General features: G+C 45.6%; 48 protein-coding genes (1 of these 48 only partly in view). 21 read left to right on the top strand and 27 right to left on the bottom strand.

What is annotated here, in order from left to right:
* From CIK96_RS00760 to dapA, 7 genes are all read right to left on the bottom strand, one after another.
* On the bottom strand, positions 1-367 hold the 5' portion of the coding sequence (locus CIK96_RS00760; RefSeq protein ID WP_094389601.1) for an indolepyruvate oxidoreductase subunit beta. Its footprint begins 206 nt before the window's first position; 367 of the gene's 573 nt are visible here — the first part of the coding sequence; it begins with the start codon at positions 365-367; its stop codon lies beyond the left edge, outside the window.
* Positions 368-400: 33 nt separating this feature from the next.
* Positions 401-2,008, bottom strand: coding sequence for a thiamine pyrophosphate-dependent enzyme (locus tag CIK96_RS00755; RefSeq protein WP_094439042.1), 1,608 nt, complete (start codon positions 2,006-2,008; stop codon positions 401-403).
* Between the two features lie 40 nt (positions 2,009-2,048).
* On the bottom strand, positions 2,049-3,575 hold the full coding sequence (dnaB, locus tag CIK96_RS00750; RefSeq protein WP_094439041.1) for a replicative DNA helicase: 1,527 nt from the start codon (positions 3,573-3,575) through the stop codon (positions 2,049-2,051).
* Positions 3,576-3,590: 15 nt separating this feature from the next.
* On the bottom strand, positions 3,591-5,513 hold the full coding sequence (locus tag CIK96_RS00745) for an NAD(+) synthase (protein WP_094439040.1): 1,923 nt from the start codon (positions 5,511-5,513) through the stop codon (positions 3,591-3,593).
* 41 nt (positions 5,514-5,554) lie between these two features.
* Positions 5,555-6,787: an S-adenosylmethionine:tRNA ribosyltransferase-isomerase gene (locus CIK96_RS00740; protein WP_094439039.1), complete on the bottom strand. Its 1,233-nt coding sequence runs from the start codon at positions 6,785-6,787 to the stop codon at positions 5,555-5,557.
* A gap of 71 nt (positions 6,788-6,858) precedes the next feature.
* Positions 6,859-7,743, bottom strand: coding sequence for an AraC family transcriptional regulator (locus CIK96_RS00735; protein ID WP_094439038.1), 885 nt, complete (start codon positions 7,741-7,743; stop codon positions 6,859-6,861).
* A gap of 15 nt (positions 7,744-7,758) precedes the next feature.
* The gene (gene dapA / locus CIK96_RS00730) at positions 7,759-8,646 is read right to left on the bottom strand and encodes a 4-hydroxy-tetrahydrodipicolinate synthase (RefSeq protein WP_094436776.1); all 888 of its coding nucleotides are present in this window, start codon (positions 8,644-8,646) and stop codon (positions 7,759-7,761) included.
* Positions 8,647-8,745: 99 nt separating this feature from the next.
* On the opposite strand from dapA, the gene CIK96_RS00725 reads away from it, so the two are divergent.
* The 4 genes from CIK96_RS00725 to CIK96_RS00710 are packed head-to-tail and all read left to right on the top strand — an operon-like array spanning position 8,746 to position 13,112.
* Positions 8,746-10,761 carry a tetratricopeptide repeat protein gene (locus CIK96_RS00725; RefSeq protein WP_094439036.1) on the top strand — a complete coding sequence of 672 codons (2,016 nt, stop codon included), beginning with the start codon at positions 8,746-8,748 and terminating at the stop codon, positions 10,759-10,761.
* Positions 10,762-10,809: 48 nt separating this feature from the next.
* A complete protein-coding gene (locus tag CIK96_RS00720) occupies positions 10,810-11,577 on the top strand; it encodes a LytTR family DNA-binding domain-containing protein (protein WP_094439034.1) in 768 nt (255 codons plus the stop codon).
* A gap of 43 nt (positions 11,578-11,620) precedes the next feature.
* Positions 11,621-12,466 (top strand): metallophosphoesterase, encoded by an 846-nt coding sequence (locus tag CIK96_RS00715; RefSeq protein WP_094436770.1) that lies wholly within the window; start codon positions 11,621-11,623, stop codon positions 12,464-12,466.
* Positions 12,441-13,112: a hypothetical protein gene (locus CIK96_RS00710; RefSeq protein ID WP_094439031.1), complete on the top strand. Its 672-nt coding sequence runs from the start codon at positions 12,441-12,443 to the stop codon at positions 13,110-13,112. The genes CIK96_RS00715 and CIK96_RS00710 overlap by 26 nt, the downstream gene beginning before the upstream one ends.
* Positions 13,113-13,365: 253 nt before the next feature.
* Here the strand turns inward: CIK96_RS00710 and CIK96_RS00705 are convergent, their stop codons facing one another.
* Positions 13,366-14,529: a hypothetical protein gene (locus CIK96_RS00705; RefSeq protein ID WP_094439029.1), complete on the bottom strand. Its 1,164-nt coding sequence runs from the start codon at positions 14,527-14,529 to the stop codon at positions 13,366-13,368.
* Positions 14,530-14,700: 171 nt separating this feature from the next.
* Positions 14,701-15,741, bottom strand: coding sequence for an AraC family transcriptional regulator (locus tag CIK96_RS00700; protein WP_094389965.1), 1,041 nt, complete (start codon positions 15,739-15,741; stop codon positions 14,701-14,703).
* Between the two features lie 204 nt (positions 15,742-15,945).
* Between CIK96_RS00700 and CIK96_RS00695 the strand changes: the two genes are divergently transcribed.
* Positions 15,946-16,974, top strand: a complete 1,029-nt coding sequence (locus tag CIK96_RS00695; protein ID WP_094389964.1) for an asparaginase — start codon at positions 15,946-15,948, stop codon at positions 16,972-16,974.
* 126 nt (positions 16,975-17,100) lie between these two features.
* On the opposite strand, the gene CIK96_RS00690 is transcribed toward CIK96_RS00695, so the two are convergent.
* The 4 genes from CIK96_RS00690 to CIK96_RS00675 all read right to left on the bottom strand — a co-directional run bounded on the left by CIK96_RS00690 (position 17,101) and on the right by CIK96_RS00675 (position 22,758).
* Positions 17,101-19,242, bottom strand: a complete 2,142-nt coding sequence (locus CIK96_RS00690) for a peptidylprolyl isomerase (RefSeq protein WP_094439026.1) — start codon at positions 19,240-19,242, stop codon at positions 17,101-17,103.
* 197 nt (positions 19,243-19,439) lie between these two features.
* Complete coding sequence (locus CIK96_RS00685) at positions 19,440-20,717, bottom strand: hemolysin family protein (protein ID WP_094439024.1); 1,278 nt, start codon at positions 20,715-20,717, stop codon at positions 19,440-19,442.
* A complete protein-coding gene (gene lptC, locus CIK96_RS00680; RefSeq protein ID WP_094389961.1) occupies positions 20,714-21,373 on the bottom strand; it encodes an LPS export ABC transporter periplasmic protein LptC in 660 nt (219 codons plus the stop codon). Before lptC ends, CIK96_RS00685 begins: the two co-directional genes overlap by 4 nt.
* An 89-nt stretch (positions 21,374-21,462) precedes the next feature.
* A complete protein-coding gene (locus CIK96_RS00675; RefSeq protein ID WP_094439022.1) occupies positions 21,463-22,758 on the bottom strand; it encodes a hypothetical protein in 1,296 nt (431 codons plus the stop codon).
* Between the two features lie 100 nt (positions 22,759-22,858).
* Between CIK96_RS00675 and CIK96_RS00670 the strand changes: the two genes are divergently transcribed.
* The 6 genes from CIK96_RS00670 to CIK96_RS00645 all read left to right on the top strand — a co-directional run bounded on the left by CIK96_RS00670 (position 22,859) and on the right by CIK96_RS00645 (position 34,123).
* Positions 22,859-24,178, top strand: a complete 1,320-nt coding sequence (locus CIK96_RS00670; protein ID WP_094439020.1) for a DUF4105 domain-containing protein — start codon at positions 22,859-22,861, stop codon at positions 24,176-24,178.
* Positions 24,168-25,547, top strand: coding sequence for an alkaline phosphatase family protein (locus CIK96_RS00665; protein ID WP_094439018.1), 1,380 nt, complete (start codon positions 24,168-24,170; stop codon positions 25,545-25,547). Before CIK96_RS00670 ends, CIK96_RS00665 begins: the two co-directional genes overlap by 11 nt.
* A 117-nt stretch (positions 25,548-25,664) precedes the next feature.
* Positions 25,665-29,057, top strand: coding sequence for a preprotein translocase subunit SecA (gene secA, locus CIK96_RS00660; RefSeq protein WP_094436754.1), 3,393 nt, complete (start codon positions 25,665-25,667; stop codon positions 29,055-29,057).
* A 120-nt stretch (positions 29,058-29,177) separates the two neighbouring features.
* Positions 29,178-29,876: an ABC transporter ATP-binding protein gene (locus tag CIK96_RS00655; protein ID WP_094389956.1), complete on the top strand. Its 699-nt coding sequence runs from the start codon at positions 29,178-29,180 to the stop codon at positions 29,874-29,876.
* A 124-nt stretch (positions 29,877-30,000) separates the two neighbouring features.
* A complete protein-coding gene (locus CIK96_RS00650) occupies positions 30,001-32,520 on the top strand; it encodes an ATP-dependent Clp protease ATP-binding subunit (protein WP_094439016.1) in 2,520 nt (839 codons plus the stop codon).
* 265 nt (positions 32,521-32,785) lie between these two features.
* Positions 32,786-34,123: an NADP-specific glutamate dehydrogenase gene (locus tag CIK96_RS00645; RefSeq protein ID WP_094389954.1), complete on the top strand. Its 1,338-nt coding sequence runs from the start codon at positions 32,786-32,788 to the stop codon at positions 34,121-34,123.
* A 296-nt stretch (positions 34,124-34,419) separates the two neighbouring features.
* On the opposite strand, the gene CIK96_RS00640 is transcribed toward CIK96_RS00645, so the two are convergent.
* The 4 genes from CIK96_RS00640 to CIK96_RS00625 are packed head-to-tail and all read right to left on the bottom strand — an operon-like array spanning position 34,420 to position 38,778.
* Positions 34,420-35,034, bottom strand: coding sequence for a DUF6057 family protein (locus tag CIK96_RS00640; RefSeq protein WP_094439014.1), 615 nt, complete (start codon positions 35,032-35,034; stop codon positions 34,420-34,422).
* 38 nt (positions 35,035-35,072) lie between these two features.
* Positions 35,073-37,166, bottom strand: coding sequence for an alpha amylase C-terminal domain-containing protein (locus CIK96_RS00635; protein ID WP_094389952.1), 2,094 nt, complete (start codon positions 37,164-37,166; stop codon positions 35,073-35,075).
* A gap of 7 nt (positions 37,167-37,173) precedes the next feature.
* Entirely contained in the window at positions 37,174-37,620 is a 447-nt protein-coding gene (locus CIK96_RS00630) for a YhcH/YjgK/YiaL family protein (RefSeq protein ID WP_094389951.1), read from the bottom strand.
* Between the two features lie 27 nt (positions 37,621-37,647).
* Complete coding sequence (locus CIK96_RS00625) at positions 37,648-38,778, bottom strand: phosphatidylinositol-4-phosphate 5-kinase (protein WP_094436746.1); 1,131 nt, start codon at positions 38,776-38,778, stop codon at positions 37,648-37,650.
* 142 nt (positions 38,779-38,920) lie between these two features.
* Here CIK96_RS00625 and kdsB point away from each other — a divergent pair, with 142 nt between their 5' ends.
* The 4 genes from kdsB (at position 38,921) to CIK96_RS13410 (ending at position 42,338) form a co-directional block, all read left to right on the top strand.
* On the top strand, positions 38,921-39,667 hold the full coding sequence (gene kdsB / locus CIK96_RS00620) for a 3-deoxy-manno-octulosonate cytidylyltransferase (protein ID WP_094439011.1): 747 nt from the start codon (positions 38,921-38,923) through the stop codon (positions 39,665-39,667).
* A gap of 100 nt (positions 39,668-39,767) precedes the next feature.
* Entirely contained in the window at positions 39,768-40,112 is a 345-nt protein-coding gene (locus tag CIK96_RS13650; protein WP_144007461.1) for a hypothetical protein, read from the top strand.
* A gap of 3 nt (positions 40,113-40,115) precedes the next feature.
* Positions 40,116-40,883 carry an NAD(+) diphosphatase gene (gene nudC, locus CIK96_RS00610; protein ID WP_094439007.1) on the top strand — a complete coding sequence of 256 codons (768 nt, stop codon included), beginning with the start codon at positions 40,116-40,118 and terminating at the stop codon, positions 40,881-40,883.
* A gap of 30 nt (positions 40,884-40,913) precedes the next feature.
* Complete coding sequence (locus CIK96_RS13410) at positions 40,914-42,338, top strand: GH25 family lysozyme (protein WP_254047043.1); 1,425 nt, start codon at positions 40,914-40,916, stop codon at positions 42,336-42,338.
* 9 nt (positions 42,339-42,347) lie between these two features.
* Here the strand turns inward: CIK96_RS13410 and dinB are convergent, their stop codons facing one another.
* From dinB to CIK96_RS00575, 6 genes are all read right to left on the bottom strand, one after another.
* Positions 42,348-43,439, bottom strand: a complete 1,092-nt coding sequence (dinB, locus tag CIK96_RS00600; RefSeq protein ID WP_094439005.1) for a DNA polymerase IV — start codon at positions 43,437-43,439, stop codon at positions 42,348-42,350.
* Positions 43,440-43,503: 64 nt separating this feature from the next.
* Positions 43,504-43,758, bottom strand: a complete 255-nt coding sequence (locus CIK96_RS00595; protein ID WP_254047042.1) for a hypothetical protein — start codon at positions 43,756-43,758, stop codon at positions 43,504-43,506.
* A gap of 17 nt (positions 43,759-43,775) precedes the next feature.
* Positions 43,776-43,988, bottom strand: coding sequence for a DUF4250 domain-containing protein (locus CIK96_RS00590; protein WP_094439001.1), 213 nt, complete (start codon positions 43,986-43,988; stop codon positions 43,776-43,778).
* Positions 43,989-44,059: 71 nt separating this feature from the next.
* On the bottom strand, positions 44,060-45,373 hold the full coding sequence (gene tilS / locus CIK96_RS00585) for a tRNA lysidine(34) synthetase TilS (protein WP_094438999.1): 1,314 nt from the start codon (positions 45,371-45,373) through the stop codon (positions 44,060-44,062).
* 29 nt (positions 45,374-45,402) lie between these two features.
* Positions 45,403-46,581: a class I SAM-dependent rRNA methyltransferase gene (locus CIK96_RS00580; protein WP_094389943.1), complete on the bottom strand. Its 1,179-nt coding sequence runs from the start codon at positions 46,579-46,581 to the stop codon at positions 45,403-45,405.
* Positions 46,550-47,203 (bottom strand): 3'-5' exonuclease, encoded by a 654-nt coding sequence (locus tag CIK96_RS00575; RefSeq protein ID WP_094438997.1) that lies wholly within the window; start codon positions 47,201-47,203, stop codon positions 46,550-46,552. Before CIK96_RS00575 ends, CIK96_RS00580 begins: the two co-directional genes overlap by 32 nt.
* Before the next feature lie 117 nt (positions 47,204-47,320).
* Between CIK96_RS00575 and CIK96_RS00570 the strand changes: the two genes are divergently transcribed.
* From CIK96_RS00570 to CIK96_RS00550, 5 genes are all read left to right on the top strand, one after another.
* Entirely contained in the window at positions 47,321-49,774 is a 2,454-nt protein-coding gene (locus tag CIK96_RS00570) for a DNA translocase FtsK (RefSeq protein WP_094438995.1), read from the top strand.
* Positions 49,775-49,834: 60 nt separating this feature from the next.
* On the top strand, positions 49,835-50,434 hold the full coding sequence (locus CIK96_RS00565) for a LolA-like putative outer membrane lipoprotein chaperone (protein ID WP_094438993.1): 600 nt from the start codon (positions 49,835-49,837) through the stop codon (positions 50,432-50,434).
* Positions 50,431-51,927 carry a DUF5687 family protein gene (locus tag CIK96_RS00560; protein WP_094438991.1) on the top strand — a complete coding sequence of 499 codons (1,497 nt, stop codon included), beginning with the start codon at positions 50,431-50,433 and terminating at the stop codon, positions 51,925-51,927. The genes CIK96_RS00565 and CIK96_RS00560 overlap by 4 nt, the downstream gene beginning before the upstream one ends.
* A 26-nt stretch (positions 51,928-51,953) precedes the next feature.
* Positions 51,954-52,424 (top strand): 23S rRNA (pseudouridine(1915)-N(3))-methyltransferase RlmH, encoded by a 471-nt coding sequence (rlmH, locus tag CIK96_RS00555; RefSeq protein WP_094438989.1) that lies wholly within the window; start codon positions 51,954-51,956, stop codon positions 52,422-52,424.
* A 304-nt stretch (positions 52,425-52,728) separates the two neighbouring features.
* Positions 52,729-53,766 carry a low specificity L-threonine aldolase gene (locus CIK96_RS00550; RefSeq protein WP_094436725.1) on the top strand — a complete coding sequence of 346 codons (1,038 nt, stop codon included), beginning with the start codon at positions 52,729-52,731 and terminating at the stop codon, positions 53,764-53,766.
* A 154-nt stretch (positions 53,767-53,920) separates the two neighbouring features.
* On the opposite strand, the gene CIK96_RS00545 is transcribed toward CIK96_RS00550, so the two are convergent.
* The 4 genes from CIK96_RS00545 to CIK96_RS13140 all read right to left on the bottom strand — a co-directional run bounded on the left by CIK96_RS00545 (position 53,921) and on the right by CIK96_RS13140 (position 55,793).
* The gene (locus CIK96_RS00545; protein WP_094438987.1) at positions 53,921-54,418 is read right to left on the bottom strand and encodes a hypothetical protein; all 498 of its coding nucleotides are present in this window, start codon (positions 54,416-54,418) and stop codon (positions 53,921-53,923) included.
* Between the two features lie 207 nt (positions 54,419-54,625).
* Positions 54,626-54,736 (bottom strand): smalltalk protein, encoded by a 111-nt coding sequence (locus CIK96_RS13145; RefSeq protein WP_158214686.1) that lies wholly within the window; start codon positions 54,734-54,736, stop codon positions 54,626-54,628.
* A gap of 254 nt (positions 54,737-54,990) precedes the next feature.
* The gene (locus CIK96_RS00540) at positions 54,991-55,413 is read right to left on the bottom strand and encodes a hypothetical protein (RefSeq protein WP_094438985.1); all 423 of its coding nucleotides are present in this window, start codon (positions 55,411-55,413) and stop codon (positions 54,991-54,993) included.
* A gap of 221 nt (positions 55,414-55,634) precedes the next feature.
* Positions 55,635-55,793 carry a hypothetical protein gene (locus CIK96_RS13140; protein ID WP_158214811.1) on the bottom strand — a complete coding sequence of 53 codons (159 nt, stop codon included), beginning with the start codon at positions 55,791-55,793 and terminating at the stop codon, positions 55,635-55,637.
* A 339-nt stretch (positions 55,794-56,132) separates the two neighbouring features.
* Between CIK96_RS13140 and CIK96_RS00535 the strand changes: the two genes are divergently transcribed.
* Positions 56,133-57,284 carry an IS110 family transposase gene (locus CIK96_RS00535; protein ID WP_094435292.1) on the top strand — a complete coding sequence of 384 codons (1,152 nt, stop codon included), beginning with the start codon at positions 56,133-56,135 and terminating at the stop codon, positions 57,282-57,284.
* The last annotated feature ends 387 nt before the right edge of the window (positions 57,285-57,671 follow it).

Raw genomic sequence — 57,671 nt, 5'->3', positions numbered from 1 at the left:
TAACGTGTGGTAATTTTTTGAGGTCATGCTCAATAACTGCCATTTCTGGATAGTTTGGTATATTGACAAAGGGAGATGCAGAAGTGATAATCCATCCCTCTTCGTTGAGGAACGGCAAATAGCGTAGAGCCTCCATAGGTTCCATGGAGATGATAACATCAGCCTTACCTTTTGCAATAAGGTCGCTGGCGATAGGTTTATCAGAGATGCGCAGATTGGACTGCACATCACCTCCACGTTGTGACATTCCGTGTACTTCAGCCTGTTTGATATAAAGGTTTTCGTTCATTGCGGCTTCACCGATAATCGTGGCAATAGAGAGAATTCCTTGTCCGCCGACACCGCATAGTATGATATCTGTTTTCATCTTGTTCTTGGTTTTAGTATTATACGGAATATGTTATTTTCGCTCGGCATTCTTTTTCTGCTTCAGATGTCTTTGCAACGTCTGCATGCACTCACGTCTTGGAATGATCACACTAGGACCATGATAGTTGATTTCGTCACGAATGGTCTGTGTGATTGCTGCCATGTTTTTAGGCAGGGGGACAACCACTTTGAGATGCTCCTCGCTTAGTCCCAGTCCTCGGCAGATGGCTTCAAACTTATTAGTTCCAGCCGAGTCTTGTCCACCTGTCATTGCTGTGGTGAGGTTGTCGCTGATGATAACTGTGATGTCAGCATTTTCGTTGATGGCATCTAAGAGTCCTGTCATTCCCGAATGAGTAAATGTAGAATCTCCGATGATGGCAACAGCAGGCCATTGTCCGGCATCTGACGCTCCTTTAGCCATTGTAATAGACGCCCCCATATCTACACAAGAGTGAATAGCTTTGTATGGTGGAAGGAAACCGAGAGTGTAGCAACCAATATCGCCAAATACGCGTGCGTTGGGATAGTCAAGCAATACTTGGTTGAGAGCAGCATATACATCGCGGTGTCCACAACCTTGACAGAGTGCAGGTGGGCGTGGCACGACATCCTCACACGTAGCATACCTCTCGTCGCTTTCTATACCCAAAGCCTTTTTGATGAGGTCTGGATTAAGTTCTCCTGTACGTGGAAGTTCTCCTGTGAGTCTTCCTTTGATGACAGTATTTCCAGGCATTACGCCACGCACCATTTCTTCTACGAATGGTTGTCCTTCTTCTGCAATCAGCACACTCTCACATGCCTCTGTCATTCGTCTTACTAACGCTTTTGGTAACGGGTAATGACTGATTTTGAGTACGGGGAACGGACAACCGTTAGGGAAACATTCCATCAGGTAGTTATAGGCAATTCCCGTAGCGATAATACCCATGGAATGATCAGCAGCATCCTCATATTTATTGTGTGAACTCTTTTCTGCAATAGTTTCGAGTTCTGCTTGTTGCGCAGTAACGATAGCATTACGTTTTCTAGCAAAAGCAGGCAGCAATACCCAGTTAGAAGCCTGAGCATTGTAGTTGAGTTCGTTTTGTTGTCTTGGTGTCTCTTTCACTTTCACCACGGCACGAGAGTGAGCCATGCGAGTTGTAACACGCACGAGTACTGGCAGATGTTGTTCTTCAGAGAGTTGGAAAGCTTCTTCCATCATATCGTAAGCCTCTTGTTGGCTTGCGGGTTCGAGTGTGGGAATCATGGCAAACTTACCATAGAATCTGCTATCTTGTTCATTCTGTGAAGAGTGCATTGATGGGTCGTCAGCCACTAGAACGATGAGTCCACCGTTTGTTCCCGTCATTGCCGAGTTGACAAACGGGTCGGCGCATACATTCAGACCTACATGTTTCATGCAGACCATGGCTCTTTTACCCATGAAGGACATTCCCAATGCTGCCTCCATTGCAGTTTTCTCGTTGGTTGACCAACGACTGTGCACTCCCCATTCGCGTGCGAGTGCAGAGCCTTGGATATACTCGGTAATTTCCGTTGACGGAGTTCCAGGATAGGCATAGACGCCGCTCAATCCAGCATCGAGAGCTCCTTGCGCAATGGCTTCGTCACCTAATAATAGTTTCTTCATGATTTTAAGTATTTTAGTTTATATCTGCATATTATTATTGTTAGAAAGGCATAGGTCCGTCAGGTCCATCATAGCCAAACGGAGATTCCATCGTGCCACCTTGGTCTCCCCCATTCACTTTGCTGCCAAGAATTTCACCTCCGCCGTCATTTCCGTTCTTAGTGTTGAGTTTGCCGTCTTCCGGATTCTCAAATCGTGTAAACTCACCTCTGAAGTTGAGCAACACATCACCAGTCGCACCTTTACGGTGTTTGGCAATGATAATCTGTGCCATACCTCTGAGGTCGTGTCCGTGTTCATCTTGATAAATATGGTAGTATTCTGGTCTGTGAACAAAGAGCACCATGTCCGCATCCTGCTCAATGGCACCCGATTCACGCAAGTCAGACAATTGAGGTCGTTTTCCATCATTACCTTCTCGGCTTTCAACACCACGGTTCAGCTGCGAGAGTGCGATGATAGGGATATTGAGTTCCTTTGCGAGTCCTTTGAGTGAGCGGCTGATGGTCGATACCTCCTCTTGTCGTGAAGAGAACCTCATACCTTGAGCGTTCATCAACTGTAGATAGTCGATCATGATAATCTTCACCCCATGTTCTCTGACGAGGCGTCGTGCCTTTGTGCGCAGTTCGAAAACCGACAGTCCCGGCGTATCATCCACATAAAGCGGTGCTCCCAATAGATTGTTGAGTCGTTTGTCAAGCCTATCCCATTCGTCAGGGTGCAGTTGTCCGTTGAGTATTTTCGAACCCTGGATTTCGCATACGTTAGAAATCAACCTGTTGACCAATTGCGTATTGCTCATTTCAAGAGAGAAGAAAGCCATCGGAACTTTATTGTCTGAAGCAATATTCTTAGCCATGGAGAGTGCGAATGACGTTTTACCCATGGCAGGTCGTCCTGCGATGATGATTAAGTCAGAGGCTTGCCATCCACTGGTCATATCATCAAGTTTATAATAACCAGTGGAAACACCCGTCAGTCCGTCTTTGTTTGCTGCAGCCTTTTGAATGCCATCTACAGCATTTTTGATGACCGGGTCGATTTGGGTATAGTCCTTCTTCATATTCTTTTGCGAGAGTTCGAAGAGCGAACCTTCTGCCTCCTGCATCAGATCTTCCACATCTATCGTTTCGTCAAAAGCTTTCGTTTCGATGACGCTGGCATAGGAAATCAGCTGTCGTGCGAGGAATTTCTGCGCAATGATTCTTGCGTGATATTCGATACTTGCCGATGAGGAAACCCTTGAGGAGAGTTCAGTAACATACCCTGGTCCTCCAACATCTTCGAGGTCCCCTTGATGAGCCAACTGTTCGGTCACAGTCCATACATCAACAGGTTTTTCGCGCAATTCGAGTTCTCTTATTGCCTCATAGATTTTTTGGTTTCGAGGTTCATAGAAACTTTCAGGATACAGCAGCTCACAGACCACCGAATAGGCATCTTTGTCGATCATGAGTGCTCCGAGCACAGTTTTTTCTATTTCTGTAGCTTGCGGCTGAACGTGTACGAAAGTATTATCAGTCGCCGGTTTTCTTGTGCGGCGTGGTTGTTTGTTATCTGGCATTTTGTTTTTAAAGTGTTATAAGCTTTCACATTCTTTTACCCACAATGCATTTGAGGCATCACTTGCCATTCTCCAGTCACCTCTTGGCGAGAGGCTGACGCTTCCCACTTTCGGTCCGTCAGGCAGACAAGATCGCTTGAATTGCTGGTTAAAGAATCTGCGGCAGAATGTGGTCAGCCATTTTTTGATGGTTTTCCTGTCATATTTCTCGTCGAAAGCTTGTTCTGCAAGCATCATGATCTTTCTGGGTCTGAATCCAAATCTCAGGAAATAGTAGAGAAAGAAGTCGTGCAGTTCGTAGGGACCTACAAGGTCTTCTGTCTTCTGTTTGATTTGTCCTTCGTCGTCAGCCGGTGTCAGTTCTGGCGAGATAGGTGTATCAATAACGTCGATGAGCGTTGCTTTTTGTTCGTTGAACAGTTCAAGTTCTGCCATGTATCTTATCAGATACTGTATCAGCGTTTTGGGTACTCCTGCATTGACTCCGTACATTGACATGTGGTCGCCGTTATAGGTTGCCCATCCCAGCGCGAGTTCAGAAAGGTCACCAGTTCCGATGACGAGTGCGTTTTCCTTGTTGGCGAGATCCATAAGAATTTGCGTGCGCTCTCTTGCTTGCGAGTTTTCGTAGGTCACATCATGCGTGTCAATATCCTGTCCGATGTCTTCAAAATGTTGTTTGACTGCTTTGGCAATACTTATTTCCTTTTGGCTGATGCCCAGTGTCTGCATGAGACGGATTGCATTGTCGTGCGTGCGGTCTGTAGTACCAAATCCAGGCATGGTGACTCCCAATATCCCTTTTCTATCGTAGTCAAGCATATCGAATGTTCTGACACATACGAGCAAAGCCAACGTCGAGTCGAGACCGCCGCTTATTCCTATCACAACCTTCTGGCAATTGGTATGTACCAATCGTTTGGCAAGACCAGCCGACTGGATGTTGAGTATTTCTTCGCAACTTTCCTGCATATCGTCATCGTCGGGAGTGAACGGATGCGGATCTACGTATCTTGACAGTTTAAACTCAGCTGATTCCACCATTTTACATGAAATAATCTGCGCAAAAGCTTCTCGTTGGGCATTTACAAACGTGGTATTGTCCATTCTGTCCGTTCTGAGTCGGTCCACATCGATTTGTGCCACTTGTATCTGTGGCTGCAGCGAGAAGCGTTCGCCTTCAGCGAGCAAGTGTCCGTTTTCAAAAATTATGGCATTACCTCCATAGACCACATCTTGCGTAGATTCACCGAATCCCGATGAAGCATAAACGTATCCGCTAATGGTTCTTGCACTCTGTTGCATGAGCAGGTTGCGAAGGTATTTATGTTTGCCGGTGAGTTCGTTGCTTGCTGAGCAGTTGAAGATAATATCTGCTCCAGCCAGTGTGAGATTGTTACTTGGTGGCACAGGTGCCCATACGTCCTCACATATTTCCACTCCAAACTTCACTCCGTCCGTTGTTTGGAAGATGGTGGGTTGTGCAGTCAGCGCGACGGGTGATCCTGCTAAGTAAACTTCCGTTGTTTTGAGATCTTGCGCAGAAGCGAACCATCGTTTCTCATAGAACTCGTTGTAGTTGGGCAGATATGTTTTTGCCACGAGTCCGAGCAGTGTACCTGCTTGGATGACAGCTGCGCAGTTGAGCAACATTCCTCCTGTCTGTACGGGTAGTCCCACGATGCAGATGACGTTGAGCTGTCTTGTAAAATCAAGAAGCGTCATGAGTCCCTCTTCCGCCTGTGTTAGTAACAGCTGTTGTCTGAACAGATCCTGACAGGTATAGCCCGTGATACATAGTTCTGGAAAGCAGAGAATCTCCACTCCCCTGCCCTCTGCGTCGGCAATGATTTTCTCGATTTCAAAGACGTTGTATGCTGTGTCTGCCACTTTTACTGCAGGAACAGCTGCTGCGACATTTACAAATCCGTATTTCATATCTCAACTATTTGTTACTATTTGCTTGTTTACTTCTCCGTTTATGGTATGAGGAGCGAAGAGTCGCCATAGCTCAGGAAACGGAAATCGTGGCTTAATGCGTAGTCGTAGATGCGTTTCCAGTCGCCTTTCACAAATGCGCTGACCAGCAAGAGCAACGTGCTTTGCGGCTGATGGAAATTGGTGATGAGCATCTTCACTATTTTATATTCATAGCCTGGTGCGATGATGATTTGAGTGGAAGAGTGAAGTGTGGTCAGATGGTGACTATCGAGCCATGCGATGATATTCTCCAAAGCCTTTTTTGCAGGCAGTTTACTGTCTGTTCCGGCTCCGTTTTCCTCTTCGTATGGTTCCCACTGGCAAACATGAAGTTGTTCTTCGGTGAGTTCCGGGTTGCATTCGAGTTTCAGACCTATATAATATAGGCTCTCCAGCGTTCTGACGCTGGTGGTTCCTACGGCAATGGCATTGGCATTGTGCTCCACGAGGCGCTCCAATGTATGTTTTCTGACAGCAATATATTCTGTGTGCATGTCGTGTTCGCCAATGTGTTGGCTTTTCACCGGTCTAAAGGTTCCTGCTCCAACATGCAGTGTGAGTTCCTCGCATTCCACTCCGTGACGGTCGAGGTCTGCGAGCACCTCCGGTGTGAAGTGGAGTCCCGCTGTTGGTGCAGCCACACTTCCTTTTATTTTAGAATATACGGTCTGATAGGTAGTTTTGTCGCTTTCCTGTGTTTCTCTGTTGAGATACGGAGGTATAGGGAGTTCGCCAGCCACATCGAGTATATCTGCAAAGTTTACATCTGTATTGTCCCATTCGAAATCCACCCATTGACTCGTACCGTGTTCGCCTTTTCTCGTGGCTTTGATGGTGAGGGTATGTTGCTTGACCGTGATGGTTCTGCAGAGTGTTCCCTCTTTCCATTTCTTGAGATTTCCCACGAGGCAGAGCCAACTGCATTTTTTGTTGGTTTGGAACATCTGTTCATAGTCTGCCGGTTCTGCCGGTTCGAGCAGAAACACTTCAATGAGTGCTCCTGTTTCCTTTCGGAAATGTAGTCTTGCCTGTATCACCTTTGTATTGTTGAACACCATCAGGGCACCTTTCGGCAGGAATTCTGCGAGGTGGTAGAACTTACTTTCTGAAATGTTTCCTTGCTGATAGATCAGCAATTTAGATTGGTCGCGCACGGGCAATGGGAATTTTGCTATGCGTTCATCGGACAACGGATAGTTGTAATCGCTGATTTGTATTTCTTTCTCTTTCACGATAATATATTATTCAGACCTGTTTTCGAATGCACTTGTCGTAAGCTGATTGCGCCCTCGTCTTGTTGTTATCAAATGATGATTCGTGTCTTGTGGTAGTTCTCCCGAAACTCAGTCGGTGAACAGTCTTTCTTCTTCTTAAAGATACGATTGAAATTGCTGAGGTTGTTGAAGCCACATTCGTAGCATATTTCCGCCACGCTTTTTGAGGTATCCACAAGCATTCTGCTGGCATATCCCAGTCTCATGTCAATGACATAGTCGCTGAGTGTCCTTCCGGTATGGAGTTTGAAGAATCGGCTGAATGCCGACGGACTCATGCCTGCAATATCAGCAAGTGTTCCGAGTCTGATCTCGTCCATATAGTTTTTGGCTATGAAATTCTTAACCTTGAGCACGCGTCTTGAGTCGCTTGCCACTTCTACCTTGGCGTAACTATTGCTTGCCAGCGGGCGCATTTTAGTGCTTTTCGACAGTTCGTAGAGTATGGCAAGAAACTGTGTCACAGCATAAAAACCGTCTTTGATAGAGCTGAGTGTATCTATAAGGTTATAGACGCGGAGGATGTCTTCCATGTGGAAGGCCAATCCTTTCCTTGCTTCAAGCATCATCTTCCGTAGCGAGTTGAATGGATTCCTACCGAAGAAACCGTCTTCGCTCAAGTCGATATAGAACTGTACAGTGACTTCGCGTATGTCTTCACTCTTACATTCGTTTTGTTCCCATACATGTTCAAGGTCAGGACTGGTTATGAGGACAAGGTCGTATTCTCCGATCACCTCATTAGAGTCACCCACAATTCTCCTCACACCTGATGCATGTTCCACAAAGTTGAGTTCAAACACTTCATGATTGTGAATAGGATAAGTAAACTCCTTCTTTCTGCGGTCGGCTATGTAGAGGGAGTCTTTGCCCATCAAGGGCGTAATTTCGTGAATAACCCTGTTTTCCTCCATAAGACACTTGATACTTTAGATTTTCAGTTCCTTCATGATCTCGCTCATGCGCTGCAACGTTGAGATGCGTGTGGGAACCAATGGCAGTCGTAAGATATTGTCGATGAATCCCATTTCGTGAAGCATCGCCTTAACGCCTGCAGGATTGCCATCTACAAACAAGAGCGAGAAAAGATCGGTAAAGCGGTGGTGTATCTTTCGTGCGCCATCGTATTCACCTCGCAACTGCAAGCGAATCATCTTAGAGAACTCGCGTGGCAGCGCATTGCCTATAACGCTGATCACACCGACGGCTCCGCATGATATCATGGGGAAGGTAAGCGCATCGTCGCCTGAAATGACATCAAAGTCGTTGGGCTTGTTCTTGATGATTTCATCCACCTGCTCCAGATTGCCGCTTGCCTCTTTGATAGCCACGATATTGTGGCAGTCGCGTGCAAGTCTGACGGTGGTTTCCGCCTTCAGGTTGACACCTGTTCTTCCCGGTACATTATATAGTACTACGGGTAACTGAGTAGCAGCCGCAATGGCTTTGAAGTGTTGGTAAAGGCCTTCCTGCGATGGCTTGTTATAATATGGGCAGACGCTCAGCACACCATCAATGCCTTTGAAGTCGCCATTCTGCAACTCTTCGACAACGGCAGTTGTATTGTTGCCGCCACAGCCTACGAGGATGGGTACCTTTCCGCCTACTGTGTTAATCACCAATTCCTTGATTTTCTTTTTCTCTTCTGCGGTCAATGTGGGTGTCTCGCCTGTTGTTGCGAGAATGCAGAAAAAATCGGCACCGTTGTCCAACTGATATTCCACGAGGCGATGAAGCGACTTGTAGTCAACCTCTCCGTTCTCTGTAAATGGTGTAATCAGGGCGATGCCCAAGCCTTTGAATATATTGTGTACCATAAAAAGCAATGTTTCTGTGCGCAAAATTACATAAAATTTTCTGGAATCTATTACATTTTGAAGAATTTTTCACTAATTTTGCAGCATTGAAAATATATAATGAATAAACAATCAATTCCTATACCGAAAAAAATATTCGGGTTGGCGTTCGCCACCATTGCTGTGCTGGCTTTTTCTGCCTGCCAGTTTAATTCTGATTCTTCCAACTGTCGTTCGGCCGCCAAGACGCAGCGTCTGATGGCTTTGGGAGATTCGCTCAAGCGGCAACAGCCGGGTTCTGTAGATTCCATCCGTCACGCCATGGCGACTGCCGATGATTCGCTCGAATATTACGACTATGCCCTGCTTTACGCTTCGCATTTCCTGATGACCGTCACACCAGACTCCTCTTTGTTTTATGTGGATAAGGCAGAACATTTTCTCAAGGCGTTTCCTGTCTCGCCCCGCATCAACGGTATGCGCGCCAGGATGTTGGCAGCACGCGGTTCTCATCTCTATCTGCTCCATGGCAATCCCGACAGCGTAGTGAGACTTTACCGTAGCGCATACCAGTTATTGTCTGTTAGCGACCAGACAAGCTACTTGCCCGACTTGGCGGCTAATATGGCGGATGCCTATGCCGAGAAACATGATCTAACGAAGGCTTCACATTGGTTTAGAAAAGCCCTCGTGCTTGCCGACTCATTGGGTAGAAACGATACGCAGACACTCTCCTATCGTATGGGACTCGGTCGGGTTTATACTGCTCTTGGCGACTTCCCCTCTGCACTCAGGAGTTACAAAATCGTAGATCAGCGTTTTGACGACCTCACTCCTGCCATGCAGATCGTGTTTCTTAACAACTATGGTAATACCTATTATTACCAAAAACAATACAGGCAATCGCTGAAAGCCTTTCGCAGACTGCAACGCCATTTGGAGCAAAAGGGAACCCCTGATGTGCTCGACATGAAGATTTGCAAGCTCAATATGGCAGACGTCTTTCTCCGACTCCATCAGTCTGATTCATCACGTGTTTATCTCGAACAGGTTGAACCTTTCTTCCACCAACGAAACATAGAGGCTGGCGTGTTCTATTGCAACACCATACGTATCGGTCTTGCACTCCATGCAGGACACTATGCAGACATTGAGCACACCTTGAGACAGGAACACCTTTCCGCTCCGGTCAATCCGATGCTAAAAGACATACGCTACGAGTATCTGAGTGAGTATTACGCGCGTACGGGTGACTATTCACGTGCCTACCGCTTGCAGAAGAGTGTTTATGAGACCCACGACAGTATCATGAACCGACAGAATATCGCGCGAGCGAACGATATCATGGTGCGTTTAAGTGAAGATACGTTGCGACTCCACAACCAGCTCCGGGTGCAGGAGGAGCGTGCCAACTATCAAGTCAATCTCCATATCATGGGGGGAATCGTTGCTTTCCTGATCGTGGTGGTGTCCGTATTGTTGGCAAAACTGTTCTATAACCGCAAGCGCACCTTACAGCGCCACATCGATATGCTGAACCTCCGTCTGACCATCGTGCGCCAGCGCATCTCTCCCCACTTCATCTTTAATGTGCTCAATTCGTGCGTCGGTTCTTATGGTCCCAATGAGGCCAATCGGCTGACGCTGCTGGCGCGTCTCATTCGGTCGAGTCTCGACATCTCCAGCAAGACTTTCGTAACGCTGGACCAGGAAATAGACTTCGTGAAACAGTTTGTTGAAATGGAGAAATCACTTATGGGACAAGACTTTATCGTGTCTTATGACTTTCCTCCAACAGACAAGATGAACGCCATTCTCATCCCGTCGATGTTTGTGCAGATACTGACCGAGAATGCCATCATTCATGGACTGAAACATAAGGAAGGCGAGAAACATCTTATGATCAGCGTTGCCATTGACGATCAGCAGGCATGTATCTGCGTGAAAGACAATGGTCCTGGTTTTGACATCCGTGCCTACAACAATGCCAAGGCACGTATCGGACTGAATATCATCCGCCACACCATGGCGATTATCAACGAAGAAAACAAAAGTTCGAAGATCCGTTTCGACATCCATAATGACCATGGATGCAGCGCCATACTTACGGTACCGAGACACCTGAAAGCACTATAAAGTAAATATTTTACGAATTTAAACTGTTACACTATAAATTAAATACTTATGAAAACAATCATAATAGACGACGAGATTCTATCCATCGAAACTCTGAGCCGCATGCTCTTGGAATACGACGATATTGAAGTGGTGGGAAGCGCCTGCAACACCACGGTGGCAGAAGGTCAGATCAAGGCTGCTTCTCCTGACCTCGTCTTTCTTGATGTAGAACTGCCGGGCATGTCGGGAGTGGATTTCATCCGCGAGGTGAAACGTCTGACGCAAGGACGTTGCCGGGTGGTGATGTACACCGGACATAAGGACTCGATGCTTTCTTCGTTTCGTAATGAGGCATTCGACTTTCTACTCAAACCTGTTGACCGCGACGAACTCTCGGCGATGATTCAGCGCTTACGCCTCCATATCGAATCCTCCAACCAGAAGGCGCCTGACAACAATCCTGCCGACATCAACAGTACTGTACGGCGCGACCGCGAAAAACTGATTTTCAATACCAACTTCTCTGACTTTCGAGTGGTTTCCATTGCCGACATCGGACTCTTTTACTACAATAGTGACCAGCGAATCTGGGAAGTCGTTGTGTCGGGATGTGAAGAACCCATACGCCTGAAACGTAACGTCAACTGTGAAACATTGCTCGCCCTCGACCCTTGTTTTGTACAGGTGAGCCAGCGCTTTGTCATCAATATCAACTGTTTGATGGAAGTGTGCGACAATGTCTGTCGCCTCTATCCGCCCTTCGAACAAATTCAGCATGTCAAGGTGGCACGGCTCTATCGCAAGAAACTCATCAGTCGGTTTAATACCATTTGAACCGCTGTTGCCGACAAAAAGAAATAATATATCCATCACCATCATGAAAACTGAAAGCAACAACGATATCAACAAGCGTTCCAAGCAGACCATCCTCTTTCTGTGCATGGCCATGATCTGTCTCCTGACGGCGTGCAACGACGTTTTTGATGTTCATCCCTACGATGTCAACTACAAAGGCGAGACCCATCATAACAAGCAGGCCATCGCCGAAATAGAACAACGGTTTGCATCAAGAGACTCCCTGCGCATCGCTTTCATCAGCGACACCCATGGCTGGTACACCAATACCAAGGCAGAGATTGACGACATCAACAAGCGTAACGACATCGATTTCGTGGTGCATTGTGGAGACCTCACCGACACGGGCACGAAAAAGGAGTATGAACGGACACGGAAGATCCTTCAGAAGCTGGATGTACCCTATGTGGCATTGATAGGCAACCACGATTTCTTAGGCACGGGCGATCAGTCATACCAAGTACTCTACGGATCCTTGGATTTCTCATTCATCGCAGGACGCGTCAAATTTCTCTGTCTCAACACCAATGCCACAGAATATGATTATATGGCGGCAGTACCCAATTTCGACTATATTGAACAGGAGATTACCGCGCGTGCCGATGAGTTTGACCGTACCGTCATCATCATGCACGCCCCACCCTATAGCGACCAGTTCAACAATAATGTGGCAAAGGCATTTCGAAGATATATAGACTTTCTGCCCCATCTCATGTTTTGCGTCTATGGTCACAACCACAATAGCGTAGTGAACAATATTTACAGCGACGGACTGCTGTTCTACGGCATCGACTGTTCCGACCACCGCATCTATCGCATCATCACAATCAGAAAGGAGGGATATGATGAAGAAGAGGTTCATTTTTAGTCTGATCATGCTCCTCGTGGTGTTCCGTGCCCAAGCACTCCCACCAGACACCACATACGTGGAAAAGGCAAAAGAGAGTTACTATGACAAGCGCGTGCACCGTTACCGTAAGCATTGGGCCGCGCTGATTCCCACACAATTCATCATTCAGAACGCAGGCAACATGGGTGTGGTCTCTGCTGGTTTGGGATGGGATTATGGTAACCGCCGACAATGGGAAACCGACCTTCTCTTCGGTTATATTCCTGCCCACCAGAGCACACGTGGCAAACTCACCATGACGCTCAAGCAGAACTTCGTTCCGTGGAGTCATAGCATGAAAAACGGGTGGAGTATCGAACCGCTGACCGCCAGCATTTACATCAATACCGTCTATGGTCATGAGTTCTGGAAATCACAGCCCAGGCGCTATCCCGATGCCTACTACAATTTCATGTCAACAAAATTCAGACTCAATATCGCGTTAGGCCAGCGTGTCACCATGACCATTCCCAACCACCGCACGAAATTGTTTGCTAAAAACATTTCGTTCTTTTATGAAATCAGTTCGTGCGACCTATATATCCGCTCGATGATCCTCGATCATGCCGTCAGTCTGAATGACATCATCGGCTTATCAATCGGAGTAAGAGCCTGCATTTTGTAACCGCAGAAATTTTTAAGGTCAGAAATAACGGAATTATTTAAGGTAATACTTTACACGGATTACACTCTAAGTTTCCTAAAACGAATTTTTTGCGTTACAAATAACAGATAACTGTTTCCTAAAACGAAATGACGAACAAGAAGCGGGTAAGTTTCATTGGCAGAAAATAGAAAGGGTGCACCCAAAGATGCACCCTTCATTTCTTTTGGTCCTGTGGGAACGGACCTACGCAAACTAAGTAATTCTAAATGTTTCAGCTCTGTGGCTGAGTCTTCTTGCTTAAAATCTCTTGCCAGTTGAAATTACGAATCAGACCTGTGACGGTTTCGATTGTCATAATGAAAACTGAGATGAAACAGAAGATAAATACGCCCACAACCATCAGTCCGATCTTCATCACGATATAGATGAAGTTGGCGGGGTTGACCTCTCTACGGGTCTCCGTATAGCCGTTGGAATAGCGATATTTCACAATATCGTCGGGGAGTAACTGCATGGCAAGACCTACTCCAAAGAAGAATGCTGCCAAACGGAATCCCCACTTCTGCAAGCCTCGCATGAGACTTGCCTGGCGACGGTGACGTGATAATATATAGCCTCTGGGGTAGCCTGATATGATATATAGCGGGATGAGAATGATGAGGTAGATCATCCACGCACGTTTGGTATTGCTGCTGCTCTTCATAGAGTCAACAGCTCCCTGGGTATCTTTCAGCGCCAGTTCTTTCACAGCCTTGAAATCTTTTGCTGCGAGTTCCTCAAAGCGCTTCTTGTATTTCTCGTAGTCTTCCTGTTCCTTTTCGGAAGACTTCATATAGGCTTTCTTCCTTTCGTCGGTAGAGGCGGTGTCTGCCTGCTGCTTGTATTTTGCAGAATTGAGGCGTGAACTCTCTGCCCTCTGGTTATAATCGGTGAGATAGTAGGCTTTATATGCATTGGCACCATTGAGGCGCTCGTTGTAGTTTAAATTCCTTTCCCAAAGGACGGTATCCATCTTCTGATAAGCAATAGTGGTGTCGGCTTTCTGCCACAACTCTACTATCTTCACGTCTTTCTGGCGGTTTTGGACTGATTCCTGATCTAGGTTGCTGAAATACCAAAAGATGCAGGCACCGAGAATACTTCCAGCGATAAGTGCCAATTTCCAAGTACGGTGACGCTTGCGAGAATAGTGCACCACCTCTTTTAGGTCGCGTATGCGCTCATTGAACTGTTCGTCGTTAGGATCATCTGCCGAAGCCTGTGCCTGCTGGATGAGATCCTCCATGCGGTCGATTTCTTCTGGTGAGGTCGGATAGACGTTGTCCCAGTCGGTACTTCCCATCTTGATGTCTTTTGCTTTCACATGCGATGAGGTGAAAAGAGCTTGGTCAAGGTAACCCCAAGCGTCATAGTTTTTTTGTTGCTGTTCGTCCATAATTGTTTTATTGGGTTAAGTAATAATTGTCTTGTCGACTACGATGTCGCAAAGGTAATGCTTTTATTAATAAATCGTGTTTCATTGGGTAAAAAAACATGCTCATTAAAACAAAATCAGCATCTACCATTTGGTAAACGCTGATGTTCATCGGGTAAAAACAGCTTAGTATCAGGACGATGTGTGGATTTTACGATATTCTATGGGTGAACAGTCATGATAGCATGCAAATACACGGCGGAACGTAGATTGGGAGTTGAAACCTGATTTTTCTGCCACGATTGCCAGCGAATCAGATGTGGTGCGGAGCAGATGTTCGGCATGACTGATGCGTAGTTTGTTGACATAATCATAGAAGGTCTGACCGTTTTCCTGGTTGAAATATCTGCTGAGATAGGTACGGTTGGTACCAACCAGCGTGGCAACATCTGAAAGTTTAAGTTTGGGGTTGAGGTAGATTTGTTCCTGATAGAACAACCGTTGCACGATAGTGGCTATTGTACTCTGCTCCATATCGCTTTCATCTTGTGGTTCGTCGATGGTTTCAGTATTGACGAGTTCGTCTATGACAGATTCGTGGCGATACAGAAAATAGCTCAATACCATCCATAATGCCAGCGAGCATATCATGTATAGGTCGTCAGCATACGCTGTGCGCCGTAAAGAGGCTATGGTCCATACGATGAGGATAAAGAAGAAGCTGAACAATACGCCTTGCAACCAGTTGAGATTGATATTTTCCTGATAGGAGAAGCGGTCTTTCAACTGGCGATGGTAGTCGGAAATGAGCATCAAGGTTACGACAAGTGTGCCGATACCATAGATGGCGCCCCACCCTACAAGGCAGTGAAACCAAATAGGTGCATTGGTTATAAACAGTACTGCGATGAGGACAATAAAAACGGTCTCATGGAGTATGACTTTCTTCCAAGTAAGCCATCCGGGCTTAACAAGTTCCTTGAGGATGAAATTATAGATCGGTATCACCACCATGTCCATGGCTGTGAGTTCGTTCCACAGACCATCGTTCACTATGTTCTGGTTTTCTATGTAGAGGAAAAGGTCCTTGAAACTCTCTGCACAGGTGATAATCATGAGGATGGAAAACAGCCGTGAGAGCATATCGCTTCCTTTGCGCCAAAACATCCATGCCATCATAGAATAAAACATGGTACACAGGCCATATATATAATAGGTGAGCGAATCAATCATCGGTGTCGTCCTTTTTTTGTAAGTAGCGTTATGTTTTTAGTAAATGCAAAATTACGAAATAATAATGGAAAAAAGAAAACTTAACGCCGTTTTTTCTTCGATTTTAAACAAAGTGTAACTTCCTAACCCTAATATCGGCTAATTTCTTTGGAGTTTCACTTTTTATTTGTAACTTCGCAGCGGTCTATAAACATTTTCAGCAAGATGCAAAGCAAAATCCTACTCATTTACACAGGTGGAACAATCGGTATGAACCGAAATCCACACACAGGCGCTTTGGAACCTTTCGATTTTGAGCACCTGCTCTACAATGTGCCAGAACTCAAACAGTTTGACACGAAGATTGATACCATACAGTTTGAGCCTCCTATCGACTCCAGCGACATGACGCCTGCCCGATGGACTGAACTGAGTCACATCATCGCCAGTCACTATGACGCATACGATGGATTTGTCGTGCTTCACGGTACTGACACCATGGCATATACTGCCTCTGCCCTATCCTATCTGCTGGAAAACCTCACCAAGGCGGTCATCATCACAGGGTCGCAGCTGCCCATCGGGATGTTGAGAACGGACGGAAAGGAGAATCTCATCACCTCGATAGAGATTGCTGCAGCGAAAGACCATGAGGGTCATGCGCTCGTCCCTGAGGTTGGCATTTATTTCAATGGACGCCTGCTACGAGGCAACAGGACAACGAAGCAAAGTGCTGAGGAGTTTAATGCTTTCGAGTCGTTCAACTATCCTCATCTTGTGGATGCAGGAATTAATATCACCTACCATACGGAAAGGATGCTCAAACCGGATTGGGACAAACCGATGATCCCGCATTTCAAGCTCGACAATAATGTGATTATATTCTCGCTCTTTCCCGGCATACGCGAAGACTTGGTGCGCCACGTGATTGCCACACCAAATCTGAAGAGTATCGTCATGCGTACCTTCGGTTCGGGCAATGCCCCACAACGACCTTGGGTGATGCACGCGCTGAAAGAGGCTACGCACAACGGTAAAGTGGTGATCAACATCAGCCAGTGTATTCAAGGTGCAGTAGAAATGGGCCGATACGACACGGGGTATCAGTTACAAGAAGCGGGGGTCATCAGCGGCTACGATTCAACAGTGGAAAATGCGGTGACCAAACTGATGTATCTGCAATCGATTTTTGATGATCCGGAAACGGTAAGATATTACATGCGGCAAAGCATCCGTGGAGAAATAACCGTCTGACATCGGTAGTGTTTCGGGATATGCCACACAAACATTTCGCTTGATCCTGCCACACATCGATTACAAAAAAATAAGCCCCACACCTTCAAGGTATGGGGCTTAAATATTATCTTCCAGTTTCTACTTTTAGAAGAAGAGGTAGCGGTTGTCAACTACTTCAGCCTTCTGGTTGAGTTCCTGCATGTAACGTCCTGCTGCACGCATTGCCATCTGCTGAAGCATCGCCATCTGCTGCTTCACGTCAAACTTAGCACCTGCCTGCAGACTGCGCTTAGTCACTTGGAAGATGTAAGCACCACCATTGCCCTTGACAGGAGCCTGACACATCTGTCCCTGCTTAACAGCTGAAACTGCACCACTCAAAGCGGGCTCGCTGGCACCTGTGCTCTGTACGAATGCAGGAGCAGAGAATGTGATCTGGTCAACATTGCTGATGACAGCACCCTTCTGCTTGGCAGCGGCAATGGATTTAACACCATTCAACTTAGCAGCGGCAACTTCAAACTTCTTATCGCGGATGACTTCCTGACGTACCATGTCTTTCACGTCGTCAAGGCTACGATAGCCTACACGGTGAATCTTGGTCAGCGCAATAACCATCATGTGGTCGTTGTTTCCACATTCGTAGAGTGGTGAAACATCGCCTGGCTTAGCATCAAATACCCATTTCATAGCTTCACGTGTTGAGCGTACGCCTGCCACATAGTGCTCTGAATTGACCATATCCTGACGCTCCATCACTTTGAAACCAAATTTCTGAGCATTCTTCTCCAGTCCCTCCAGTGTTTTGTTTTCACTGACAAACTGGCTGAACTTGTTGTATGCCTGGTTGTAGGTTTCCTTAGAGAAATCAATAGTGTGCTTGATGATGGCAACATCATATTTTGTGGTCATCGCCTTGCGGTTGGTCACTTGAAGTACCATATTAGCCTGTGAGAGACTGAGCTTCACTACCTCGCCAACAGCAGTGTTGTTGAGGGCTGCGATGTATGCCTTCGTATCAGCATCGAGCGTCTGTGCACTTTCGTACATGGCAGAAGTCATCCATGTCTTCTGACCAGTCTGACCATATTTCTTAGCGAGGGCTTCAAAATCAGCATTACCCTTCAAGGCTGTATAAACGCTGTCTGCACGCTTTGCAGCTTCAGCTGTTTCGTCGCCTACCTGAATCATGCGGAACTCGATAGAGTCTGGCTGTTCTACTTTAGCGATGAGCTTGATGACGTTCAAGGTGTTGTCATAGCTTGTTTCGAAAACAGAAGAGGTCTGACCTACAGCCATAGAGTCAAGTTTGGCAGCTACATCAGCTGGGAATGCACGCTTGGTGGCTGCAATGCCTGTGTAGGCAACCTGTGACCGAGCTTTGCGAACAACTTCAGAAGGAGTCATTCCGCTTTCAAGTTTCAGCTTGGCTTCGCTCATGGTCTTGTTCAGCGCAGCACGGTCAGTCTTTGAAGGGAGAACCTGGAAGTCAACATACTTGATGTCGCGGCTTTCAACGGTCTGTTTGAACATTTCCTTCATCTCGTCATACTTAGCCTTCAGATCGCTGTCGGCAATCTTCACCTCGTTGTCTTTGATAGAGGTGTATGGGATAGCAGCCAAGGTGATGTTGCTTTCAATATTGTTATCATCGAAAGCCATCTTTGCTGAAACAGGGTTAGACAGCAGGCAATGACCCAGGAGGCTCTGGTATTTCATCATCAGCGTCTGCTGACGCAGCTGCTTCTCGATGAATTTCCAATAGTCGTAGATCTTCTTGTACTGCTCTGCAACCTGTTGCTGTTGTGGCTGTGACTGCATTTTCTTATACTCATCAAGGAATTTGGTGAGCTGGGTTACGTCAAAACGTCCTGTCTGCTGGTTGATGAAAGGAGTCTGAGCCAACATGGGGTTGGTACCGGCCTTCAGGATATTCTGAAGTTCTGCATCGGTAACGGTCAGACCTAATTCGTTGGCCTCTTTCTCCAGGATGGTGGTATTGACCACTTCCTGCCAGATCTGGTCTTTCAGCTGATTGAGTTCATCGTCAGAAAGGCTTTCGCGACCTTGGGTCATCTTGATTACTTCCTGATACTCGTCGACCATTGCCTGAAAGTCCTGAACGGACACTTTCTTACCTAACACTTCGCCGACTTGTTGACGTTTCTCGTTGTTTGTTGCTTCGCAAGAGCGAAACATTTCTTCGGCGATAAAAGCAAAGAGGGCCAATCCAATCACGGTGGCGAGGACAGGTCCCCAGCTTCTGATTTTTCCAATTACTGCCATTGTTTTTTAATTATTTTATTTTTTTGTTATTGCTCTAAGTTTTTCATTGACATGTTCCACTTGTCTTTTTCTGCCATGCTGTCAGTATAGGCAAAGATGTGCAACTTGTGGGTCATGTTTCCGCTTTTAGCGTACAAAGTTAGTAAAAAATAGTCATTAAACGAAAGATAATCACAAAAAAGTGTAGTTTAGAATCGTTATTCTTCTACTTTCAACCTTACAAGTTCTATCTTTGTCATGGTATTTTTTACTATCTTGAATTCAAAATGCCCGATTTTGACCACTTCATTGAGTTTCGGAAAACTTTGATATTCATGAAGAATGAGGCCTCCGACTGTCATATAGTCGTCGCTTTCGGGCAGGTCGAGGGAGAACATCTCGTTGACCTTTTCTATTTCCAGTCGGGCAGAAAGCATATATTCGCCTTCACCCAACTGTTTTGCCACATAGTGCATGTTGTCATGCTCGTCTTCAATATCACCGAAGATTTCCTCAACAATGTCTTCAAGCGACACAAGGCCACTGGTGCCACCGAATTCATCGATGACCACTGCCAATGATTTCTTTTCTTGAAGGAATGTGTGCATCAGTTTGCTTGCTGCCATCGTTTCCGGAACATAAGGCATTTCGCGGATCATGCTACTTGGAATCGGGTCTTCGCCCACGATTTTAGCGCCTATTCTGAAAAGATCTGATGAATGGACATAACCGATGACGTGGTCAATATCTTCACGATAGACCACAATCTTGGAGTGACCACTTTCTATGAATCTGCTTTTCAGCTGGTCCATCGATGCCTTCTCTATATCCACCGATTCTATCTCTGTGCGGGGAACCATACAGTCGCGTACCTTGGTATCAGAGAAGTCGAGTGCATTATGGAAGATCTTGACCTCTTCAATCTGTTGTTCGTCAGGAGCATTGTCTATGCTGGTCTGTACGAGATAGTCCAAATCTACTTTTGTAAATGCCTTGTCGGCACTATCGTTGTCGATCTTCTGTCCTGACAACCGCAGCAGACCTTTTGATAGTACTGTGGCAAAACGCGAGATGGGAAAGAGTGTGACGTAGCACGCCATGGTAGGAACAGCAAAGAATCGCAGCATCGTATTGGGACTCGCCTTGAATATCGTCTTGGGCAGGAATTCTCCTGTAAAGAGCACAATGACTGTGGATAACAGCGTGTCGGCCGTGACACGACTTCCGTCATTAAGTGAGGCAAACAAGGTGTTGTCGAATATTGCTGCAAAGAGAATACCATATACTACCAGAGCGATATTGTTGCCCACTAGCATGGTGCTCACAAAGTCGTTGGGGTGGCGGTAAAAGAAGGAAATGGCCTTGTCTGCCAGTCCGTTTTTCTCCCGTTCCATCTCCGCTCTAAGTCTGTTACTGGAGACGAAAGCTATTTCCATGCCTGAAAAGAAGGCTGAAAATATCATGGTAATGATGATACCTACTATAAGATTTGTCATGGTTGTGATGTTTTGGTCGTTGCGGCACGCCTGACAGCCGGTTGGCGTTGTGACTGTTGTGTAGTGGCAGTATCGGAAAGTGTGGCAGTCTTCTGCTTGTCGGGAGCAGTGTTCTCGCTTTCACCACTCATATCCGACTCCAGGAAGGAACCGACACTATTGGTGACTTCATAACGTTGCATGCGTTCGTCACTCCGAAAATACGTGCCTTGCATTTCGCGTTCGGGCGTGATAACCTTGGAAAATTTATGGGAATAGAATTCATGGGCAATACCGTCCCAGAACAGTTCTTCGCTTCTGAATATAAGTCCGTTTACATTACGTATGCGCACTCTTCCACGCAGTTCCCACAATTTCTTTTGATCATAATACCACGCAGTATCGGCCTGTATATAACCTTCTACATGAAACTTCTCATCAAACTGTTCAAGGAAAATGCCCTTTTCAAAAGTCCAACGACTGGGGTTCTTCACGGTATTGACATCCCACCGTTCAGTAACGATGCGGTATTTGATGACACCAGAGTCGCTGATGAGGGTGTTGATACCATAACTTGTCATCATCGAGACAGAGTCACGGTCACGCACAGCAGGTGCAGTATGGTCTTTTGGCTTTTGGCAGGACCCTGCCCCCACAGACAACAGCAGGGCAAGCATAGTGCCCGCCCAGATGTTGGAAGAATGGTATTTTCGCTTAAGTATCAATTTACAAGTGTTGTTTGTTTATTATATGTCCTAAGACAGACTTATTCTACTTTCCACTTAGCAAACCATTTCTCATTGAAGGTAATGCCAAGATTGATGCGGAAGGTATTTTCTGTTATCATATTGGTGGCTGACTGTCTTGCCCATTGGACACTAATGTTGAGAACAGAACGGTTACCCCATTTGTTGACCAATGGGATGCCCATACCTGCACTCACGCTGAGTTCTTTCGGTCCATCTTGTCCGTTTACTTTATAATAAGGTGTGGCGTAAGATACGCCAAAACGATAGTGGGTGTGCGTAAGAAGATTCTTAAGACTCAAGGAAGTCCAGTTGGATGCACTTGGAATCCAATCAAGTCCAACTGTCATCTTGTGGCGGTTGTTGAGCAATCCGCTTACAAGTTGATATTTGTTGTTTTCGTATTTAGGATAATCGATGTTTGACCAACGCTGGAAAGAATAATCCGCACCAACTGTGAGCGTTTTGTTGTGACACCATGCAAAACCAAGACCCAATGTCATTGGGAGCTTGAAAGCATCGTCTATAGTCGCCGTGTCTGACGTCATTACACTATTCTGGGTATCGGTATTGGTATTGATCAGCTGTGCCTCGCCTCCCATTTTATGACCTAATCCGAATGTTGCACCAATGGTCAGTACATCTTTCTTACCTAAAGCCTGTTGGTACTGCGCTCCAAAATCGAGTTTGTAGGTATTGACGCTTGTTGAATAAATACGGCTCAGGGTATTGGCTGCAGACTGGTTGGTGGTGTTGGTAATGCTGCGCTCTGTATTTCCCCAGAGATAGCCAGCGTTGACACCGACAGAAAATCCTTTAACAGGTTCCCAACCGGCACCGACATATACTTCACGCAATCCGCCGTTACCGCTATGGGTCTCTATACTATAGAGTGAAGAACTGGCAACATCGGTGCGCGAATAGGAATAACCTACATTGGTGAACGGTACGATACCGAAACTAATACCCAAACTGGGCATTGCACGGAACATAGCCACTGCATATTCAAAATCAGCATTCTTGGCATTCACCTTCGTGTTACCTTCCTTAAAATTTGTAATTTGTCCGGAAAGCCCCACGTCAAAAATCATAGTTAGGGAGTCGGCTGCAGAATACGATGCAGGGTTGAGCGTATTCACCTGATTTCCGTAGCGGAAGCCAAGGCCAAGACCATTCATGCCACGATTAAACCCTTGTGACTGTTCTGACAAAATACCGAGGCCATATTGGCTGTAAGGCGAGTTGGTGCCACTCTGAGCGCTAACAGTCAGGGCACTGGCAAAAAGGAGTATGCCATTTATAAAAAGCTTCTTCATCTATTTGTTTTGTTTATCTTTTCGATTACGGCTTGCAAAATTATCGAAAAAAAACGAAATAAAAGCACGATAAGTGGAAAATATAGGTTAATTTTGCATCGTGAAACATTTAGAAAACATTTTTAATGCTCTTAAAGGGGGACTTTTAACACTCTCGCTGGTATTGTCGCAAGCAGTATGGGCACAACCTTATGCCCCCGTTGGAAGCAATAGCGGAACTGTTGCTGTGGAAGATGAAAACAAAGAAAAAGCGTCGGATACGAACGCAACAGGCCAGCCCGACTTGTTTGCCCAGCGAATGGATTCTGTAGAAATCAGTCTCCTAACTTGTCAGCCTCACGACGAAATATACAGTCTTTACGGACATACTGCAATTCGCTATCATGAATTGTGGCCTAAAGGCATTGATGTCGCTTTCAATTACGGTGTCTTTGACTTCAGAAAGCCTTTCTTTATAGGAAGATTTGTATTAGGATGGACCGACTACGAATTAGGAGCTTACCCCTATACTTTATTTAAAGATGAATACCGACGCTTTGGAAGCATGGTTACCGAACAGGTTCTCAATCTTACTACCGAAGAGAAGCTACGCTTGAAAAATGCACTTGCAGATAATCTTCAGGACGGAAACCGTATCTATCGTTATAATTACTTTTATAGCAACTGTACTACGAAGGCACGCGATATTATAGAACAATGTATTTCCGGAAAGCTCATATATGAGCCACGGGATAATTATCAGCCAACCTATCGTGAAATGATTCATGAGATGACAAAACGTCACCCATGGGCTGCTTTTGGCAATGACATGCTGTTGGGAATCCGTTCTGACATAAAGACAGACCAAAGGCAACAAGAATTTTTGCCTAATAATCTCATGTATGATTTTGACCATGCACGCATCTTCGCTAATGGCGAATATCGTCCGTTGGTGAAAGAACGAAGAGTGGCTGTTCCGGCTGGTGTTCAGCTGTTAAAGTCTGAGTTTCCATTATCGCCAACAGCTTGCGCTATCATCATCAGCATATTGGCGTTAGCTCTATTTGTTGTTCAATGCCGAGTACATAAGATTCTGTTAGCTTGGGACATACTGTTGGTCGCCATACAGTCAATCATCGGACTGTTGCTCTTTGTGATGCTTTTCTCTGTGCATCCTACGACCACCCTGAATCTGCAGATCCTGCTCTTCAACCCTATCCCACTTTTTTTTCTTTATAAGGTTGTTCGAGGAAAGAAAACAATCTATTGGAACATAGCCTTAGTCCTTGTTATATTCTTCCTTATTGGAGGAATTTGGCAGGATTATGCAGAAGGCATCTGGAGTTTGGCATTATGTTTGCTGTTACAAAGTATCGTACATATAAAAATAATAATAAAGTGCCAGAACAAAGGCAGCAGAAACCTGCAAAATGAAGAATAGATATATCTACATCACACTCATGAGTTTGCTTGGGCTTACAGCAGAAGCACAAGCACAACTTATAGCACAGGCTCCTAGACTGGTGGTCAATATTCAAATAGACCAACTGCGTACTGACTTTCTGGAAACATACGCTCCTCTTTATGGCCCAGACGGATTCAACAGATTGTTGAAGCACGGAATGGTGTTTACGAATGGAGCGTACAATTTCTCACCTGTTGACCGCGCATCAGCCATTGCCTCTGTCCAGACCGGAACATCACCCTACTATCATGGAATAACAGCTTTTGAATGGCTCGACAAAGAAACCCTACGTCCACAACAATGTGTGCGCGATACTAAGGTTGGATATTCACCTAACCATCTAGGGACTTCCACTTTGGGAGATGAATTAAAGATTGCAACCAATGGTATCGGAAAGGTCTATTCGTTTGCAGCAACTGCCGATGCAGCCATCCTTTCTGCCGGACATGCAGCTGATGGAGTATTGTGGGTCAATAACAACCAATGGACATCCACCACGTATTATCAGCCTTACGACAAATGGATTTCCGGTTATTCCAGACTATATGCGCCAGGAACAGACGTCAATGCAGGAATTACAACTGCAGCGTTGGAATGTGTCAAACAGGCAGGAATCGGTATTGATGATAAACCCGACCTGATCAACCTCACCTATGAGGCTGGTCGCACGATGGAGTCGTATGTAAAACTCGATGAGAATATTTCAACCCTCATTAAAGGAATAGAAGGACATCTCAATAGAGACCGCATCCTATTTGTGATTTCAGGAACAGCCTATCGGGAGGAAACAGAAGATGATCATGCTACTAATGCACGCTTCCGAATCCCAACAGGAAATTTCTATATCAACCGAACGGCAAATCTTCTCAACATGTATCTTGGTGCAATCTTCGGACAAGCACAATACATAGAATATTGCTACCATAATCAGCTATTCTTCAATCGTCAGACTTTAAGACAAAAGAATATCAATCTCGGAGACTTGATGGAGCGTTCGCAGGAATTTCTCCTTCAAATTTCCGGAATACGTAACGTCTATACTGCTAATCAGTTGCTAACAAGCGATAATCATCAGCTTGAACCTATCCGCAACGGATTTAATATAGAAAAATGCGGTGACTTGATTATTGACATCACTCCAGGTTGGCAACTCGTTAACGAGGAAACCTTGGAAAAGTCAACATCACGCGCTTACAACATTCCTTTCCCTATTATTATTTACGGAGACGGTGTCCGGAGCGAACGCGTACAGACACCTGTCACAGCCGACAGAATTGCTCCAACAATAGCCCGTTCCATACGCATCAGGGCTCCTAATGCCTGTTCGGCAGTCCCTCTTTTCTAAAGACGACGGACAATAAATATCAGTTAACTTGCAACTTTACGGAATATTATTAGTAACTTTGCAAGCGTTTTTACGTAAAATAATAATAGTAATCAAAGAAAAAGAAACAAAACAAATATGAACTTAACGAAAATATTGACATCACTCTTCGGTAATAAATCGACGAGAGATATGAAACTCATCCAGCCGTTGGTGGAAAAGGTTAAAGCCGTATATCCTGAAATACAGAAATTGGACAACGACCAGTTACGTCAACGCACTCGCGACATACAAAAACGCATACAGGAATCTGCCAAAGAACAAAAAGCAGAAATCAAGAGACTTAAAGATACCATCGAAGAAACACCTATTGATGAACGTGCCGACATCTTTGCCAAAATCGACAAACTGGAGAAAGAAGTTCTCGACATCTTTGAAAAACAGCTTGACGAAGCGATGCCTGAGGCTTTCAGCATCGTCAAGGAAACTGCACGCCGATTTGCCGAAAACGAAGAAACAATTGTTACTGCAACCGATTTCGACCGCGAACTGGCATCAGATCCAAGAAAAGACTTTATTACCATTGACGGAGATAAAGCTATTTATCACAACCATTGGACCGCAGGAGGAAACGACCTTAAATGGGAAATGGTACACTATGATGTACAGCTGTTTGGTGGTACTGTGCTCCATCAGGGAAAAATTGCCGAAATGGCAACTGGTGAAGGTAAAACCCTCGTAGCCACTCTTCCTGTATTCCTTAATGCCCTGACAGGAAACGGTGTCCATGTGGTAACTGTCAACGATTATCTAGCTAAGCGTGACTCTGAATGGATGGGACCGCTTTACATGTTCCATGGTCTTTCTGTAGATTGTATCGACAAGCATCAGCCTAACTCAGATGCAAGACGTCGTGCTTACCAGTGTGACATTACTTTCGGTACCAACAACGAATTTGGTTTCGACTATCTGCGTGATAATATGGCCACCTCACCACAGGACCTCGTCCAGCGCGCACACAACTATGCCATCGTCGATGAGGTAGATAGCGTGTTGATTGATGATGCACGTACTCCTCTGATCATCTCTGGTCCTGTTCCTAAAGGTGACGACCAGATGTTTGAGGAATATCAGCCTCTCGTAGAAAAAATCGTGGCTGTACAGCGTCAACTTGCTACACAATACTTGGCAGAGGCTAAGCAGAAAATCAGCGAAGGACAAGCAAAAGGTGACAAGAAGCTCACAGAAGAGGGTTTCCTTGCCTTGTTCCGTTCGTTCAAGTCGCTCCCTAAAAACAAACCGCTCATCAAATTCCTCTCTGAAGAGGGTATTAAAACCGGACTTCAGAATACTGAGAATACCTACATGGAGAACAACAACCGACGCATGCCAGAAGCAGTTGAACCTCTGTACTTTGTAGTTGATGAAAAGCTGAACTCATGTGACTTAACCGACAAAGGAACGGCATGGTTAGCCCAACAGGTGAATGACTCAGAACTCTTTGTATTGCCCGATATCGCCGGACAGCTGTCGGCTCTTGAAGCAGATAGCAGCCTTTCTGAGGAAGAGCGCGTGACCAAGAAAGATGAGTTGCTCAGCCATTACGCTATCCAAAGCGAACGCGTACACACCTTGCAGCAGTTGCTCAAAGCATACACCATGTTTAATAAAGATGATGAGTATGTTGTGATTGACGGTGAAGTGAAGATTGTCGATGAGCAAACCGGACGTATCATGGAAGGACGCCGTTGGAGCGATGGATTGCATCAGGCTGTGGAAGCCAAGGAACATGTGAAAGTGGAAGCTGCAACACAGACCTTCGCCACCATTACACTCCAAAACTATTTTCGTATGTACCATAAACTCGCAGGTATGACAGGTACTGCTTCTACCGAGGCAGGTGAGTTTTGGGACATCTACAAACTCGATGTTGTTGAAATTCCAACAAACCGTCCTGTTATCCGTAAGGATATGGACGACAGAATCTATAAAACCGCACGCGAGAAATACAATGCTGTCATTGAGGAAATTGAGGAAATGCGCAATAGCGGACGCCCTGTACTTGTAGGTACAACCTCCGTTGAAATCTCTGAATTGCTCTCTAAAATGCTCAATATGCGAAAGATTCCTCATCAAGTCCTGAATGCCAAGCTCCACCATAAGGAGGCTGACATTGTGGCAGAGGCAGGACGCAGTAATTTGGGACGTGTAGAGATTGTTGATGAAGAAGGTAATAAACACGTAGAAGAACGTATGCTTGGTGCCGTGACTATTGCAACCAACATGGCTGGACGTGGTACCGACATCAAACTGACTGCAGAAGTGAAAGCTGCAGGAGGTCTGGCAATCATTGGTACTGAGCGTCATGAAAGCCGACGGGTTGACCGTCAGTTGCGTGGACGTGCTGGACGTCAGGGAGACCCAGGTTCATCAGTATTCTATGTATCTCTTGAAGATAAGCTCATGCGTCTGTTTGGTTCTGAACGTATTGCCTCTGTTATGGACCGCTTAGGTTTCAAGGAAGGCGAACGCATCGAGAGTCCGATGATGAGCAAGCAGATTGAACGTGCACAGCGTAAGGTAGAGGAAAACAACTTTGGTATCCGTAAACGTCTTTTGGAATATGATGACGTCATGAACCGTCAACGTACCGTAATCTATGAGAAACGTCGCCATGCCTTGATGGGAGAACGTATCGGAATGGATATTGCCAATATGCTTTGGGACCGTGTTGCTACTACTATCGAGCAAAACGACTATGAAGGATGCCGTGAAGCCTTCATTCGTTTGTTTGCCATGGAAGTGCCTTTCACCGAAGAACAACTGCAGTCTGGACATCTTGAAGAACTGGAAGAAAACTCCTACAAGAAAGTGATGGAAGCCTTTGAGCGTAAGACAGAACACATCTGTGAGATTGCTCAACCTGTCATAGAGAAAGTCTATACCGAACAAGGTGACCGTTTTGACAGAATAGCAGTTCCTTTGACTGACGGACGACGACTCTATCAGATTCCTTGCAACCTAAAGGAAGCATACGAAACAAAATCGAAGTCTATTGTCAAGCAGTTTGAAAAACAAATGTTGCTCCACGTCATCGATGAGGCATGGAAAGAAAACCTCCGTGCACTCGACGAACTTCGTCACTCGGTACAGAATGCTTCATACGAACAGAAAGACCCCTTGCTCATCTTCAAGTTGGAAAGTGCAAAGGTATGGGATAACATGATTAACGATATGAACAATCGCATCGTCTCTGTACTCATGCGCACCACTATTCCGGAAATGCAGCAAGTGGAAGAGGCTGGTCCAGAACCAGCTCAACGTCCACGCCAGCAATACACGGAAAACAAACCAACCGTTGAGCAGGAGCAGATGAGCGATCCTAACATGCGTGCGGCAGCCGCTCACGACACACGTGCACAACAGCCACGTACTCCTATCGTCAAGGAAAAAATGCCAGGACGTAACGACCCATGTCCTTGCGGTTCGGGTAAGAAATTCAAAAACTGCCACGGACGCGGATTAGTATAAACAAATCATGCAGCACACCACACGTTATCATGCGGTGTGCTGCATTCTCAATAAGTTGCACACGCTGTGCGCAGCGAAAATACAAATAACAGTCAAGGATAAAACCAATAGAAATCAACAATGATTACCATAAACAATCTTCAGAAGAATTTCGGAACTACAGTAGCTTCTTCCATCGAATACTTTGAAATAACAGATGGAGAGATTCTCGGCCTCGTTGGCAACAATGGTGCAGGTAAGACTACCCTATTCCGACTCATGCTCGATTTGCTCAAAGCGGATTCCGGCTTTGTCACTATTGATGGCATTAACCCCAGTGAGAATGAAGATTGGAAACAACATGTTGGCGCTTATATCGATGAGGGATTCCTGATAGACTTTCTTACGCCAGAAGAATATTTCGCCTTTTTGGGAAAAGTGTCAGGAATGACCAAAGAACAATCTGAGAAGCGTATGGAAGATTTTACTGACTTTGCTGCAGGAGAGATTTTTGGACAGAAGAAACTAATCCGCAACCTATCGGCTGGTAACAAGCAGAAGGTGGGTATTATATCTGCCCTATATAGACGTCCCAGCATCGTCATCCTCGACGAACCCTTCAATTTCCTTGATCCGAGCAGTCAGACACTACTCAAACACTTACTGACTGACTATGTGGCACAGACCAAGGCAACCCTACTGATCTCAAGCCACAATCTTCAGCACACAGTAGATATTTCTACACGAATAGCTCTACTCGAACACGGATGCATTATCCGTGACTTAGACAATAAAAACCAACAAGCCATACACGAGCTGGATTTGTATTTCGGCAGTTAACACATGGACAAAAAACATCTCTCCAAACTATATAAATTTTAATAATAAGAAAGGGATGTCTGAATTTGCCACAAACTGTGTGTAGGTTATCGTTGGCACGTTATTTGCAATCATGTTTTCAGTTATGACAAATCAGTTTTCAGAAAAGATATCAGAAATACTCGCATACTCGCGAGAAGAAGCCATACGGCTCGCAAACCGTTGTGTGGCTCCAGAACACCTGTTGCTGGGAATGATGCGCCTACGCGAAAGCACTACCAACAGTCTGTTTCATCGCCTCGGCATCGACAGTCAATCGGTCAAGGAAAAACTTGAGGAACTTGCCCGTAACGAGAAAGTTGCCATAAGTGAAGAACAGTCTGACATCATTCTCACTCCACAAGCTAACAATATTTTGAAACTGGCCGTTCTTGAAGCACGTTTCGGTCACAGTCAACAAGTGGAAGAAGAACATCTGTTGCTTGCCATCATGCACGATGCGGCAAACAATGGTGCAAAACAAATTTTGGAATCCAACAACATGAACTACGAAGAAATACGTTCTTTACTCCATGTCACAAATGGTGTAGGACTTCCTGAGGAAGAATTCGAAGAAGAGCAGAAAAAAGCTAATTCTTCTAACCAAAGCAATGGAAATACTACCACTACACAACAAGACAAACAGAAATCGAAAACTCCCATGCTCGATAATTTCTCAACCGATCTGACTCTTCAGGCTCGAAACAACAAACTTGATGAGGTTGTGGGACGAGAGAAAGAGATGATGCGGGTCATGGAAATTCTGGGACGCAGAAAGAAGAATAACCCTATTCTGATTGGTGAACCTGGCGTAGGAAAGAGCGCTATTGTGGAAGGATTGGCACAAGCCATCGCCAACAAGAAATGCCCTCCTTTATTGTTTGGTAAACGTGTATTAACGCTCGATCTTACAGGGGTTGTTGCTGGTACGAAATATCGTGGACAGTTTGAAGAACGCATACGGCAGCTCATTAAGGAACTCGAACAGAATGATGATGTCATCATCTTCATTGATGAAATCCATACCCTCATAGGCGCTGGTTCAACACCAGGCTCTATGGATGCTGCCAATATTCTCAAACCAGCATTGGCACGTGGTGTGATACAATGTATCGGAGCTACCACACTTGACGAATATAGAAATTCCATCGAAAAGGATGGAGCTTTGGAACGCCGATTCCAAAAAGTCATAGTAGAGCAGAATACTCCCGCAGAGACGCTTCAGATACTTCACAATATCAAGCATCACTACGAGAAGCATCATCACGTGAACTATACCGATGAGGCTCTTGCTGCATGCGTTAGTCTCACGGAGCGATACATCAGCGACAGACAACAACCGGATAAAGCCATTGATGTAATGGATGAAGTCGGGGCACGTCTGCACTTGACAAACACACAAGTTCCGGCAGAAATCATCGAAAAGGAAAAACAACTCAAGGAGGCAAGCGAAAAGAAACGCCAAGCGGTGAAAAACCAGAATTACGAATTGGCTGCCAGTCATCGTGATCGAGAAGCGCAACTCCAACAGGAACTGGATGCCCTTAATACTAATTGGCAGAATGGTGAAGACATAGACCGCCAGAATGTCAGTCTTAAGGATGTACAAGACGTTGTTTCGATCATGACTGGTGTTCCTGTACAACGCTTAGCGCAAGCCGAAGGTATCCGATTGAAAGGCATGAACCTGAAACTGCAGGAAGAGGTTGTGGCACAAGACAAAGCCATCGATAAGATGGTAAAAGCAATCATGCGCAACCGGGTGGGACTGAAAGAACCTAACCATCCTATCGGCGTATTCATGTTCATTGGTCCTACGGGAGTAGGTAAAACCTATCTGGCGAAGAAACTCGCAGAATTTATGTTCGGCAGTAGTGATGCGCTCATTCGTGTTGACATGAGTGAATATACCGAATCGTTCAACGTGTCCAGACTGGTTGGTGCACCTCCAGGTTACGTTGGTTACGAGGAAGGTGGTCAGTTGACCGAACGCGTTCGTCGTCGTCCCTACTCCATCGTACTACTTGATGAGATTGAAAAGGCACATAGTAACGTTTTCAACCTCTTGCTTCAAGTTCTCGACGAAGGTCGTCTGACTGATGGTAACGGACGCTTTGTGGATTTCCGCAATACGGTTATCATTATGACCTCTAATGCAGGTACACGCCAACTGAAGGATTTCGGTCGGGGTGTAGGCTTTAACACAGCAGGAAACAGTTCATTCATGCTCAATGACCAGGATAAGGAACATGCGCGCAGTATTGTGCAGAAAGCATTGTCTAAACAGTTCTCACCAGAGTTTCTGAACCGCATGGACGAGATTATCACCTTTGAGCAGTTGGATTTAGAGGCTATTAAGAAAATCATCGACATCGAACTACGCGGACTTTTCAAACGTATGGAAGCACTCGGCTATCAAGTGCAGATAACCGACGAAGCCAAGGCTTTTGTTGCAGAACGCGGCTATGATGTGCAATTTGGTGCGCGTCCATTGAAACGTGCGATTCAGAACTATATAGATGATGGTATTGCAGAACTTATCATCGATGGAGAACTGGAGGCTAACAGTACCATATCAATAAGCAAAGAGGAAGGAAAAAGTGAATTGACTATCCAAAAGATATAATCTTCACCTTCTTACTCCAATATATGAATACTAAGGCATCATCTACCTTTCAAAGGTAAGATGGTGCTTTTTTCTTATTGTGCTCCCAAACAGGCGAAAAAGCAATGTTTTTTTATGTTTTTATACATATTTGCTACAAAAAGAAAGAAATATAGCATATTTTTTGATAATTTGTTTGGTATTTCAGATTTTTGATGTAATTTTGCAACCGAAAACAAAAAAGAAGTAGAAAAAACGTTATAATTTAACCAAAAAAGAAAAAATTATGAATGCAGCACAAGTTGTAGAAAATCTGAAACAAAGATTTCCCAATGAGCCTGAGTACATTCAGGCCGTAAGTCAGGTACTTCCAACTATTGAGGAAGAGTACAACAAGCACCCTGAATTTGAGAAAGCTAATCTGATTGAGCGTCTTTGCGTGCCCGATCGCGTTTACGAATTCCGCATCACATGGGTTGACGATAAGGGAAATGTTCAGACCAACATGGGATATCGCATCCAACACAACAACGCCATTGGTCCGTACAAAGGCGGTCTGCGTTACCACAAGAGTGTAAATCTGGGAATTCTGAAGTTTCTCGCTTTTGAACAGACTTTTAAGAACTCGCTGACAACACTTCCTATGGGTGGTGCCAAAGGTGGTTCCGATTTCTCTCCACGTGGCAAGAGCGATGCAGAGGTTATGCGTTTCTGTCAAGCATTCATGAACGAACTGTATCGAGTAATCGGTCCTGATGAAGACGTTCCTGCTGGTGACATCGGTGTTGGTGGTCGTGAAGTGGGTTACCTCTTTGGACAGTACAAGAAGCTCACCCATCAGTTCCAAGGTGTACTTACCGGTAAGGGTATCCCCTTCGGAGGTTCATTGATTCGTCCTGAAGCAACAGGTTACGGTACAGTATATTTTCTGACTTCTATGCTGGCTACTCGCGGCATCGAGCTGAAAGGCAAGAAGGTTCTGATTTCTGGTTCTGGTAATGTGGCTCAGTATGCTACAGAGAAGTGCATCCAGTTGGGAGCCACAGTACTCACCTTGTCAGACTCAGATGGCTACATCTTCGATCCCGATGGAATTGACGCTGAAAAGCTGGCTTATGTAAAAGAGCTGAAGAATGTTGAGCGTGGTCGTATCAAAGAGTATGCAGAAGAATATCCCAATGCTGTTTATCATGCTGGCGAGCGTCCTTGGCATGAGAAGGCTGATATTGCCCTTCCTTGCGCTACCCAAAACGAGATTAACGGCGAACAGGCACAGGCTCTTGTTGACAATGGCGTAATTGCCGTGGCAGAAGGTGCAAACATGCCTTCACTTCCTGAGGCTATCAAGATTTTCCAAGACAACAAGTTGCTTTATGCTCCGGGAAAAGCTTCAAACGCTGGTGGTGTATCAGTATCTGGTCTTGAAATGTCTCAGAACTCAGAGCGTCTGAGTTGGACCGCTGAAGAGGTTGACAACTACCTGAAGCGTATTATGAACGATATTCACGAAAACTGCGTGAAATACGGTACTGGTGCTGACGGATACATCAACTATGTGAAGGGTGCCAATGTTGCAGGCTTCATGAAGGTTGCATCAGCTATGATGAGTCAGGGTATTGTATAAGTTCACAGCAATCTATCTCACAAACACATATATAGATTAGCCACTGTAAATTGGGAGAGACGAGTTAAGCGTTTCTCCCAATTGTTTTTTTGTGAGCACGCCCTACACCATTAATTTGTAATGAAGAGGTAAGACGTTTCAATACCTCATCAAGTTCATAACAACTCAGATTCAATAGGTTTTACACGCGTAAAATAAGTCAATTGTTAAATATCGGGGGTACGCAAAATACAAATTAAACCGAGGGCATCCCGAATGAATCATGATACATGAAGCAGACGAATTACAAAGTCTGATTATCTGTTTTGTAATTTATTGATTGCTTTTCCGCAGAAATAATAATACCAATAGGTATCTTTATAGTTGGTCTGCATATTGATAAGCCATTCGCGTTGCTTAGGATATCTTTGCTGAAGATTTTTCATCTCGTCAAAATCTGCCTCCATAGCAAGATTATTGAACACGATGATCGGTTGTGCACGCAGATGTTTATATAGAACGAGGGCTTCTTGGTAGTGTTTGGGCAAACTGCTGTTAATTGGATAGTATGTTGGAAGTAATTTGACAAATTGGTCAAGTTGACAATCTATCAAATAGCCACATAACATTTTATCGCCTCCGCAGTGTTTCATATCCCTACCTGACCCGGAAATGGGATAAGTAAACAGTTCATCTCCTAATCGATGCTGTTGATAAAGCGCTTCAACTCTAAGGGCTGTCAGTAGTGAATCAGTCTTGTCTGATTTGCATCCAATTTGAAGTGCTGCATCATAATCTCCCTTATTCATCAGGGTTTCCATCTGTTTTGCATATTGCTTCACGTCAGAAGATCCTGCGACCATACCGATGACAAGCATCAGTATGGTCACAAGTGAGAGAATCAGCCAAATACGGCGGATATTGTATTTCATAAGTATGCAGAGGTGTGGTTGTTTTACCTTTGTTCCACTTACAGTTTTCTGAGCACCACAGCTGATCTGGCTGGTAGATAGAGCTTGAGCCACTCTTTGCGGTCTTTCACATAGAGTTCATCGTAGTTGGTCATGTGAGTCATCGTGTCATCTGCGAATCCATTACCACCAAACTCCTTGGCATCTGTGTTGAGCACTACTTCATAGGAACCTGTAGGTACAAGGAATCCATAGTCAGTATAGGAGTGTGTTGGAGAGAAATTGAATACAAAGACAAGGTCGCCTCTCATAAAGCAAAGCACCTGATCTCCATCATTATGCCAAATTTCTGTTACGGGTGTGTTCTGGAAATTTCGTTGGCTCTTGACCACTTCCAACATTCTGCGGTCAAAATCACCAAGCCAGTGGTAGCAGAGTTCTTTGTTATCTACAAGATTCCATTGGCGTCTTGCATATTTGTACGACCATCCATTTCCTTCACGCGGGAAGTCAATCCATTCTGGATGTCCGAACTCGTTACCCATAAAATTGAGGTAACCGCCATTTATAGCTCCAAGTGTCACCAGTCGAATCATCTTATGTAGCGCGATACCCCTTCGAACTATTTCGTTTTCGTCGCCTTTCTTGAAATGCCAATACATATCGGCATCTATGAGTCTGAAGATGATGGTTTTATCTCCCACAAGAGCCTGATCATGGCTTTCACAATAAGATATGGTTTTCTCGTCCGGTCGTCTGTTCTTCACTTCCCAGAAAATGCTACAAACGTTGACATCCTCATCCCTTACTTCCTTAATGGTCTTAATCCAATAGTCAGGAATATTCATAGCCATTCTGTAGTCGAAACCATACCCACCGTCTTCAAAACGTGCGGCAAGTCCTGGCATACCCGATACTTCTTCGGCAATCGTTATTGCCTTGGGATTAACTTCGTGAATCAGTTTGTTGGCCAATGTCAGATAGCAGATCGCATTGTCATCCTCATGTCCGTTGAAGTAATCTCCATAGCCTGTAAATGCTTCCCCAAGTCCGTGAGAGTAATACAGCATAGACGTAACTCCATCGAAGCGGAAGCCGTCGAAATGGTATTCTTCCAGCCAATATTTGCAATTGGAGAGTAAGAAGTGTAAGACGTCATCCTTTCCGTAGTCAAAACACAAAGAGTCCCATGCTGGATGTTCATGACGTTCACCAGGATAAAAGTATTGATTGGGATCTCCTGCAAGATTTCCGAGTCCTTCAACTTCGTTTTTCACAGCGTGCGAATGAACAACATCTATGATGACCGCAATACCCATTTTATGGGCAGTATCAATCATTTCCTTTAATTCGTCAGGAGTTCCGAAACGACTTGAAGGTGCAAAGAATGATGATACATGGTATCCAAAGGATCCATAGTAGGGATGTTCCTGGATGGCCATAACCTGAATGGCATTATATCCATCTTTCTTAACACGTGGCAATACGTTTTCCTGAAATTCACGATAAGAGCCAACCTTTTCGGCATCTTGTCCCATTCCAATGTGGCATTCATAGATAAGCAATGGTGAAATGTCAGGCTTAAAGGTCTTTTTCTTAAAGACATAAGGATGTTCAGGGTTCCACACCTGTGCTGAGAAAATCTTGGTCTGTTCGTCTTGTACCACACGTTGACACCATGCTGGTATGCGTTCACCCTCTCCACCATTCCATTTGACTTTCATTTTATAAAGGTCTCCATGTTTAATGGCCTTTTCCGAGAGTTTGAGTTCCCAGTTTCCTGTACCTTCAATACGTTTGCATTTATATTTGGGTGATTCCTGCCAGTTGTTGAAATCTCCGATGAGGTATATTTCTGTTGCATTAGGTGCCCATTCACGGAACACCCAGCCTTTTGCAAGCTTATGAAGTCCGAAATAGAGGTGTCCTGATGCAAAATCAGAAAGAGTCTTTTTCCCGTTTCTCGTCAACTGGGCGATTTTCCATAGGGCATGCTCATGTCTTCCACGAATGGCATCCTCGTAGGGTTCAAGCCAAGAGTCATTTTTTACCAGACCAATATGCTTGTTTTCCTGTTTCACACTTTTACGTGTCGTTCTCTTTGCCGCAGTCTTTGCTCCGGCTTTGGATTTTGTAGTTTTATTTGTTGTCATGATGATATTAGGCTTTAACTTTAAAAATGGCTTTCTTTATTTCATCTACACCTGCAATACACGGGGCATGACCATCCTGTGGGAAGAAGATGGCAAAACATCCGGGCTGAGCTGTCACATAACTCTCGGCAGCAAGTCCGGGTATTTTGGTAATGTCTTTCTCTTCGTTATATGCAGCCTCCGGAAGTGCTTCACGGGGAGTATATCCGTATGTTTCAGCAGCAGAGAGCGGTATCTGTATGTCGATCATCTTATTGTGGGTTTCGATAACAGCCTCGTCGGGTGTCTTTCCTTTGGCTGTCTGGATGTTGACAAAGAGGTCTTTACCCACTATCTCATGTTTGCCTTCCTCAAGTGTGTTGAGGTCGTGCTGGTTGATAAACTCCACAACTTTTGAAAACAATGGGTTCAACGACTCATAGTCTTTCAGATGTTTTAGTTCGTCGATAATCATAATTCTATTGATTTATTTAAGGGTTGCTTATTTTGTTTTGTCTTCCTCACGATGTCCTCTTGTATAGTTACCTTGTGCTGTAACATTACCGTTGGCGTCCTTTTCTACAAAACGTCCGTCACGTCTGTCATCTACATAGGATCCCTCAAAGCGTTTGCCGTTTTTATCCTCTTCTACGGCAGGTCCGTTTCTTCGTCCGTTGATAAACTGTCCTTTGAATTTTGACCCGTCTGCAAAACGTGCTACACCTTGTCCGTGTATGGTTCCGTTTTTGAACTGTCCTTCAAAGACATCGCCGTTCTTCATCGTCAGTTTTCCGTATCCATTAGGTTTGTCGGCTTTCCATTCACCTTGATAGACGTTCCCGTTTTTCCACACAAGTATGCCCTGGCCTTGTTTGTCGCCATCCACAAAGGCTCCTGTGTATTTGTCGCCATTGGCAAATTTGAAGACGCCTATACCGGTACGTTCGCCCTGTACATAGTCACCTTCATAGACGTCGCCACTCTGAAATTTATAAATACCTTTTCCGTGTGGGGTGTCTTCTTTCCATTGTCCTACATAAACGTCACCATTGGAGTATCTGAACACTCCTTTGCCATCACGTAAATTATTTGCGTACATGCCGTCATAAGACGAGCCGTCTGGCCAATGATAAACACCTTTTCCTGATTTCATGTCGTCTTTCCACAGACCTTCATACCAAGTGCCGTCTTTGAACGTATAACGACCTTTTCCTTCGCGTTTGTCCTGTTTCCACATGCCATCATAGACGTCACCATTATAGTAGTACATCTTACCATGACCCTGTTGTTCGTCAATATACCAGAGTCCTACATACTTATTATTGTTTTGGAAATAGAACGTTCCAACGCCATGCTGGTGATCTTGGAACCATTCTCCCTCATATTTTTCACCATCGGAAAAAGTATAAGTACCCTTTCCCTGACGTTTGCCTTTGGAGTATAGACCTTCATACCAGTCCCCGTTTTTATAGGTTGCCCGACCACGTCCGTCTGGCTTTCCGCCAACCATCTCACCTTGGTATTCGCCACCATCGGCCGTTGTACACGCACCGACTTTTATCTTCTGCGCCGGTAGTGTCAATGCTGCCGTCGCTAATGTTATCGTAAGGAAATATCTCAGTCTAATAATCATTGATTTTATTTTAATAGCAATAAATCGGAACAAAGGTATGAAAAAAAATCGGTATTTATCATTTTTGTTAGCGTATATTAACGCACCATAAGGATATTTTTGTACCTTTGCAATGAAAACAAATAAAAAATCCTATAGAAAAATGAAATTCATAGCTATCATCCCAGCCCGATATGCATCTACAAGGTTTCCGGGCAAACCGTTGGCTCTTTTGGGTGGACGCCCAGTCGTACAACATGTATATGAAAAGGCAGCACAGGCGCTCGACGAGGCTTATGTTGCTACCGACGACGAACGCATCGCTCGTGTGGTAGAAAGTTTTGGCGGACACGCCATCATGACAAGAGCTGACCATAAAAGTGGTACCGACCGTATTGAAGAAGCTGCAGAAAAGATAGGCACAGATGCTGATGTCGTGATTAACATTCAGGGCGACGAACCGTTTGTTGATGCTTCACAGCTCAAAACCTTACAGTCGCTTTTCGATTGTGAGGAAACGCAAATTGGTACACTTGGAAAACGCTTTGACTCCATGGAAGCTACGGAAAATCCTAACTCTCCGAAGATTGTTTGCGACAAACAGGGCTTCGCCTTGTATTTTAGCCGTTCTGTCATTCCGTTCGTACGTGGACAGGAACCTAAATCGTGGCTCAACCACTATCCATATCTCAAACATCTTGGACTTTATGCCTATCGTCGCGAAGTGCTCAGAGAAGTCACCCAACTTCCTCAGTCCCCCCTCGAACTGGCAGAGAGTCTCGAACAGTTAAGATGGTTGGAAAACGGCTACCGCATTCGTGTCGGATTGACTGATGTTGAAACCGTTGGTATTGACACCCCTGCCGACCTTGAACGCGCAGAACAGTTTCTTATCAATCAAGGGAAATAGAGATAACGATTTTCTATTATAATCACAATCTATCCACAATTCACACATGAAAGGAGTTTTCACATTGCTTGCCCTCATGGGTTTTGTCACTATTACAACCATGGCAAAAAAGACAGAAACTATCACGTTGCGCATTCTGGCAACTACCGATGTGCATGGAGCATTCTTTCCGTATAATTTCATCGAACGCAAACCCATGCATGGGTCTCTTGCGCGCGTAAGTACATATATAAATGAACAAAGGAAGGACTTTGGCGACAAACTTATCCTCCTCGAAAACGGAGATATCCTGCAAGGACAACCTACTTGCTATTATCTCACACAAATGATAGAAAAACAGGGAACGGTAGAAGCTCTCCCACTCAACAACTGGCGATTCGTACCGGAGGAATGGACAAAACCGGCTATCGAACGTGACCGTCGTCTTATTTTCAAGGAGGATTAAGCCATGGAACAATATTTCGTATTTTGTCAATCAGACCTTATCTTGGAGAAAGACGGTGATGTATTACGCATTCCTACCGAACCTCCTGTCGAACTCAAGCCTTGGACCAACATTCTCCATGTTGCTGGTGCGAAAGCCTACCGTATCGACCAACCTCTGACTGACAATCCACGCTATGAAATGTGTGGACTTCGACAGAGTTACTATCACCTGTCAAGTCACGACTATCTTCTCGCTGGAAAATGCCACGAACTGCTTTATTGGGATAGTAATACCAAATTCTGTGGAGTTTGTGGCGCTCCTATGAAATTCCATACAGACATCTCCAAGCGCTGCACACAATGTGGTAAGGAGGTGTGGCCACAACTGGCTACTGCTGTCATCGTACTCGTCAGCCGAGGCGATGAGGTGCTTTTGGTTCATGCCAAGAATTTCCGTGGCGATTTCTACGGTCTTGTAGCAGGATTCGTGGAAACCGGTGAGACGCTCGAAGAGGCTGTTTGCCGTGAGGTCATGGAAGAGACCGGACTGACCATCAAAAACCTGCACTATTACGGTTCACAGCCTTGGCCCTACCCTTGCGGACTGATGGTTGGGTTTCTTGCAGAATATGACAACGGAGACATTCATCTGCAGCGATCAGAACTCTCACGTGGCGCGTGGTTCAATCGTCACCACTTACCACAAATTCCAGAGAAGCTCTCCATTGCCCGTCAAATCATCGACTACTGGCTGGATCTGAAGTCTAAAGAAGATTCTAATAAAGAATAGTCAAAAGATTATTGTTCAGGAGGTTTAAAAATGTGTACTAAACGTCGGATAGATCTTGTCGTCTGCCTACTGGTAGTAGGAACAGCTATTGCTATTGGTTGGCGGTATTACCGCGATTGGTTGAATAACCGCAATATGGGTATTGGGCCTAAATGGGAAATTATCATGGCTGGCAGACCATCTGATGACTCACTTCACCATAGGCTTGATCAGATTCGGAAAGAGAGAGAGGCTATGGACGATTATTTTGCTGTACATAATGTGACCGACGAGGGATTTGATTTGATAGCACAACACGACAACCAACTGCAACAAGAACAAATTCGACTGAAGAGTCTGCTGCAGACTGATTCCACACGTCGTATCATAGGCAGACGCTATATTCCTGAAACAAAGCGCCCCTTGATAGCGGTACGCATCAATGGTGGCTATTGGAAGGCAGGAAGATTCCATTTCGGTCTGCTCAACGGTCCTGCTGTCTGGCGGGATCCTCAGGGACGTATTGTTTGTGGTCTGTGGGATAACGATACCATCGTGGTAGCACGACGTTACGATGACGAAGGCTGTTATGATGGACAGATGGACACTTTGGGACTGGCTTCCGGACAAGGAAGTATCGTACGACAAGATGGAAGCAGTTACACCGGCATGTGGGTGAATGACCGTCCCGAAGGATGGGGATTTGAATCCTCTTCGCATGGCATAAAAGCTGGCGAATGGCGAAAGGGAAGATTCCTTGGGGAAAAAATCAAATACACCTCAGAACGCATCTATGGCATCGACATCTCTCGCCACCAGCATGAGAAAGGACGTAAACGGTTTACAATCAACTGGCGTCAAGTTCGCATCACTTCACTCGGTTCGAAACACAATAAACATGTCATGGGGCGTCCTGATTTCCCCATTTCCTTTGTTTATATCAAAGCTACTGAAGGCATTTCCATCCGCAATCGCTATTATGCTGCTGACTGTCAACAGGCACGACGTCAGGGCATACGTGTAGGAGCATACCATTTCATGTCACTCAAAACCTCAGCAGAAAGACAAGCACGCCATTTTCTGCGATATGCACAATTTCGCCGAGGCGACTTTCCGCCTGTTCTCGATGTCGAACCCTCTCATGCTCAGATTTCCGCTATTGGTGGTGCAGAACCGTTATTCAAGCATATTCGTACCTGGTGCAATATTGTTGAGCGTTCCACAGGACACCGCCCCATACTCTACGTCAGCCAGATGTTCGTCAACCGCTATCTGTCCAAGGCTCCTGATATCAAGCAGCGTTATCAGGTATGGATTGCCCGTTATGGCGAGTACAAGCCTGACGTACATCTGGTATTCTGGCAACTCAGTCCTGAAGGCCGTGTTGCAGGCATCCACGGTCCTGTTGACATCAATGTTTTCAATGGCTATGGTCTGCAGTATCAGGAGTTTCTTCGCAATAATACCATGAAGTAACTCTGTGAGTCATTCGTCTGGCCAGGGTTCAAACTCCAGTTCCAGTTCTGTATATTTAGCAGGCTCTGACGGGTTAACACGCTTATGGTTAGAGACACACAAGCCCAACAGTCGGATGGGATGTGAATGAAACTCAACCTGACGGATCAACTGTTTGGCTAAAGGAAGGATATCGTCTTTGCAACGGAGAACACGGTCAACGGTAATGCTGCGGGTGATTTGCTGAAAGTCCTGAAACTTGACCTTCAGCGTTAGCGTACGCCCCTCAAAATTGTTTTTCTCTATCCGCCCAACCAAATTCAGTACCATGTGGTAGAGTTGAATGGTAACGGCGGAATTGTCACTGATGTTATTGTCAAAGGTTTGTTCACAACTCACACTCTTACGCTCCCATTCGCTGATCACGGGACGTGAGTCTATGCCTCGTGAGAATTCGTAAAACACCTGTCCCATCTTGCCAAATTCTTCCGTGAGTTGGTTAAGGGGCGTGTTGCGCAGATCTAATCCGGTGAAGATACCCATGTGGTGCATTTTCTCTGCAGTCTTTGGCCCCACGCCCCATATCCTATCCACTTTGAGTCGGGAAATAAAGTCTAATGCCCTGTCGGGATGAATGACCGTCAGCCCATCGGGCTTGCGCCAGTCAGAGGCTATCTTCGCTATAAACTTACAGTAGCTCACACCTGCCGATGCGGTAAGTCCCGTTGTCTGATAGATGCGCTGTTTGATTTCTTTTGCAATGTCCACCGCCAGTTCAATGCCTTTCTTGTTTTCTGTTACATCGAGAAAGGCTTCGTCGAGGGATATGGGTTCTATGAGGTCGGTATATTCGTGGAATATCTCGTGCAAATGTGCCGATACTTCTTTGTATCGTTGGAAATGGGGCTCTACGATGATGAGTTCTGGACATAGCCGTTTGGCCAACTGAATAGACTGTGCCGAATGTACTCCAAAGCGTCTGGCTTCGTAGTTTGCTGTTGACACCACACCACGTTCGGCATCATGTCCTACTGCAATAGGTTTGCCTTTTAGTTTTGGATTGTCTTGCTGTTCTACAGCAGCAAAAAACTGATCCATATCCACATGAATAATCTTCATCAGGGCGATTGATGGATTACCATCCTATATTGTTAACGTGTCTCTTTCCGTATTCTTTTTCAAGCGGTTAAAGCAGTTGTTCCAACTGTTCTACCGCATCCAGGAGTTCTTCGGCAAAACGCCTATGGTCGCGCAAGAAGTCGGGTTTACCTTTTGCCAATGTGGCATAAAGATCTTCATTCATCGATTCTACATAATCAGCAATAGCCATTTCAATATCGTCTTTCTGCCACGACAGGGTAGAAAATTGATAGATTCGTTGCTTTTGGTGAAAGAAGCTGTAGGCTGTTTCTATAGCATCATGAGGAATATTCATCGTCATAGTATTCGTTAGAGCGGTCAAAGGTCGGTATTGGTTTCAAAGCCTTTGGGTCGAAACTGATGTTGTTCCTCAGAATAGACGAATCCATGGGCGTAGAGATAGTCTTTCAACGCCTGTGGCTCTTGATTGTAACAATAGCAAAGGGCTTCCAAAGAGTCAAACTCTTCATCACGCAGAAACATGTTGATGCTTGATACTAGAATTGCGGGGTCTTTCGGTAGTTTGTCCATAATGAAATGATTGATGAATTGAATATTTGTATGATCTCTTTTGATTTTCTGATAGCGATTTCTATGGGAGGTTATGCTTCCAATTCAATCTCAATGGTGAGTATCCGTTGGGTAGTATCATCAACAGCCACACGATTGTCACAACGTTTTCCCATGAGCCAAACCACGACACCCGAAGCATCCACTACCACACGCTGGCGGCGCTTGTCCAAAAGTGTCATCTTGCAGTCGGTCATCAGATCACTCAACAACTTATGTCCCTTCATGCCAAAAGGAATCATCACATCTCCTTGTTGTACCAGTCTGACGACAAGAGGAAAGCGTATCTTGTCGGCATCAACGGTAATCTTGTGTGACGCTTTGGAAACCTTGAAGTCACGGGGTTTATCTGCCATCCCGACTCGGAGTTTTTCGTTATGCTGCAAGACATAGACTCCTGGTTCTGGAATTGTGATCTGCCGAAAAGCAGGCTTTTGCTTTTCCATAACAATCCGATCTCGGTCGATGACCAATTCATAGTCTTTCGACATGAAAGCACGACCGGTACCATCCGCCATCATGCTATTGAAAATTTGCGTACATTGTCGGGCATTAAAGCCTTTATCCCGCAAGAGTTCATACAACAGGTAGTCATTTCCCACATCCTCCAGAATTTCCTGTTTGGTATATTCCGTCCGGTTTCTCAAGGGCTTCAACAGTCTTTCCATCACCTGTTCTGCTCCTGCCATTCTTTCTGCCATGAGGAGAATGTTTTCGGCAGCCTTCGGATTGATTTGCTTCAACAGGGGTACGATATGATGTCTCACCTTATTGCGCGTAGCGTCATCCTCAAGATTGGTGGAATCGGTAACAAAGGGCTGCTGACGGTCTGCCAAAAACTGTTCAATCTCTGCCCTTGTCACTCCCAACAGGGGTCTTAACACATTCCCTTGTCGTGGACTGATACCTGTAAGGCCATGTATCCCCGTACCTCTTGCCAGATTCATGAGAATGGTTTCTACCGAATCGTCACGATGATGAGCCACGCACACCCCCTTCGCGCCGATATCCATTCTGAGCTGTTCAAAATAGCCGTATCGCAACTCACGCGCAGCCAGTTCGATACTCATGTGATGCAGTTCTGCGTAGGTCTGCGTATCAAAATGGATGCGATGAAAGGGAATGTCGAGCTTGTGACAAAGGGATTCGCAGAACGCTTCGTCCCTATCCGATTCTTCCCCTCTCAGGTGGAAATTGCAATGGACGGCATGGATCTTGATCTTCATCTCGTGAAGAACGAGTAGCAATGCCACACTATCAGCCCCACCGCTTAACGCAACAAGATACATTTCCCTGTCGTCAAGCAGCTGATGCTGACTCATGAAGGCCTTGACTTTCTCCACCATTCGATGTCCTCCTGTTATTGCATGTTATTTTATTCCACGTAAAGGACGAGTCCTTTGAGGTACTCTCCTTCCGGATGATAAATATTGATAGGATGATCGGCAGGCTGATGGAGCTGATGGAGTATTCTCACATTTCTTTTTGCTAATGCAGCAGCAGTAAACACAGCATTTCTGAAATGGTCTTTCGTAACCACCTGTGAACAAGAGAAGGTAAAGAGGATACCTCCCCTTTCTATTTTTTCAAATGCTTTCTGATTCAGACGGGTGTAGCCCTTCAGCGCATTATGCAGCGCCCCTCTGTGCTTCGCAAAGGCTGGCGGGTCGAGGATAATCAGATTATAGTTGTCGCCTGCTTTCTCCAGGTATTTGAAGGCATCTTCACAAAAGGCCTCATGGCGCTGGTCGCCAGGGAAATTGAGCGATACGTTCTCTCTGGTCAGGTCGATGGCTTTTGCCGAACTGTCAACAGAGTGTACCAGTTGTGCACCTCCGCGCATCGCATAGAAAGAGAATCCGCCGGTGTAGCAGAACATATTGAGCACACGCTTCCCTGCTGCATATTTCTCCAGGAGTGATCTGTTTTCGCGTTGATCCACAAAGAATCCGGTTTTCTGTCCTTTCAGCCAGTCAACTCGGAATTTGAGTCCGTTTTCCAACGCCACGTTATTGTCGCTTCCTCCGTAAATGAATCCGTTCATGTCTGTTGCGTCCATAAACGGCAAGGTTGTTTCGCTCTTGTAATACACATTGGAAATGCGCGATTCCATCACATCGACGAGTGCCTTGGCAATCTCCTTTCTGACCTTGTGCATGCCGATGGAATGGGCTTGCATCACGGCAGTATCGCCATACACATCTATAATAAGTCCGGGCAGATTGTCGCCCTCTCCGTGTACCAGTCGGTAGGTATTGTTGGATGGCGAGTCGGCAATGCCGATGGATTGACGCATTTTCAGCGCAGATGAGATTCGTGAATGCCAGAAATCGTCGTCAATTTCCCGATCCTCGAAGGTGAGCACACGAACGGCGATAGACCCCTCTTGGTAGTGGCCCACGGCAATGAAGTCGCCATTTCTATTTACGAGGCAAACGGTATCGCCCTCCTCTATTCCTTCTTCGATAGCCTGTATAGCTCCCGAAAACACCCAGGGGTGGAATCTTTTCAGACTCTCCTCCTTACCTTTCTTCAGTATGATCTGTGGATACATGTTCGTCGTCTGTTTTTATGAGTTCATAATCGCCGGTCTGCTCCAGTCTGATGAGTTCTTCATAGAGCAGGATGCACGACCAAGCATCTGTTGCTGCGTAGCGTTTTTGTTTCTCCGTCAGGATGTCAGCCTCCCAGTTGGTGAGTCTTTCTCGTTTGCTGATGCGCATGCCGAAGAAGTTGGCATAGATCTTCTGCAGACTCATGTCTTCCACGCCGACTTCTTTGACTCTTTCCTGAAGGTCGATGAAATGTCCTGGTTCAAATTCGCCAATCTTATGGAGCATCTTCACGTCGTCGTGGAGCGACAACCCTATCTTGGGTACTGTAGTATCTTCCAGCAAACGCTTGATGGATGGAGAAAATTTGAGGTAGTTGAGACGCAGGAGAAAGCAGATATCGTGGCTTGCCACTTGAAGTAGCGATACCGTATAGGTATGTCCTTTCTTAAATGAGGGTCTTGTCTCTGTGTCCAGTCCGATAATGGGTTGGCTGAGCAGGTAATCGACCGCTTTTTCTGCCTCGGTATCGCTGACGACAACCTCGATTTTTCCCTCGAAAAGTACACGTGGCAGGCTGGGTATCAACTTCTTGTCGTATTTACTATAAATGGTCTTTTTCATCTATCATTTGTTTTCGGTGTGCAAAAATACAAAAAAAACACGATAAAATGTTGATTTCTGACAATTTTCCATTACTTTTGCATATTAAATCATTAAAACATACCACCATCATATATTATGGCAAGAAAAAAGAAAGAACCCAAGACACCATCAGTAAGAGAGACTTTTGGCCTCGATAAAATACACTTTAGCGATCGCATTCTCCCCTTTTTAGGCTTGTTATTGATTGCCATTGCAGGATTTATGGCCTTCGCTTTCATTTCCTATTTCGGCACGGGAGCTGCCGACCAGAGCATATTGGAGAATCCACGTGCCGGTGAGATTCTCAATCTCAATGGTGAGTTTACCAACAGTTGCGGTTCGTTGGGCGCGAAGGTTTCTTGGTTCTTTATCAAGAAATGTTTTGGTCTCCCTGCCTTCCTCATTCCGTTTTTTCTCCTCCTTGCGGGCATCCGCATGTTGCTGACCTATAAAGTCAACCTGTTGAAATGGTTCATGTGTCTGACCCTCATCATGCTATGGTCGTCACTCACGTTGGCTAAATTCCTATCGCCGCTGTTCGTCGATATGCACTACAATCCCGGAGGCGATTACGGACAGACTGCTTGCGATGTGGTAGAAGGACTGGTTGGCACACCGGGCTTAACGCTATTGCTCATCATCCTGGCTATTGCGTTTCTGACGTATCTGAGTGCCGAAACCATTATTATTATCCGCAAGATTTTCAATCCTTTACGCTATGCCAAGAAGATTCATATGGAGATTCAAGTGGGTAAAGGTGAGCCGGAGGCGGACACACCTACCTTGGAGACGGTGGAAGACCCTGAAGTGTTTGACGATCCCGATGCACAGATTGTGGAGTTCGACCAAGTGAACGACCCACAGACGGAACCTATTCCCACGTTACAACGGTCTGTAACACCAGGCAATAAAGGCTTGTCAACAGAACCTGTTGCTGACGATAGTGCCGTGGAAATGACCGTTGATACTGGCGAAAAAGAGGAAAAAGCCACAGGTAAGAATTTGGCAGGTGAGAATGGAAGTCTTTCTATGCCTTATGACCCCAAGCTCGATTTGGAAAACTACCACTACCCCACGCTCGACCTGTTGAAGAAATACGACGATGACGGCAAACCATATATTGACATGGCGGAACAGAATGCCAATAAAAAACGCATCGTCGATGTGCTCCGCAATTTCGGAGTGGAGATTAGCAGCATCAAAGCTACCGTTGGTCCTACTATCACCCTCTATGAAATTACGCCTGCGCCTGGTGTGCGCATCTCGCGCATCCGCAATCTGGAAGATGATATTGCATTGTCTTTGTCAGCACTCGGCATTCGTATCATCGCACCGATTCCCGGCAAGGGCACCATCGGTATTGAGGTTCCTAATGCCAAACCCAATATCGTGTCGATGGAGTCTATCCTCAATTCCAAGAAGTTCCAGGAAACAACCATGGAACTGCCTTGTGCGTTGGGTAAGACCATCACCAACGAGGTCTTTATGTTCGACCTGGCAAAGGCGCCTCACCTTCTGGTGGCTGGTGCAACAGGACAAGGTAAGTCTGTAGGTCTTAATGCCATCATCACCTCTTTGCTCTACAAGAAGCACCCGTCGGAATTAAAGATTGTACTTGTTGACCCGAAAAAGGTGGAATTTAGCGTCTATTCATCTATCGATAAACACTTCCTTGCCAAGGTTCCCGATGATAATGCCGACCCCATCATTACCGATGTTACCAAGGTGGTACGTACGCTCAACTCGCTGTGTAAAGAGATGGATACCCGTTACGACCTGTTGAAAATAGCACAGGCACGTAATATCAAGGAATATAATAAGAAATTCATCAGTCGCCAGTTGAACCCAGAGAACGGCCATCGCTTCCTGCCCTATATCGTGGTCGTTATCGACGAGTTTGGCGACCTCATCATGACAGCAGGCAAGGAGGTGGAACTCCCCATCGCACGTATCGCTCAGTTGGCACGTGCCGTGGGTATCCACATGATTATCGCCACCCAGCGTCCTACTACGAATATCATCACCGGTACCATCAAGGCCAACTTCCCAAGCCGCATAGCATTCCGTGTCGGTGCCATGATTGACTCACGCACCATTCTCGACCGTCCGGGAGCCCAACAGCTCATAGGACGAGGCGACCTCCTTTACCTCAACGGCGGAGAACCTGTGCGCGTACAATGTGCCTTTGTTGATACTCCGGAAGTGGAGCGCATCAACACTTTCATCTCGCAGCAACAAGGCTATACGTCGGCCTTCGAACTGCCTGAGCCTGATACTGCCGACGGTGACCTTGGTGAAGCAGCTGATGTCGATATGTCACACCTCGACCCGATGTTTGAGGACGCTGCACGACTCATTGTCATGAATCAAAGCGGAAGCACCAGTCTTATCCAGCGTAAATTTGCCATTGGCTACAACCGTGCAGGCAGACTGATGGATCAGCTCGAACGTGCAGGAGTGGTCGGTGCTGCCCAGGGCAGTAAGCCACGCGAGGTGCTCATTCAGGATGAGGTAAGTCTGGAAAACATTTTAAACCAGTTGCGCCATTGATATTCAAATCTCCATTATCGCATATCACAACATAAACAGTATATCTAAAAACAGATCATCATGATAAAAATCAGATTATGGATTATAGGCCTTTTGGCTACCATCTTTACTACTGCGGCAGCACAGAGCGCCAAGAGTGTTCTCGACAAGACTGCCCAGGTATTATCTAACAAAGGAGGCGTTACAGCCGCTTTTACCATCCGTGGAGCGCAGAACACCGGTGCCAGCGGCACCATCTCGGTAAAGGGTCGTAAGTTTTATGCCAAGACATCGGCAGGAATCGTATGGTTTGACGGCAAGACCCAATGGACCTATGTTCCTCAAAACGACGAGGTAAACATCAACACCCCTACCGCCAGCGAACTGCAAGCCATCAACCCCTATGGCTTTATCTATCTCTATCGCCGGGGCTACACCCTCTCCCTGCAGACCAAGGGACAGCATTATATCGTTACCATGAAATCGCAACGTAATGCCATCCGAGAAATGATTGTCACCATCTCGCGCCAAAGCTACGTACCCTCACAGGTGCGCATGATGCAAAACAGAAAATGGACCACGGTAAATATCAGCGGTTTCAAGCGTGCCAACCTCTCCGATGGACTGTTTCGCTTCAACAAGAAAGTTTGTCCTAATGCCGAAATTATAGATTTACGATGATATCCTTTTTCAAACTCTATCTGCTGCTACGCAGAAACAATAAGTTAAGCGCGAAGCGTAATGTCATGTTCGAAGCAAACCAATATGGCAAACTCTTCGGATATATCTTTTTGGGTTTCATGGCAATCTATATGATAGGAATTGGAACATTTCTCGGATGGGCTTCGGCAAAAAGTCATGAGCCGGCGATCATCCTGTTGCTCATGCCCCTTTTCTTAATACTGGATTTCGGTTCGCGCTTTCTGGCACAGCAGACACCACTCATGCTCGTCAAGCCCTACCTGCTCATGCCCTTCAGTCGCTACCGTGCCATCGACTGTTTTCTTATTGACCAGCTGTTTTCCAGCAGCACCCTTATCTATCTCACACTTTTCATCCCCTATTTCTTTATTAATATATGCGGAGGAACACCATTCATAGCCGCTGTCGGCATGACGCTGTTGCTGCTGATGATGGTGGTGGTCAACAGCCAATGGTATCTGCTGGTACGTACACTCGTCAATCAGAAGGTGTACTACTGGATATTACCCGCCCTGTTCTATGGCTGTTGCATACTCCCCTTCCTGCTGATGAGCGACAAAGAGATAGATAAATCTGTGGATCATATCATGGACTTCCTCTGCGACTACGGATTTTCCTGGATGTCGGTATTGTTGTGGGCAGGATTGCTTGTTTTGCTGTTCTCACTCAACAGATGGTTGCAGATGCACTTTATCTATGATGAGATATCCAAACAAGAGAAGACCAAACTCAAGCACGTGTCAGAATTCAACCTGCTCAACCGCTTTGGACAGATGGGAGAATATCTCAAACTGGAGATTAAGAGCACCATGCGCAATAAAGCCATTCGCGGACGTTTCATCCAGGGCATTTGCATCATCGTCATGCTGTCGCTGCTTATCGCCTATACCGATATATACGATTCACCTACTATGCTCAACATCTGGTGCCTGTATTGCTTTGTGTTCTTCGGAGCAGTAAACCTCATCAAGGTCATGGGACCGGAGGGAAACTATATCGACCTGCTCATGGTCTATCGGGAGAACATCCTCACACTTTTACGCGCGAAATACTATTTCTATAGCGCCATCGTTCTCATCCCGTTTCTGTTGCTGCTTCCTGCCATCATCTCAGGGAAATTCTCTTTGATGATGATATTGGCATACATCTTCATCACTATCGGTCCGGAATACTGCTTGCTGTTTCACATGGCAATATGGAACAGACAGACACTTCCGCTGAATGAGAAGATCACAGGACGCAATCAGATGGAAAACAAGCTCCAGATGTTCATAGAACTCATCGTGTTCTTCGTGCCCATCATTCTGGTCAGCCTGTTGAGCGCATTATTCGGAGATGCCACAGCATACACCATTCTCACCATCATCGGACTGGCTTTCACGCTCGCCATGCCAATATGGATGAAGGCCATCTATCGCAGAATGATGAACCATCGCTATGCGAATCTTGAAGGTTTCCATTCATCAAGATAATATACCCCCGAAAATCATAGAAGCACATGAAGACTGTACTCCTGCAAGTAGGCAAAACCGTCAACAAGCATTTTGTTACCATTATAGACGATTATGTGGGACGCATCGGCCACTACATGCCCTTTGAGATAGTAACCATCCCCGAACTGAAAAACACGAAAGGGTTGAGTGAGGCGCAGCAGAAACAGGCCGAAGGCGAACTCATCCTCCGCCAGCTACAACCGTCAGACACCGTTGTCTTGCTTGATGAACAAGGCAAGCAGATGCGAAGTATCGAATTTGCAGCATGGCTGGAACAAAAGCGTGCCACAGCGCGTCGCTTGGTCTTCATCATCGGAGGCCCTTATGGTTTCTCCCCCGCTGTCTATCAGCGAGCCAACCATCAGATCAGCCTGTCGATGATGACCTTCTCTCATCAGATGATACGCATGACCTTCACCGAACAGATTTATCGTGCATGTACCATCATCAAGGGAGAACCCTACCATCATGAGTGAATAAAGTCGCACGGAAATTATTCAAGGAACACACAGAGCGTTTAGGTTACAGGTTATGGGTTATGGTTTAGAGATTCTAGTTAAAGATTATTATTTCTGGCCATAGGCCATATTTCATTAAAGATCTCCTCCAAAGATTTACCTATGGTTTGTTTTGTCGTGACTCAGCATAGTGAAAGCGCGCTCTCACTCTGTCTTCGCTACTCCAAAACATCTTGCGAAGCAACCTCCAAAAAATCTTTCCGTGCAATCCGTGCGACATAAAAAAATATTAATATAGTAAAACGCAAAAAGATAAAAAACTATGATTTCATTCGAAAGTGATTACAACAATGGTATGTTGCCAGAGATACTGGACGCTTTAGCCACTACCAACAAAGAGAAAACCTCTGGATATGGTTTTGATCCATACTCAGAAGCAGCAAAAGAGAAGATACGTAAGGCTATTGACAATAAGAATGCCGATGTGTTCTTTCTTGTAGGCGGTACACAGACCAATACCACCGTTATTGATGCTGTCCTCATGGGATGCGAAGGAGTGATAGGGGTAGATACAGCCCATATTGAGGTACACGAGTCGGGGGCAGTAGAAGCCTTCGGTCATAAGGTCATTACGCTGCCGGGAGAGAATAGCAAATTGTCTGCCAATACCCTGTCAGCCTATATGGATACATTTCTTGCAGACGAATCGCATCCTCACATGGTACAGCCTGGCATGGTTTATATCTCGATGCCAACAGAGTTTGGAATGGTATATACCAAGGAAGAACTGACTGCGATCTATGCAACCTGTCAGAAATACGACCTCCGTCTCTTCATCGATGGAGCACGACTGGGATATGGTCTGGTATCAGAAGCCTGCGACTACGACTTGCCATTCCTTGCCAGCCATTGTGATGTCTTCTATATCGGTGGAACAAAAGTGGGCGCCATGATGGGCGAAGCTGTCGTTTTCTCAGGAATGAAGGCCCCGAAATACTTCTTCACCACTGTCAAGCGTCATGGAGCCTTACTTGCCAAAGGCAGAATGTTAGGCATCCAGTTTGACACGCTCTTTACCGACCAACTCTATTTCAAGGTATCGCGCCACGCCATGACCATGGCAACTCGCCTCCGCAGCATTTTCCAGAAACACGGCATCGCCATAGCCTACGATTCCCCCACCAATCAGCAGTTTGTCATCCTCTCACCTACCCTCTACGATGCCCTTTCCAAGAAAGTAGCCTTCGAGATATGGGAAAGAAAGAGCGATACCGAAATCATCTGCCGTTTCGTAACGAGTTGGGCAACTAAAGAAGAAGAGCTCGATGAGTTAGACCATATTCTGCAAACTCTAAAGTAGGTAAAGTTTAATGTCACACGGAAATTATCCACGGACACACGGCCAAATAAAATCTGTGTCATCCGTGTCCTCCGTGGATAAAGAATACAGCGCCCCTTGACAACAAGGAGCGCTGTGACGATGAAGGAATTATGGTTAAGAAGAAAACGGAAGACTAACCCTCCAGACCTCCGCCACCAGGCTGTTCTGTACCCTGGTCGCTTCCACCGGGCTTCTGCTCAGTACCCTGCTCGCCGCTGCCAGGATTGGTAGTAGAACCGGTATCCTCGCCGTCCACATTAGGTGCATCGATGGAGTCAGGCAACTTGATGTTAAACTCCTTGTCCATGTACTTAAACAACACCTGGTTGACGTTAGAGAAGGCGAAGGTACGCTTCAGCTTCAGGGCATACTGGTAGATAGGAGTACCCTTGATGCCGTTCTTCTCGTTCGGGCGGTTAGCCTTAAGCCATGCGCTGCTGGCAGCCTGCTGTTTGGCGAACTTCTCGCGCTGCAGCTTCTGCTTCTCGGAAGCAGGACCCTTGTATGGGTTGGCGAGTTTGGCGAGATGGATTTTGTTACTAGACTTGTTAGTGGCGAAGTAGTCGTTAGACTTGTTACCATACTTACCACTGATACCTTTGATGATGTCGATTGCTTGAATTGTAGCCATAATAATTGTGTTTTTTTAAGGTTAATAACTGAACTTTCGCATGTGGGGAAGTTAAGGGAAGTTAGGGAGAAGTTAAGAGACAAATGTCCTACGTCTTCCGGAAAAAGGCTATTGTCTTTTAACTTCCCGAACGACCGTAGGGAGTGATAACTTCTTTAACTTCAATCAATTCCCTCAGTTGCGTAACTTGAATTAACAACTAATTTGTCAGATGCCGACGCAACTCTGAACGCCGAGTGTGGCGAGGAGTGCTGTGATCACGCTTACGATAAACTGGAGTACAGTCTTGAGCGTTTCTTTGTTTTTTGTGTTACTCATGGTATTAGATCATTGAAGTTACTTACTTGGCTGTTGTCACCTGCTACATTCGGGGCGCCTCCGAGATGCGTTCGGCTTCTGCCAGCCTTTTTTGTTTCTGTTGCAAAGATACGACATCCACAAAAATCAATCATACGTTTCTATACGTTTCCTGCGATTCGAGGATATTTTGTCAAATTTCTTACAAAATTATCTTATTATACACGAAACACACATCTTCCGTTCGCCAAACAGAAACTGTTGCGCCTCGCCACTCAACCACGGATGTTCGAATCGGCAGGCGGAAACCAAAAAGCCACATCAGGGCGCACAGGTTTCTCCTTGTTGGCACCTTTCGACTTCATATTTCTTTGCCATTCCACGAGCTTCTGCAGCTCCACTTCATCATGCTTTCGCGCGAAACGCATCATCGCTTCAACATATCCCTGCAGTTGGCCTTTTCCGCCTGCAGAACCTGCCGAAAGTGCACCTATCATGCCACAAAGTTCCTTCCAAGATAGGTCTGGATACAAAAATTCAGTTGCACTGATATGAGCTGCTGCAGCATCAAAAAGTGTCGGAGCGATAGGTTCACGCATGTCTGGAGATACCTGCGAGAGCACTAATTTCACAAAATCCAAGCCTTTTCCCAGTTTTGGCATGGCTGGAGCAGTCTTTGTTGTAATGTCGTAAGTCATTATATTACAGCTTTTTAGATTGAAATTGGATGAGCCTAAAAATATCAATATCAGTTATATCAGTTATTTTTTAAGGGGTACCCATTTCGCTCCCTACCTATATATTATTATATATATTATTGATTATTAATTAGTTATAAGTATTATATAAGGGGGTTGAAATTTTATATACCCTCAAAAAAACAACTGTAACTGATATTAACTGATATTTTGGCTAGAATTCACACTTCTTCTCCGAGGCCTGTTGCACTATCTACCAGTTGGGCAACCTGCCTCAGTTCTTTGGCAGTTTCCATACAGAACTTAGCGAAAGTGAGTTTCTCGTTGTAGTCTGGGCGATTGAACGTAGGATAGATAGTCCCATCTGGTTTTCTATTCACGTTGATATACCGTCCCACAAACACGTGTGGGTTACGCTTTACCGGCTATAACGCCTTTCCCACATGCTCCACGAAGAGGTAATGATTTGGCAATAGTTTTAACTTCTCCAATATTCATACGTTTGCTTGGCAAGCAACTCTTTTCTTTTGGAAAATTTACATAAAACCCCCGAATTATAAGCCAGTCGGGATAAAAAACCTAATGTCATTTCCCCGAATCGGGCAGTGTTTGAGAGAAAAAATGTCAAGTCCGCCACAGATTCTTGTCCTATATACGTGCTCTTTCGTCACAATTTTGTATATTTGGGGCCTATTGTTTAATCCTCTAAAGTTAGGCTTATGAGAATAGTATGCGGACTTGACGTGCACAAAGATAGCATATTTCTTTGTATTATGAGCAGCACGGGTGAGATTTTTGAGAAAAAGTATGGTGTTTTAACAAATCAGCTTGAGGAAATGCGTGATTTGATGCTCACGTATCACGTGCAGGAGGTTGGTATGGAAAGCACAAGTGTCTATTGGATTCCTGTATGGCGCATACTGGAACCGCATTTCAAGCTGAAACTTATCAACCCCTATTTCATCAAGCAGCTTCCCGGTCACAAGAGCGACGTGAAAGATGCACAGTGGATAGCCGAGTGCATGATGAAGGAACTGGTGCGCGGCAGTTTCGTTCCCCCTGAGCGCATCCAGCAGCTCCGTCTGTACGACCGTCGCATTTACGACCTTGATGATGAGATCATCCGTAAGCTGGCCAAGCTGGATGCGGCGGTGCAGCGGTGTAATATCCGTCTGAGCAATTATGTGTCAAACACGGATTCCGTAAGTTACAAGAGCGTGATAGACAAGATATGCGAGGGCGTGACATCCCCCGAGGAACTGGTTAAGGAAGTGCACGGGCGTATCATAAACCGTCATGGCAGGGAAACCATAATCGCATCGCTCAAAGGGTGCGTCACGGAGGCCGACATAGACATCATGGCTCAGCTCAAGGCGGAAATTGACATGGCAGAGGCGCACAAGCAGAAGTGCATGGACAAGATGCAGGAGATTTGCGAGAAAGAATACTCCGAGCAGCTGAGGAACCTTCAGACCGTTCCGGGGGTGAAGATGAGAGCCGCCACATCATTAATCGCAGAGATTGGCACAGACATGAGCCACTTCGAGACGGCAAACCATCTTTCATCATGGGCGGGACTGAAGCCTCGCAACGACCAGTCAAACAAGACTATCAAGTCACGGCGCATCACGCATGGAAACCGTTACCTGAGACGGACAATCATCCAGTGCGCATGGGGCGCAAGCCGAACCAAGGGCTGCTTCTTCAGCCGTTTCTCCTACCATCAGACACAAGTCAGAAAAAAGAACAAGATGAAAGTGGTTGTAGCCATATCACGCAAAATGCTCGTCTGCGCTTGGCACATCCTCAAAGAAGGAGTCGGCTATAAGGACTTTGACAACATGATTTTGACACCCTGCACTAAAGGGTGACAAGATATACCAGCCGTGCCAAGGCTACTATCTTTGTGGTGGTGACACCCCGTGATTGCAAATTAACCAATGGCACTGCTGGAGATGGAACCCAGTCTGAGTAAAACTCGAAGAGGAAAGTATCTGATTATCACAGGTCGGAAGAGGAACTGTGACGGATAACTATGCACCACAATTATGCGTTCTTGTGGGTTTTGTTGCTTGTGCAGGGAAATGAAATTAGGTTTTATAGAGGAAAGTTACGTCGAAAACATTTTCCTTACAATACCAAATAATTATAAAATCCTCATAATCGCATTAATACACTCATTTTCCCGTAGTTTTTTACTAATATCTCGGTATATTAATTCCTTACAAAATGTTCAAAATACCTACTATCATTATCCT

Origin of the sequence: Prevotella sp. P4-98 (assembly GCF_002251405.1) — a bacterium.
GTDB lineage: Bacteria > Bacteroidota > Bacteroidia > Bacteroidales > Bacteroidaceae > Prevotella.
The sequence above is the reverse complement of the archived record's forward strand: the minus strand, read 5'-3'. Positions and strand labels throughout refer to the sequence as shown.

Excerpts from the sequence above, each read along its gene's own strand:
- CIK96_RS00755 (WP_094439042.1), bottom strand. The coding sequence starts at position 2,008 with ATGAAGAAACTATTATTAGGTGACGAAGCCATTGCGCAAGGAGCTCTC.
- CIK96_RS00645 (WP_094389954.1), top strand. The coding sequence starts at position 32,786 with ATGAATGCAGCACAAGTTGTAGAAAATCTGAAACAAAGATTTCCCAAT.
- CIK96_RS00580 (WP_094389943.1), bottom strand. The coding sequence starts at position 46,581 with ATGTATCCACAGATCATACTGAAGAAAGGTAAGGAGGAGAGTCTGAAA.
- CIK96_RS00635 (WP_094389952.1), bottom strand. The coding sequence starts at position 37,166 with ATGACAACAAATAAAACTACAAAATCCAAAGCCGGAGCAAAGACTGCG.
- CIK96_RS00720 (WP_094439034.1), top strand. The coding sequence starts at position 10,810 with ATGAAAACAATCATAATAGACGACGAGATTCTATCCATCGAAACTCTG.
- CIK96_RS13650 (WP_144007461.1), top strand. The coding sequence starts at position 39,768 with ATGGCAAAAAAGACAGAAACTATCACGTTGCGCATTCTGGCAACTACC.
- CIK96_RS00715 (WP_094436770.1), top strand. The coding sequence starts at position 11,621 with ATGAAAACTGAAAGCAACAACGATATCAACAAGCGTTCCAAGCAGACC.
- CIK96_RS13410 (WP_254047043.1), top strand. The coding sequence starts at position 40,914 with ATGTGTACTAAACGTCGGATAGATCTTGTCGTCTGCCTACTGGTAGTA.
- CIK96_RS00595 (WP_254047042.1), bottom strand. The coding sequence starts at position 43,758 with ATGACGATGAATATTCCTCATGATGCTATAGAAACAGCCTACAGCTTC.
- CIK96_RS00695 (WP_094389964.1), top strand. The coding sequence starts at position 15,946 with ATGCAAAGCAAAATCCTACTCATTTACACAGGTGGAACAATCGGTATG.
- CIK96_RS00665 (WP_094439018.1), top strand. The coding sequence starts at position 24,168 with ATGAAGAATAGATATATCTACATCACACTCATGAGTTTGCTTGGGCTT.
- CIK96_RS00705 (WP_094439029.1), bottom strand. The coding sequence starts at position 14,529 with ATGGACGAACAGCAACAAAAAAACTATGACGCTTGGGGTTACCTTGAC.
- CIK96_RS00590 (WP_094439001.1), bottom strand. The coding sequence starts at position 43,988 with ATGGACAAACTACCGAAAGACCCCGCAATTCTAGTATCAAGCATCAAC.
- CIK96_RS00685 (WP_094439024.1), bottom strand. The coding sequence starts at position 20,717 with ATGACAAATCTTATAGTAGGTATCATCATTACCATGATATTTTCAGCC.
- CIK96_RS00725 (WP_094439036.1), top strand. The coding sequence starts at position 8,746 with ATGAATAAACAATCAATTCCTATACCGAAAAAAATATTCGGGTTGGCG.
- kdsB (WP_094439011.1), top strand. The coding sequence starts at position 38,921 with ATGAAATTCATAGCTATCATCCCAGCCCGATATGCATCTACAAGGTTT.
- CIK96_RS00640 (WP_094439014.1), bottom strand. The coding sequence starts at position 35,034 with ATGAAATACAATATCCGCCGTATTTGGCTGATTCTCTCACTTGTGACC.
- secA (WP_094436754.1), top strand. The coding sequence starts at position 25,665 with ATGAACTTAACGAAAATATTGACATCACTCTTCGGTAATAAATCGACG.
- CIK96_RS00560 (WP_094438991.1), top strand. The coding sequence starts at position 50,431 with ATGATATCCTTTTTCAAACTCTATCTGCTGCTACGCAGAAACAATAAG.
- nudC (WP_094439007.1), top strand. The coding sequence starts at position 40,116 with ATGGAACAATATTTCGTATTTTGTCAATCAGACCTTATCTTGGAGAAA.
- CIK96_RS00570 (WP_094438995.1), top strand. The coding sequence starts at position 47,321 with ATGGCAAGAAAAAAGAAAGAACCCAAGACACCATCAGTAAGAGAGACT.
- CIK96_RS00565 (WP_094438993.1), top strand. The coding sequence starts at position 49,835 with ATGATAAAAATCAGATTATGGATTATAGGCCTTTTGGCTACCATCTTT.
- CIK96_RS00630 (WP_094389951.1), bottom strand. The coding sequence starts at position 37,620 with ATGATTATCGACGAACTAAAACATCTGAAAGACTATGAGTCGTTGAAC.
- lptC (WP_094389961.1), bottom strand. The coding sequence starts at position 21,373 with ATGCTTGCCCTGCTGTTGTCTGTGGGGGCAGGGTCCTGCCAAAAGCCA.
- CIK96_RS00550 (WP_094436725.1), top strand. The coding sequence starts at position 52,729 with ATGATTTCATTCGAAAGTGATTACAACAATGGTATGTTGCCAGAGATA.
- CIK96_RS00545 (WP_094438987.1), bottom strand. The coding sequence starts at position 54,418 with ATGGCTACAATTCAAGCAATCGACATCATCAAAGGTATCAGTGGTAAG.
- CIK96_RS00535 (WP_094435292.1), top strand. The coding sequence starts at position 56,133 with ATGAGAATAGTATGCGGACTTGACGTGCACAAAGATAGCATATTTCTT.
- CIK96_RS13145 (WP_158214686.1), bottom strand. The coding sequence starts at position 54,736 with ATGAGTAACACAAAAAACAAAGAAACGCTCAAGACTGTACTCCAGTTT.
- CIK96_RS00625 (WP_094436746.1), bottom strand. The coding sequence starts at position 38,778 with ATGATTATTAGACTGAGATATTTCCTTACGATAACATTAGCGACGGCA.
- CIK96_RS00650 (WP_094439016.1), top strand. The coding sequence starts at position 30,001 with ATGACAAATCAGTTTTCAGAAAAGATATCAGAAATACTCGCATACTCG.
- CIK96_RS00575 (WP_094438997.1), bottom strand. The coding sequence starts at position 47,203 with ATGAAAAAGACCATTTATAGTAAATACGACAAGAAGTTGATACCCAGC.
- dnaB (WP_094439041.1), bottom strand. The coding sequence starts at position 3,575 with ATGCCAGATAACAAACAACCACGCCGCACAAGAAAACCGGCGACTGAT.
- CIK96_RS00675 (WP_094439022.1), bottom strand. The coding sequence starts at position 22,758 with ATGAAGAAGCTTTTTATAAATGGCATACTCCTTTTTGCCAGTGCCCTG.
- CIK96_RS00690 (WP_094439026.1), bottom strand. The coding sequence starts at position 19,242 with ATGGCAGTAATTGGAAAAATCAGAAGCTGGGGACCTGTCCTCGCCACC.
- CIK96_RS00655 (WP_094389956.1), top strand. The coding sequence starts at position 29,178 with ATGATTACCATAAACAATCTTCAGAAGAATTTCGGAACTACAGTAGCT.
- CIK96_RS00700 (WP_094389965.1), bottom strand. The coding sequence starts at position 15,741 with ATGATTGATTCGCTCACCTATTATATATATGGCCTGTGTACCATGTTT.
- tilS (WP_094438999.1), bottom strand. The coding sequence starts at position 45,373 with ATGGTGGAGAAAGTCAAGGCCTTCATGAGTCAGCATCAGCTGCTTGAC.
- dapA (WP_094436776.1), bottom strand. The coding sequence starts at position 8,646 with ATGGTACACAATATATTCAAAGGCTTGGGCATCGCCCTGATTACACCA.
- CIK96_RS00710 (WP_094439031.1), top strand. The coding sequence starts at position 12,441 with ATGATGAAGAAGAGGTTCATTTTTAGTCTGATCATGCTCCTCGTGGTG.
- CIK96_RS00735 (WP_094439038.1), bottom strand. The coding sequence starts at position 7,743 with ATGGAGGAAAACAGGGTTATTCACGAAATTACGCCCTTGATGGGCAAA.
- CIK96_RS00540 (WP_094438985.1), bottom strand. The coding sequence starts at position 55,413 with ATGACTTACGACATTACAACAAAGACTGCTCCAGCCATGCCAAAACTG.
- rlmH (WP_094438989.1), top strand. The coding sequence starts at position 51,954 with ATGAAGACTGTACTCCTGCAAGTAGGCAAAACCGTCAACAAGCATTTT.
- CIK96_RS00745 (WP_094439040.1), bottom strand. The coding sequence starts at position 5,513 with ATGAAATACGGATTTGTAAATGTCGCAGCAGCTGTTCCTGCAGTAAAA.